This window comes from Vibrio galatheae, from assembly GCF_000967545.1.
Taxonomy (GTDB): Bacteria; Pseudomonadota; Gammaproteobacteria; order Enterobacterales; family Vibrionaceae; genus Vibrio; species Vibrio galatheae.
The window spans coordinates 1-57671 of the sequence record NZ_JXXV01000011.1; the positions used below are offsets into that span (position 1 = coordinate 1).

General features: G+C 46.9%; 50 protein-coding genes, 1 tRNA gene and 1 pseudogene (1 of these 52 running past the window's edge). 27 read left to right on the plus strand and 25 right to left on the minus strand.

Annotated features, from left to right (window positions below; genetic code table 11):
• The first annotated feature begins 84 nt into the window (after nt 1-84).
• Nucleotides 85-175: transfer RNA gene (locus tag TW81_RS04550), tRNA-Ser, on the plus strand.
• 217 nt (nt 176-392) lie between these two features.
• Here TW81_RS04550 and TW81_RS04555 read toward each other — a convergent pair.
• From TW81_RS04555 to glnA, 7 genes and pseudogenes are all read right to left on the minus strand, one after another.
• Nucleotides 393-641: a helix-turn-helix domain-containing protein gene (locus TW81_RS04555; RefSeq protein ID WP_045954547.1), complete on the minus strand. Its 249-nt coding sequence runs from the start codon at nt 639-641 to the stop codon at nt 393-395.
• Between the two features lie 34 nt (nt 642-675).
• A pseudogene (locus TW81_RS19510) lies at nt 676-911 on the minus strand (adenosine deaminase); the annotation flags it as partial.
• Between the two features lie 198 nt (nt 912-1109).
• The gene (gepA, locus tag TW81_RS04560) at nt 1110-3650 is read right to left on the minus strand and encodes a phosphodiesterase GepA (RefSeq protein ID WP_045954548.1); all 2541 of its coding nucleotides are present in this window, start codon (nt 3648-3650) and stop codon (nt 1110-1112) included.
• 166 nt (nt 3651-3816) lie between these two features.
• Nucleotides 3817-5220, minus strand: coding sequence for a nitrogen regulation protein NR(I) (gene glnG / locus TW81_RS04565; protein ID WP_045954549.1), 1404 nt, complete (start codon nt 5218-5220; stop codon nt 3817-3819).
• Nucleotides 5221-5255: 35 nt separating this feature from the next.
• Nucleotides 5256-6302 carry a nitrogen regulation protein NR(II) gene (glnL, locus tag TW81_RS04570; RefSeq protein ID WP_045954550.1) on the minus strand — a complete coding sequence of 349 codons (1047 nt, stop codon included), beginning with the start codon at nt 6300-6302 and terminating at the stop codon, nt 5256-5258.
• A 122-nt stretch (nt 6303-6424) separates the two neighbouring features.
• A complete protein-coding gene (locus TW81_RS04575) occupies nt 6425-6952 on the minus strand; it encodes a DUF4124 domain-containing protein (RefSeq protein ID WP_045954551.1) in 528 nt (175 codons plus the stop codon).
• Nucleotides 6953-7081: 129 nt separating this feature from the next.
• On the minus strand, nt 7082-8491 hold the full coding sequence (gene glnA / locus TW81_RS04580; protein ID WP_045954552.1) for a glutamate--ammonia ligase: 1410 nt from the start codon (nt 8489-8491) through the stop codon (nt 7082-7084).
• A 493-nt stretch (nt 8492-8984) separates the two neighbouring features.
• On the opposite strand from glnA, the gene typA reads away from it, so the two are divergent.
• Together typA and TW81_RS04590 are read left to right on the plus strand one after the other, a co-directional pair.
• On the plus strand, nt 8985-10814 hold the full coding sequence (gene typA, locus TW81_RS04585; protein WP_045954553.1) for a translational GTPase TypA: 1830 nt from the start codon (nt 8985-8987) through the stop codon (nt 10812-10814).
• A 78-nt stretch (nt 10815-10892) separates the two neighbouring features.
• Nucleotides 10893-11435, plus strand: a complete 543-nt coding sequence (locus tag TW81_RS04590; protein WP_045954554.1) for an AAA family ATPase — start codon at nt 10893-10895, stop codon at nt 11433-11435.
• A 31-nt stretch (nt 11436-11466) separates the two neighbouring features.
• Here the strand turns inward: TW81_RS04590 and TW81_RS04595 are convergent, their stop codons facing one another.
• Nucleotides 11467-12108, minus strand: coding sequence for a DUF2959 domain-containing protein (locus tag TW81_RS04595; protein WP_045954555.1), 642 nt, complete (start codon nt 12106-12108; stop codon nt 11467-11469).
• A gap of 62 nt (nt 12109-12170) precedes the next feature.
• Here TW81_RS04595 and TW81_RS04600 point away from each other — a divergent pair, with 62 nt between their 5' ends.
• From TW81_RS04600 to TW81_RS04610, 3 genes are all read left to right on the plus strand, one after another.
• Nucleotides 12171-13085 (plus strand): virulence factor BrkB family protein, encoded by a 915-nt coding sequence (locus TW81_RS04600; RefSeq protein ID WP_045954725.1) that lies wholly within the window; start codon nt 12171-12173, stop codon nt 13083-13085.
• Complete coding sequence (dtd, locus tag TW81_RS04605) at nt 13057-13491, plus strand: D-aminoacyl-tRNA deacylase (RefSeq protein WP_045954556.1); 435 nt, start codon at nt 13057-13059, stop codon at nt 13489-13491. Before TW81_RS04600 ends, dtd begins: the two co-directional genes overlap by 29 nt.
• Nucleotides 13492-13699: 208 nt before the next feature.
• The gene (locus tag TW81_RS04610) at nt 13700-14620 is read left to right on the plus strand and encodes a bifunctional GNAT family N-acetyltransferase/hotdog fold thioesterase (RefSeq protein ID WP_045954557.1); all 921 of its coding nucleotides are present in this window, start codon (nt 13700-13702) and stop codon (nt 14618-14620) included.
• On the opposite strand, the gene TW81_RS04615 is transcribed toward TW81_RS04610, so the two are convergent.
• The 4 genes from TW81_RS04615 to hslR all read right to left on the minus strand — a co-directional run bounded on the left by TW81_RS04615 (nt 14617) and on the right by hslR (nt 19919).
• Complete coding sequence (locus TW81_RS04615) at nt 14617-16548, minus strand: AsmA family protein (RefSeq protein ID WP_045954558.1); 1932 nt, start codon at nt 16546-16548, stop codon at nt 14617-14619. The genes TW81_RS04610 and TW81_RS04615 overlap by 4 nt on opposite strands.
• Before the next feature lie 114 nt (nt 16549-16662).
• Nucleotides 16663-18291 carry a phosphoenolpyruvate carboxykinase (ATP) gene (pckA, locus tag TW81_RS04620; RefSeq protein ID WP_045954559.1) on the minus strand — a complete coding sequence of 543 codons (1629 nt, stop codon included), beginning with the start codon at nt 18289-18291 and terminating at the stop codon, nt 16663-16665.
• 336 nt (nt 18292-18627) lie between these two features.
• Nucleotides 18628-19503 (minus strand): Hsp33 family molecular chaperone HslO, encoded by an 876-nt coding sequence (gene hslO / locus TW81_RS04625; protein ID WP_045954560.1) that lies wholly within the window; start codon nt 19501-19503, stop codon nt 18628-18630.
• 29 nt (nt 19504-19532) lie between these two features.
• Nucleotides 19533-19919: a ribosome-associated heat shock protein Hsp15 gene (hslR, locus tag TW81_RS04630; protein WP_045954561.1), complete on the minus strand. Its 387-nt coding sequence runs from the start codon at nt 19917-19919 to the stop codon at nt 19533-19535.
• A gap of 278 nt (nt 19920-20197) precedes the next feature.
• Between hslR and gspC the strand changes: the two genes are divergently transcribed.
• From gspC to TW81_RS04690, 12 genes are read left to right on the plus strand one after another with little or no spacing between them, the layout of a single operon-like run.
• Nucleotides 20198-21073: a type II secretion system protein GspC gene (gene gspC, locus TW81_RS04635; protein WP_045954726.1), complete on the plus strand. Its 876-nt coding sequence runs from the start codon at nt 20198-20200 to the stop codon at nt 21071-21073.
• A 39-nt stretch (nt 21074-21112) separates the two neighbouring features.
• On the plus strand, nt 21113-23140 hold the full coding sequence (gene gspD, locus TW81_RS04640) for a type II secretion system secretin GspD (protein ID WP_045954562.1): 2028 nt from the start codon (nt 21113-21115) through the stop codon (nt 23138-23140).
• A complete protein-coding gene (gene gspE / locus TW81_RS04645; RefSeq protein ID WP_045954563.1) occupies nt 23140-24630 on the plus strand; it encodes a type II secretion system ATPase GspE in 1491 nt (496 codons plus the stop codon). The genes gspD and gspE overlap by 1 nt, the downstream gene beginning before the upstream one ends.
• Nucleotides 24630-25853 carry a type II secretion system inner membrane protein GspF gene (gene gspF, locus TW81_RS04650; RefSeq protein ID WP_045954564.1) on the plus strand — a complete coding sequence of 408 codons (1224 nt, stop codon included), beginning with the start codon at nt 24630-24632 and terminating at the stop codon, nt 25851-25853. Before gspE ends, gspF begins: the two co-directional genes overlap by 1 nt.
• A 41-nt stretch (nt 25854-25894) precedes the next feature.
• Nucleotides 25895-26338 carry a type II secretion system major pseudopilin GspG gene (gspG, locus tag TW81_RS04655; protein WP_045954565.1) on the plus strand — a complete coding sequence of 148 codons (444 nt, stop codon included), beginning with the start codon at nt 25895-25897 and terminating at the stop codon, nt 26336-26338.
• A 22-nt stretch (nt 26339-26360) separates the two neighbouring features.
• Nucleotides 26361-26948 carry a prepilin-type N-terminal cleavage/methylation domain-containing protein gene (locus TW81_RS04660; RefSeq protein WP_045954566.1) on the plus strand — a complete coding sequence of 196 codons (588 nt, stop codon included), beginning with the start codon at nt 26361-26363 and terminating at the stop codon, nt 26946-26948.
• Nucleotides 26935-27291, plus strand: a complete 357-nt coding sequence (gene gspI / locus TW81_RS04665; protein WP_045954567.1) for a type II secretion system minor pseudopilin GspI — start codon at nt 26935-26937, stop codon at nt 27289-27291. The genes TW81_RS04660 and gspI overlap by 14 nt, the downstream gene beginning before the upstream one ends.
• Complete coding sequence (gene gspJ / locus TW81_RS04670) at nt 27278-27928, plus strand: type II secretion system minor pseudopilin GspJ (protein ID WP_045954568.1); 651 nt, start codon at nt 27278-27280, stop codon at nt 27926-27928. Before gspI ends, gspJ begins: the two co-directional genes overlap by 14 nt.
• Nucleotides 27921-28934, plus strand: a complete 1014-nt coding sequence (gene gspK / locus TW81_RS04675; RefSeq protein ID WP_045954569.1) for a type II secretion system minor pseudopilin GspK — start codon at nt 27921-27923, stop codon at nt 28932-28934. Before gspJ ends, gspK begins: the two co-directional genes overlap by 8 nt.
• Nucleotides 28900-30114, plus strand: coding sequence for a type II secretion system protein GspL (gene gspL, locus TW81_RS04680; RefSeq protein ID WP_045954570.1), 1215 nt, complete (start codon nt 28900-28902; stop codon nt 30112-30114). Before gspK ends, gspL begins: the two co-directional genes overlap by 35 nt.
• A gap of 10 nt (nt 30115-30124) precedes the next feature.
• On the plus strand, nt 30125-30616 hold the full coding sequence (locus TW81_RS04685; RefSeq protein ID WP_045954571.1) for a type II secretion system protein M: 492 nt from the start codon (nt 30125-30127) through the stop codon (nt 30614-30616).
• 4 nt (nt 30617-30620) lie between these two features.
• Nucleotides 30621-31385, plus strand: coding sequence for a type II secretion system protein N (locus TW81_RS04690; protein WP_045954572.1), 765 nt, complete (start codon nt 30621-30623; stop codon nt 31383-31385).
• A gap of 51 nt (nt 31386-31436) precedes the next feature.
• Here the strand turns inward: TW81_RS04690 and envZ are convergent, their stop codons facing one another.
• Nucleotides 31437-32744, minus strand: coding sequence for a two-component system sensor histidine kinase EnvZ (gene envZ, locus TW81_RS04695; protein ID WP_045954573.1), 1308 nt, complete (start codon nt 32742-32744; stop codon nt 31437-31439).
• Between the two features lie 80 nt (nt 32745-32824).
• The gene (gene ompR, locus TW81_RS04700) at nt 32825-33544 is read right to left on the minus strand and encodes an osmolarity response regulator transcription factor OmpR (protein ID WP_045954574.1); all 720 of its coding nucleotides are present in this window, start codon (nt 33542-33544) and stop codon (nt 32825-32827) included.
• 172 nt (nt 33545-33716) lie between these two features.
• Between ompR and greB the strand changes: the two genes are divergently transcribed.
• Nucleotides 33717-34196, plus strand: coding sequence for a transcription elongation factor GreB (greB, locus tag TW81_RS04705; RefSeq protein WP_045954575.1), 480 nt, complete (start codon nt 33717-33719; stop codon nt 34194-34196).
• A 46-nt stretch (nt 34197-34242) separates the two neighbouring features.
• On the opposite strand, the gene TW81_RS04710 is transcribed toward greB, so the two are convergent.
• Entirely contained in the window at nt 34243-36132 is a 1890-nt protein-coding gene (locus TW81_RS04710) for an ATP-dependent zinc protease family protein (RefSeq protein WP_045954576.1), read from the minus strand.
• A gap of 222 nt (nt 36133-36354) precedes the next feature.
• Here TW81_RS04710 and TW81_RS04715 point away from each other — a divergent pair, with 222 nt between their 5' ends.
• A complete protein-coding gene (locus tag TW81_RS04715; RefSeq protein WP_045954577.1) occupies nt 36355-38676 on the plus strand; it encodes a Tex family protein in 2322 nt (773 codons plus the stop codon).
• Nucleotides 38677-38770: 94 nt separating this feature from the next.
• Here TW81_RS04715 and TW81_RS04720 read toward each other — a convergent pair whose 3' ends face one another.
• Nucleotides 38771-39241, minus strand: coding sequence for a hypothetical protein (locus tag TW81_RS04720; RefSeq protein WP_045954578.1), 471 nt, complete (start codon nt 39239-39241; stop codon nt 38771-38773).
• A gap of 128 nt (nt 39242-39369) precedes the next feature.
• Nucleotides 39370-40173 (minus strand): pimeloyl-ACP methyl ester esterase BioH, encoded by an 804-nt coding sequence (bioH, locus tag TW81_RS04725; protein WP_045954579.1) that lies wholly within the window; start codon nt 40171-40173, stop codon nt 39370-39372.
• A gap of 60 nt (nt 40174-40233) precedes the next feature.
• Between bioH and TW81_RS04730 the strand changes: the two genes are divergently transcribed.
• The 4 genes from TW81_RS04730 to cysQ all read left to right on the plus strand — a co-directional run bounded on the left by TW81_RS04730 (nt 40234) and on the right by cysQ (nt 43216).
• Nucleotides 40234-40935 (plus strand): amidophosphoribosyltransferase, encoded by a 702-nt coding sequence (locus tag TW81_RS04730; protein ID WP_045954580.1) that lies wholly within the window; start codon nt 40234-40236, stop codon nt 40933-40935.
• An 86-nt stretch (nt 40936-41021) separates the two neighbouring features.
• Nucleotides 41022-41609: a Fe-S biogenesis protein NfuA gene (nfuA, locus tag TW81_RS04735; protein ID WP_045954581.1), complete on the plus strand. Its 588-nt coding sequence runs from the start codon at nt 41022-41024 to the stop codon at nt 41607-41609.
• A gap of 170 nt (nt 41610-41779) precedes the next feature.
• Entirely contained in the window at nt 41780-42328 is a 549-nt protein-coding gene (gene nudE, locus TW81_RS04740; RefSeq protein ID WP_045954582.1) for an ADP compounds hydrolase NudE, read from the plus strand.
• Between the two features lie 60 nt (nt 42329-42388).
• Nucleotides 42389-43216, plus strand: a complete 828-nt coding sequence (gene cysQ / locus TW81_RS04745) for a 3'(2'),5'-bisphosphate nucleotidase CysQ (protein WP_045954583.1) — start codon at nt 42389-42391, stop codon at nt 43214-43216.
• A gap of 42 nt (nt 43217-43258) precedes the next feature.
• Here the strand turns inward: cysQ and recG are convergent, their stop codons facing one another.
• From recG to gmk, 5 genes are all read right to left on the minus strand, one after another.
• A complete protein-coding gene (recG, locus tag TW81_RS04750) occupies nt 43259-45337 on the minus strand; it encodes an ATP-dependent DNA helicase RecG (protein WP_045954584.1) in 2079 nt (692 codons plus the stop codon).
• A gap of 159 nt (nt 45338-45496) precedes the next feature.
• The gene (gene trmH / locus TW81_RS04755; protein WP_045954585.1) at nt 45497-46180 is read right to left on the minus strand and encodes a tRNA (guanosine(18)-2'-O)-methyltransferase TrmH; all 684 of its coding nucleotides are present in this window, start codon (nt 46178-46180) and stop codon (nt 45497-45499) included.
• 94 nt (nt 46181-46274) lie between these two features.
• Nucleotides 46275-48392, minus strand: coding sequence for a bifunctional GTP diphosphokinase/guanosine-3',5'-bis pyrophosphate 3'-pyrophosphohydrolase (gene spoT, locus TW81_RS04760; RefSeq protein WP_045954586.1), 2118 nt, complete (start codon nt 48390-48392; stop codon nt 46275-46277).
• A gap of 42 nt (nt 48393-48434) precedes the next feature.
• Nucleotides 48435-48707 carry a DNA-directed RNA polymerase subunit omega gene (gene rpoZ, locus TW81_RS04765; protein ID WP_004410883.1) on the minus strand — a complete coding sequence of 91 codons (273 nt, stop codon included), beginning with the start codon at nt 48705-48707 and terminating at the stop codon, nt 48435-48437.
• 96 nt (nt 48708-48803) lie between these two features.
• Nucleotides 48804-49427 (minus strand): guanylate kinase, encoded by a 624-nt coding sequence (gene gmk, locus TW81_RS04770; protein WP_045954587.1) that lies wholly within the window; start codon nt 49425-49427, stop codon nt 48804-48806.
• 852 nt (nt 49428-50279) lie between these two features.
• Between gmk and TW81_RS18820 the strand changes: the two genes are divergently transcribed.
• Nucleotides 50280-52586 carry a sensor domain-containing protein gene (locus TW81_RS18820; protein WP_052706145.1) on the plus strand — a complete coding sequence of 769 codons (2307 nt, stop codon included), beginning with the start codon at nt 50280-50282 and terminating at the stop codon, nt 52584-52586.
• An 894-nt stretch (nt 52587-53480) separates the two neighbouring features.
• On the opposite strand, the gene TW81_RS04780 is transcribed toward TW81_RS18820, so the two are convergent.
• A complete protein-coding gene (locus TW81_RS04780; protein ID WP_045954588.1) occupies nt 53481-54347 on the minus strand; it encodes a YicC/YloC family endoribonuclease in 867 nt (288 codons plus the stop codon).
• Nucleotides 54348-54501: 154 nt separating this feature from the next.
• Here TW81_RS04780 and rph point away from each other — a divergent pair, with 154 nt between their 5' ends.
• A complete protein-coding gene (gene rph / locus TW81_RS04785; RefSeq protein WP_045954589.1) occupies nt 54502-55218 on the plus strand; it encodes a ribonuclease PH in 717 nt (238 codons plus the stop codon).
• Between the two features lie 188 nt (nt 55219-55406).
• A complete protein-coding gene (gene pyrE, locus TW81_RS04790) occupies nt 55407-56048 on the plus strand; it encodes an orotate phosphoribosyltransferase (protein WP_045954590.1) in 642 nt (213 codons plus the stop codon).
• A 75-nt stretch (nt 56049-56123) separates the two neighbouring features.
• Here pyrE and lpxM read toward each other — a convergent pair whose 3' ends face one another.
• Complete coding sequence (lpxM, locus tag TW81_RS04795; RefSeq protein ID WP_045954591.1) at nt 56124-57107, minus strand: lauroyl-Kdo(2)-lipid IV(A) myristoyltransferase; 984 nt, start codon at nt 57105-57107, stop codon at nt 56124-56126.
• A gap of 15 nt (nt 57108-57122) precedes the next feature.
• On the minus strand, nt 57123-57671 hold the 3' portion of the coding sequence (gene lpxL, locus TW81_RS04800) for an LpxL/LpxP family Kdo(2)-lipid IV(A) lauroyl/palmitoleoyl acyltransferase (RefSeq protein ID WP_045954592.1). It continues 402 nt past the right edge of the window; 549 of the gene's 951 nt are visible here — the last part of the coding sequence; its start codon lies beyond the right edge, outside the window; the stop codon is at nt 57123-57125.

Consider the following 57671-nt stretch of genomic DNA (forward strand, 5'->3'; position numbering starts at 1 on the left):
GGACATCGCCAGGCTTTAATTACCGTTACTTTTTTTACAGGTAACAAACATCATCAGTGTACTAATCTGATGATGACAATTTGTGGAGAGATGGCTGAGTGGTTGAAAGCACCGGTCTTGAAAACCGGCATACGTTAATAGCGTATCTAGGGTTCAAATCCCTATCTCTCCGCCACATTGAGAAGCCTCGCTAGAAATAGCGAGGCTTTTTTCGTATCTAGTCTATCTGACTGAATCTACAGTTGCCTGTATTGCATCTCTCATTACACATTGAATCCTAGATACAAAAAAGCCGACGCTCAGGCGTCGGCTCCAATGGTCTGCATTCCTTGATTGGGTGCGCTTTGCGGCTATATCGCGTAATACCAATCTGGAAAATTAACTGGTCAGGTCTATCCATCTTCTCGAACACATCTGTCTGACTCTGGCCGAGCATTCCAAGAAACTATTCCAAGCCCTTCTTCAAGGAATGTTTGTACCCATTTATTCACACTCGTTCTGCTTACCTTGAGGAACTTAGCAATTTGGTTCCGAGAGTAACCATCTTTAAAATGGGCCAATGCGAGCAATCGCATCTTCATTTGAATAGATTTTTGTTGGCTAGCAAGTTTTTTGAAATCAATGTTATTGAGACTGTCCATAGCGTCATTTATCACGAAGATGTAGCAGCCTCAATTAGATCATATTTTTACTCAGATTGGTATAATACCTGTTTTTTCTAAACGAAATATCTAAGCCATTGATTAGTGTCTGGCGATTCTGATCTTGAGAAAGTCCTGCCTGAGGTGCTGCTATCATATTCAAAAGATAGTGTAATGCCTTCAACCGCAGGGTCATCAGTATTGATGCATGCTACAACGCCATGATCTAGAAAATTGTGTCAATGGATGGTCTGTAAGTGACTTTACAGAACCGATCTGTATTTGGTAGCAAAAGTGCGCTTTATGATGCGACGAAAAGTCTTTCATAGCTTCTTGTAGAGCGTCGACGTCGACCACGGCTTCATCGACGGGAATTTATGTTTGATTGCCATGTAGCAAGCAGAAAAGAGCTGCTCGGCAATAATCAATCTGTGCTTTAAATAGAGAACTCTTGCTCGTCACGCAACTTTATTTCATGCTCACCAAATTTGTTGGCCACTCTTCAAATGGAACAGGTCTGCTGTATAGGAAACCTTGGCCTAGTGGACAGTTTAGTTTGGCTAGCATTTTTGCTTGTTCGTCAGTTTCAATCCCCTCAGCAATCAAGGAGACTTTCATGCCTTTAGTCATATTAACGATGGCCGCCACGATTGAGGTATCGAGATCCTCTGGGTTGAGATTATTGACGAAAGTACGATCAATCTTCAGACAGTTAAATGGCAGTTTATGCAAGTAGGCAAGGGAGCTATAACCGGTACCAAAGTCATCAATGGCAATATGAACGCCAAGATCACGGATAGCTTGCATGTTTTGGATCGTTACGCGGTCGTTGTCGACAATACGTGATTCAGTAATCTCCAGCGTAAGGTTGTTAGCATTTAACGTCGACTGTTGCAGAACTCTTTGTAAAGTGGAGATAAAGTCAGGCTGAGACAACTGATTCACTGACAGGTTAACATGCATATGGAAAGCGCTATTCCATTTACCTTCTTTCATACCTTTGACTGTGTCGTTACAGGCTTGCAGAAGAATTTGTTCGCCGATAGCGCCAATAAGGCCACTTTCTTCCGCGATAGGAATAAAATCCATCGGTGAAACTAATCCTGCTGATGGAGATAGCCAGCGAGCCAGTGCTTCTGCCCCGACAACTTCGCCAGTTTTAAGATCAACAAGAGGCTGGTAGAAAGGCACAAATTCGTTGTGCTCCAATGCATCTTTGATCTTCGCTTGCATTAAGGTTCGATTACGTGAAATGTCGGCCATTTCTGGTCGATAGTGGCTGATGTTAGTGACATCTTGTTTGGCGTTACTCAGCGCGATACTGCCATTTCTTAACCACAAGGTCATGTTTTCGTCTGGGCCGTTTTCTACGATGCCAACAGACGCACTGACTACCACACTCTCTTGTTCAATGACAAAAGGTGCAGCAAAGGCCTTTAGTACTCTGTTCGCCGTTTCTAGAGACGTCTCGTCACTCTGCTCTGCTGGCATGTAGATAGCGAACTCATCCCCGCCAATTCTAGCGAGATAGTAATCACCGCTAAATACAGATTTTAACCGTTGAGAAATGGCAACTAGCAGTTGGTCTCCTTGGTAGTGACCAATACTGTCATTGATGTCTCGGAATTTGTTGATGCCAACCAACATCAAAGAACCGTTGAGGATAGGTAGTTTATCACAGGTATCAATGAGCCCTTCACGGCTATAAAGCTTAGTCAGTGAGTCATAAAGCAGCTGTGAGCGTAACGCGCGGAAGGAAACCTTGAGGTTATTGGCCATTTCATTGAAAGCATAGACCAGCATCGTCGTTTCGTAGATGTTTCCAGGTTTGGGCATGTGGCTGTCCCAATCCCCTTTGGCTAAGCGCTTAGCCGCTGAAACGGTTGATGTGATCGGCGCTACAATATGGTTGAACGCGACTAAGCCTAACCCTATGCCTAAAAAGCTCGCGATGATACCAATGATCCAGCTATTACGCTGGCTTTCAGGCAACTTGCCAAGTAGATGAGTGTCTGAAATGGCCACGCCGATATACCATTGCAAGCCATACTCGTCGATGTAAGGTGTAAAGTGATTGAAGTAGCGCTCACCTTCTATATCGAGCTGGTATCTTTGCGGTTCATTTTGGAGATGAAAGTCGTGTGATGAGAAGTAGTCCGCGTTGGCCTTGATGACTGGATTTGCACTTTCTGTTGCTAATAGTCTGTCGCCTTTTTCACTTTGTGGCGTCCCCCAAGAGACAATTTTTCCACCTGTTGATTGCGCAACAATGCGGCTTTTATCGTCCACGATGTAGATCACTGCATTGGTTTGTTCCTGCTGATTTTTTAGAAAGGTATTAAAGGTATCGATCTTGATATCAGTAACAACCACACCTTGAAAAGCGTCGGCATAAAACACAGGCGTTAATGCGGAAAGCGTTATTTCTTGTCTTTCATCGGCATTAGCGTAAATCGATGACCACATCGGTGTTAAACTTTTCGCTACTGGCGCGTACCATGGTCGAACACGTGGGTCATATTGCTCAAACACAGAGCGTATATCTTGGCTGATTGTTTGACCGCGATAAATGACCAGTTTTCCCTGAGTGCGGTTATCTTGAACCATTAAGGTGTAATCGTTGTTGGGCTCTTTGCGAAAGCCGACGTACTCAGCACTTTCACCACCAAAGCCAATCACATCCAGTTGAGGTAAGTTGTGGTACAGGTTCTTAAAAGAAGTTCTGAGATACTGTTCGATGTTGCTGGTATCGTTGGGAGTATAGAGGTGATTAAAGCCGATAGAATGGCTTAAATTGAGGCTGGCTTGAAAAGGGTCGTTAAGAAAGCTGTGCAGTACTAGATTGACATTATCGGTTAATGCGGTGAGTTGTTTGTCACTAACATCCCTAACCATCTCCTCGTAGCTATTTTTTTGTACCGTGACGATAACACCAATAGTGATTATAAAAATCATCACGAAAGGCATTACTACTGCGGTTCTGAGTGTAATTTGGGTGGTCGCTGACATCCGTGCTCTTCTGTTAATCCATTACTTTGTAACTATTCCATTACTAAATGCTAGCGAGTCTATTGATAAAAAGCTAGGTGATTTATCGTTATTATTCAGTCGAATAAGTTAACTGTGTTGCCTAAATCACCTCGGTTTCAATTAAGTTGTGACATCCCTTCCAGTGTTAATAAAGCTCTTTGAGCTTACGTGTTAGAGTATTCCGTCCCCAACCTAGTACTTTTGCTGCATCTTGCTTATGCCCATTAGTGTACTCCAATGCTGCTTCCAAAAGTATACGTTCAAATTCAGGAAGTGCATAAGATAGCAGCTCGGTATCTCCTTGCGATAGCGAACTTCTTGCCCAAGTTGCCAGTTGTTGTTGCCAAGAGCTGGACGACGAGGTCGCGTTGCGCGTCTTATCTTCTAACAGTTCTGTGGGAAGATCGGCGGGAAGTACTTCTGTACCGCTTGCCATAACCGTTAGCCAGCGACAGATATTTTCTAATTGACGAACGTTGCCTGGCCACTCAAGACGATTGAGTGTGTCCACCGTACTTGGATGCAAGGTTTTAACATCGACACCAAGTTCTTCGGCAGCGAGTGCCAAGAAATGCAGCGTCAGCTTCTCAATGTCTTGCTTACGCTCTCGTAGGGCTGGAATCTGAATACGAATAACGTTGAGGCGGTGGAATAAGTCTTCACGAAAATCGCCTTTATGAACCAGTTTTTCTAGGTTTTGGTGTGTCGCTGCAACAATTCGAACATCGACTTTGATCGGTGAATGGCCACCCACTCGGTAAAACTGACCATCCGCGAGTACTCGCAGTAGACGAGTCTGAATATCCAGCGGCATATCACCGATCTCATCTAGAAATAGTGTGCCTCCGTTGGCCTGTTCGAATCGACCCTGACGGATGTTATTTGCGCCAGTAAATGCCCCTTTCTCATGACCAAAAAGCTCAGATTCAATTAAGTCTTTAGGAATCGCCGCCATATTAAGTGCAATGAAAGGGTTACTCGCGCGCGGGCTATGGCGATGAAGCGCGTGTGCGACTAACTCTTTACCCGTACCTGACTCACCATTGATCAGTACAGAGATCGAAGAGCGTGACAAACGTCCGATAGCACGAAACACTTCCTGCATAGCGGGTGCTTCGCCAATAATTTCTGGAGGAGTGTAGCTATCGTCCGATAATGATGCCTGTTCCTGCTTTTGTTCATGACGGTGGGTGATCGCCCGCTCGACGAGCGTTAATGTTTCGTCAACATCAAATGGTTTAGGCAAATACTCAAACGCCCCTTTTTGATAGGCGTTGACGGCCGCGTCGAGATCCGAGTGAGCCGTCATGATGATCACGGGTAACTCAGGTGAGCGTTCATGGACTTGCTTAAGAAGTTCAATCCCATCAATGCCAGGCATGCGGATATCTGAAACGAGTACGTCTGGTGTTTCTCGTTCAAGGGCCATCAACACGCTCTCAGCGTCGGCAAAGGTTTCGCATTTGATATTGGCTGAAGAGAGCGTTTTCTCCATCACCCATCGGATGGAGCTGTCGTCATCGACTACCCAGACATATCCTTTACTCATATTGTTTTCCTTACAGCAATGCGACTAAATGTGGTTTAAATTGGTAAATAAATGGTAAATGTTGTTCTTCCTGGCCAGCTCTCGACATCAATTTTACCTTGATGCTGATCGATCAGGTTTTGTGCGATTGACAACCCCAACCCCGTGCCGCCTTCTCGCCCACTGACCATGGGATAAAATAAAGTGTCTTGTAATTCGCCCGGAATGCCCGGACCGTTATCTATAATTTCAATCCGAGCCGCGAGTTTACAGCGCTGACCATGTATGTTGGCTTGATGCACTGTTCTGGTGCGAATGGTTATTTGTGGGTTCGCTTGATTTATGAGGATGTGCCCGGCATTGCTGACAATGTTTAGCAGGGCCTGCTCAATCTGATCGGAATCCATTAAGATGTCCGGCAAGCTGGGATCATAGTCTCTTTCAATACTGACGCTTTGGTTGACTTCGAGATCAACCAGTTGGCGTACCTTTTCAATAATTAAATGCAGATTCGCTGGACGTTTCTTTCCGGGCTTCTGTGGCCCTAACAGCCGGTCGACTAAAGCGCGTAATCTATCGGCTTGCTCGATGATGATTTGGGTATACTCAGCAAGATTGGGATCGGGGAGTGTACGTTCAAGCAATTGTGCTGCCCCTCTCAACCCTCCAAGAGGGTTTTTTATTTCATGAGCAAGGCCACGGACTAAAAGCTTAGCGGCCTGTTGCTGCGCATGTTGATTGAGCTCCTGGGAAAGCCTGCGTTGTTGACCTATCTTTCGCATTTCAACCAGTAACATCAACTCTCTGTTCCACGAAATTGGACTGACCGTCACCTCAAGCATTAACGGCTTATTATCAACGACAAAAGTGACGTCGCTATCGGTAATGCTTTGACCACTCTGAAGTGGTTGAGATAGCAAAGCGAGATCCATTGACGCATGTTGAATTAGGTGAGAGAGCGGATTGTCGACGATACGTTTAGCGCTTTGTGAAAACAGTTGCTCAGCCGCAGGATTGGCGTATTTGACCTGAAGCGACTCGTTCATGATTAAAATCGCGGTCACTTGGTGATTTAAAATAATATTGTTGAGTTCGCTATCCACTGCTTTGCCCCATCCTTGAACTTGATTTGTGCAATGCACCAAAGTGGTGCGTCGTGTATTCAAGTATGGCGCATTGAATGTGAGAACTGAAGTGAAAACGAGCGAAACTCCTAGGAATTTGGTTATTGTTTCACTGAATTGATCGTTGCTCGCAGTAAATGCACCGTTATAGGTTGAGATAATGCAATAAGCTTGCCGTCTCTAACTACTTGAATGGTAAATGAGTGGGTGCCTCGATCAAGGTTAAAAAGCGGCCAGCTTGGTTCGCGAGTTTCAGGGCCATACGCTGTGTTATCCACCATGAGTTGCAGCATCTCCTGCTTCGCTAAATCACGACTCAACTGAGCTGATATAGTCAGTTGTCCAGAGTTGCTTCTTATTGCCTGGCCGTGCTGCGGAGAGTGGATATGCACTGTGAGAGGGCTGAGTTGCTCTACTGACTGTGTTTGTGAGCTGTCTATCTGTTTGTTTGGGGTTAGAGAGGAAGTTGGCTCAATGCTCTGCAATTGTACTTCTGTCGCTGACGTATCTTGCTCACTGTCACTAAAGTGCCGTACACCTTCTGCATCTTGCCAAGTGTAGATAGCTTGAGCAGTAGAAAAAGGCACATAGAGAGTAATGAGCCACAATACAATGCAAAGGTTATTCATACAGTGCCGCTAAGTCAGTAAAAGGTTAATGCTAACAAAGCTTTGTGGTGCTTAGACAATAAAAAGGCCCACCTGCGAGGTGAGCCTTGGTTTTATGTAACTCGACGCGTTATCGCGTACTAGAGCTGATTATACAGAGTAGTACAATTCAAATTCTAGTGGGTGAGTTGCCATGTTAACGCGTTGTACATCTTGAGATTTCAGTGCGATGTAAGAATCGATGAAGTCATCTGAGAAAACGCCGCCAGATGTTAGGAACTCACGGTCTGCGTCTAGTTCAGCTAGTGCGCCTTGTAGAGATTCTGCAACTGTTGGGATTTCTGCTGCTTCTTCTGCTGGTAGGTCGTACAAGTCTTTATCCATTGCTTCGCCTGGGTGGATCTTGTTCTTAATACCGTCAAGACCCGCCATTAGCATTGCTGCGAATGCTAGGTATGGGTTCGCTGCTGGATCACCGAAACGAACTTCGATACGGCGTGCTTTCGGGCTTGGTACCACAGGGATACGGATAGAAGCAGAACGGTTACGTGCAGAGTAAGCAAGCATAACTGGCGCTTCGAAGCCTGGTACAAGACGCTTGTACGAGTTGGTTGATGGGTTAGCAAATGCGTTGATTGCGCGAGCGTGCTTGATGATACCGCCGATGTAGTAAAGTGCAGTTTCAGATAGACCGCCATACTTGTCACCAGCAAATAGGTTAACACCGTCTTTTGCTAGAGATTGGTGAACGTGCATACCGCTGCCGTTGTCGCCAACAAGTGGTTTAGGCATGAAAGTTGCTGTTTTACCGAATGCATGTGCAACGTTGTGAACAACGTACTTGTAGATTTGAATTTCGTCAGCTTTGGTTGTTAGCGTGTTGAAGCGAGTTGCGATTTCGTTCTGACCTGCAGTTGCAACTTCATGGTGGTGAGCTTCAACTACTAGACCCATTTCTTCCATGATAAGACACATAGCGCTGCGGATGTCTTGAGATGAGTCAACTGGTGCTACTGGGAAGTAACCGCCTTTAACACCTGGACGGTGACCTTTGTTACCTTCTTCGTAATCTGAACCTGTGTTCCATGCTGCTTCTACGTCGTCGATTTTGAAGAAAGAACCAGACATGTCAGTCGAGAACTTAACATCATCGAATAGGAAGAATTCTGGCTCAGGACCGATAAGTACAGTGTCTGCAATACCAGTAGAACGCATGTAATCTTCAGCGCGTTTTGCGATAGAACGTGGGTCGCGATCGTAGCCTTGCATAGTTGCAGGCTCTAGGATGTCACAACGAACGTTTAGCGTTGCGTCTTCCGTGAATGGGTCAAGCACAGCTGATGATGCATCTGGCATCATTACCATGTCTGATTCGTTGATACCTTTCCAGCCAGCAACTGATGAACCGTCAAACATTTTACCTTCTTCGAAGAAGTCTGCGTCGATTTGGTGAGCAGGGATAGAGATATGCTGCTCTTTACCTTTAGTGTCGGTGAAGCGTAGGTCAACAAACTTAACTTCGTTTTCTTGGATCAGAGATAGAACGTTTTCTACTGACATCTTGGATAACCTCCAGTGTTATTAAAGCGGTGTTAGCTTGATTCGGTTAGTGAAATCTAGCATTGATTAATTTCATTTCAATCGTATTAATCGATGCTCATTTCATTAAAGCCAAAACTGTGCCAAAAAAATTAATCCATTAATTTCAATAAATTAGCCAATTTAGTTTTAAATTGGTGCATCGCTTTGCACCAAAATGATCTTTTGTTGCACTGTTTTGGTGCTCTCGTGTTTGATTGCACCAAGATACAACAAAATCGCTATTCATTCAGCCGAGTTTTTCCACTGATGTCAATGGGGATTTACCTTTACTCGGAGTGAGTTTGCGTTTCATCAATAAAATATCTTGGCAAATGGAGCGAATCAGATCACATATTTCTGGGTTTTTCGCCAGAATCTGGTACATTATGGCCGTTTTTTTAATCAAGTAAGCGCGCTTCTTAATTGAGCTATATTAAGAGGCGTGTTTCTCATATTCGAGTGAATCAAATCCATGGCTACTCCACAGATTGATAAATTAAGAAATATCGCGATCATCGCGCACGTTGACCACGGTAAAACAACACTGGTTGATAAACTACTACAGCAATCAGGTACTTTAGAGTCTCGCGGTGAAGCTGAAGAGCGAGTCATGGACTCGAACGACATCGAGAAAGAGCGTGGCATTACCATTCTTGCGAAAAACACTGCAATTAACTGGAATGACTACCGTATCAACATCGTAGATACTCCGGGACACGCGGACTTCGGTGGTGAAGTAGAACGTATCATGTCGATGGTAGACTCAGTGCTACTTATCGTTGACGCGGTTGATGGCCCAATGCCACAAACACGCTTTGTAACGCAAAAAGCCTTTGCTCATGGCCTTAAGCCAATCGTTGTCATCAACAAAATTGACCGTCCGGGTGCTCGTCCTGACTGGGTTATGGATCAAGTATTCGACCTATTCGACAACCTAGGCGCAACGGACGAACAGCTAGACTTTAAAGTGGTTTACGCTTCTGCACTAAACGGTTGGGCAACGCTTGAAGAAGGCGAAACTGGCGAAGACATGGAACCACTATTCCAGACAATCGTTGATGTTGTTGATGCGCCAGATGTTGACCTTGACGGTCCACTTCAGATGCAGGTTTCTCAGCTAGACTACAGCTCTTACGTGGGTGTTATTGGTGTAGCTCGTGTTACTCGTGGTAGCGTGAAGCCAAACCAACAAGTAACGATCATTGGTGCTGACGGTAAAACCCGCAACGGTAAAGTCGGCACAGTCATGGGCTACTTAGGTCTAGAGCGTCACGATGTAGCGCAAGCAAACGCGGGTGATATCATTGCCATTACAGGTCTAGGCGAGCTGAAAATTTCTGACACCATCTGTGCACAAAACGCAGTAGAAGCGCTACCTGCACTGTCAGTTGATGAACCAACCGTTACTATGACGTTCCAAGTAAACACTTCTCCATTCGCGGGTAAAGAAGGTAAGTTCGTTACTTCACGTAACATCCTTGAGCGTTTAGAGAAGGAATTGGTACACAACGTTGCGCTACGCGTTGAGCAAACAGACGATCCAGACAAATTCCGCGTATCAGGCCGTGGTGAACTTCACCTATCTATCCTGATCGAAAACATGCGTCGTGAAGGCTTTGAGCTAGCGGTATCTCGTCCTGAAGTTATCATCAAAGAAGAAGATGGTCAGTTGATGGAACCGTTTGAAACCGTAACTATCGACGTTCAAGAAGAGCACCAAGGCGGCATCATGGAGAACATCGGTTTACGTAAAGGTGAACTGAAAGATATGTCTCCAGACGGCAAAGGCCGTGTACGTATGGACTTCATCATGCCATCTCGTGGCCTGATCGGCTTCCAAACTGAGTTTATGACGCTGACTTCAGGTTCTGGTCTTCTTTACCATACATTTGATCACTACGGTCCTCATAAAGGCGGTAACATCGGTCAACGTATCAATGGTGTATTGATTGCTAACGCTGCGGGTAAAGCACTAACCAACGCACTGTTTAATCTTCAAGAGCGTGGTCGTCTATTTATCGGTCACGGTGTTGAAGTGTACGAAGGTATGGTTATTGGTATTCACAGTCGCGACAACGACCTAACAGTAAACGCACTGAAAGGTAAGCAGCTAACCAACGTTCGTGCATCTGGTACTGATGACGCGCAGGTACTGACTCCGCCAATCAAGATGACACTTGAGCAAGCGTTAGAGTTCATTGATGATGACGAACTAGTAGAAGTAACGCCTGAAAGCATCCGTATTCGTAAGAAGTTCCTAACGGAAAGCGATCGTAAGCGTGAAGCACGTAACGCTAAGTAATATTACTTAGTTGTTAAATCAATTAAAGCCCTGAGTTGAAGCCAACTTGGGGCTTTTTGTTTAGGCGGAACCAAGAAAATGAAGCCAATCGTGATTACCGGTGGCCCTGGCGCAGGAAAAACGACGTTACTTAAGGCATTAGGCGAACAAGGCTATGCCACTTTTACTGAAGGTTCGCGTTCTTTGATAGAACAGCAAAGTCAATTGGACAATGGCATCTTGCCGTGGAACAACCTACCAGCGTTCGCTAAGTTATGTCTCAACTTAATGTGCGAACAGAAGCGTGACGCGCTGAACAACGATGTTGCTTTTGTTGATCGCGCAATTCCGGACATCGTGGCTTATCTGAAAGTTGGTGGTTGTAACGTTGAACCAGCATTCGTAACTGAAAGCGCTGGGTATCATAGTCAGGTGTTCACTTGCCGACCTGAAGCTGCGATTTATGTTGAGGATGAAGTGCGTCCCCACAGCTTTGAAGAAGCATTGCATATTCATCAGGTGCTTGTTGATACCTACGTTGAGCTGGGTTATGAGGTCGTTGAAGTACCTTGGGCAAGTGTCGATGAGAGAGTGGCGTTTGTTCGCCAAGTAATGGCCTTAGATCTTGAGGTGACGAACTAACACCTCCTCACAGGGAGGAGGTTAAAGGGCCCTACTTTTGATTAAGCTGCTCAAGGAACTTGTCAGACTCCGCAATCGCAGCGTTCATCTGCTGGATCGCATACTGGATGTCTTGCTCTAAGCTCATAAACTCTCCTTGCAAAGAGCCGATCGCACTCGCATTGAGGTTGTGTTTAAGATAAAGAGTGTTGTCACGCAGCGTATTCAGTACTGGCGTCATTTTATCTTCAGCACGCTTCATGGCCGCTAGCATAGTATTGTATGAGCGTTTGGTTTCTTTTAGTTTCACTTCGCTGGCGCGTTTCAGCTTACTGCTGGTGTAGAGTTCCAGTTCGTCTTGCCACTCTTTAAACAGTGCATCTGATACATCTTCGATAGCCGCAATTCGATCGCTAACTTCTTGCGCTGCTTGTTCGCTGTCTTGATACTTGTCGTTGATCTGGTTGTAGACCGATTCTAGCTCACCTCCGTCGAAGTTGGTTAGCACAGAAAGGGCTTCAAGCGCGCTGGTAAACTCTTGTTGCGCGTCTTGCTGCGATTGTTTGGCGTCTTCAACGCGATCCACCATGATGTCACGTTTATGGTAGCCTACCTGTTCCATTGCAGAGTAATAGGCAGATTGACACCCCGTTAGGGTAAAAATCGACATTACAATAGCCAGTAAGTACGGCATGATGGTTCCCTTTCCTTTAGAATTAGATTGTTAGGATGACCGAGTTGCTAGGGAGTTACAAGTTGAAAATCGAGCCTTTGATCAAGCAAATTGTGTTGTTTGCACGCTACCTGCTGACTAGGATGGGTCATGATAGAGTTAACGTCAACGCAGGCTATCTCGCCTACATTACCTTATTGTCGATAGTGCCAATGCTAACGGTGTTACTGTCGGTGTTATCCTCTTTCTCAATTTTCGAAAACGCGGGCACAGCGTTGCAGGATTTTGCCATCACCCACTTTGTTCCTGCTGCGGGAGATACCGTCAAAGGCGCTTTATTGGAGTTTGTCGCCAATACCGGAAAAATGAGTGCGGTTGGCGGTGGTTTTCTCTTTGTTGCTGCGTTACTGCTGATCTCTAACATCGACAAGAACCTCAACTATATTTGGCGAGTGACTCAAAAGCGTCGCGTTGTGTTTTCATTTTCAATGTATTGGATGGTGCTCACGCTTGGGCCAATACTCGTTGGGGCGAGTATCGCGGCAACGTCTTATGTCACGTCGTTAAAAATACTTGAGAGCGAGGCCATTTCGGGCGCTTTTAACCTCCTGCTACGTTGGTTGCCTTTCTTGCTCTCTTTCTTTGCTTTTGTTGGATTGTATCTGCTGGTGCCAAACAAGAAAGTTCGCTTTAGCCACGCTGTCATTGGTGCAACAGTCGCGGCGTTATTGTTTGAGGCGAGTAAGAAAGGTTTTGCCCTTTATATCACCGAATTTCCATCCTATCAGTTGATATATGGCGCTTTGGCGGCAATTCCAATTTTATTCGTTTGGGTCTACTTATGTTGGCTGATTGTGCTGATCGGTGCCGAGGTTACCGCAGCACTCGGCGAGAGAGACCAGTGGAGTGAGTTGTCAGACATGCTAAACTCACCCAACAGTGAGATTAAGCAATTGAAAGGAAAAGACAGTGATAGCACTGATCCAGAGAGTGAGTGAGGCTGCCGTCCGCGTAGAAGGTGAAATCGTCGGAGAGATCGGCCAAGGTTTGTTGGTGCTATTAGGCGTAGAAAAAGACGATGATGAAGCAAAAGCAAAACGTCTTGTTGAACGCGTTACAACTTATCGTGTGTTTGGTGATGCTGACGATAAGATGAACCTCAATGTGCAGCAGGTCGACGGCAAAGTGCTGGTGGTTTCCCAGTTCACCTTGCCAGCGGACACCAAGAAAGGAACACGTGCAGGGTTTTCTCGTGGTGCGCATCCCGCCGATGCTGAGCGCTTATATGAGTATTTTTCTGACCGTTGTGCAGAAGTGTTACCTACTGAGCGTGGGCGTTTTGCAGCGGATATGAAAGTATCGTTAGTGAATGACGGCCCCGTGACCTTCTGGTTGCAAGTATAATAGTACCAAGCAGAATAAATATCTGGTCATTCTTGCTGGTTAAAATCGCTGATAGCATCGTTATAGATTTTGTGGGTAGGACAACTAGCTCGCTGCAATCTATGCCTTGCTCTAAGCGATTTTTCCTGCGCAATTATCTAATCACCTATTTATCCCGATTGGTATAAGTTGAGTAGCGAGGCGATTTCGTCTCGATAAAAGGATTTTTATGTTTAAGCTGATCACGCCCAAAACCGACAACCAACTTAATAAGTACTACCACTTTCGTTGGCAGATGCTGCGTGAGCCATGGCGCATGCCGATTGGTTCCGAGCGCGACGAATATGACTCTATGAGCCACCATCGAATGATTGTCGATGGTCGTGGTAGGCCGATGGCGATCGGCCGTTTGTATATTACCCCAGATAGCGAAGGCCAGATCCGCTACATGGCAGTAAAAGGTTCCCGACGCAGTAAAGGGATGGGCTCGTTGGTGCTGGTCGCTCTAGAGTCTTTGGCTCGCCAAGAAGGAGCAAAGCGTTTGGTGTGTAACGCGCGCGAAGATGCGATTTCCTTCTATGAGAAAAATGGTTTCGAGCGCCGTGGTGAATTGACCGATGAACGTGGCCCGGTGAGACACCAGCAGATGGTGAAACACCTTGACCCAATGGCAAATGTATTGCGCAACCCCGAATGGTGTACTGAGCTGCAAGAGCGCTGGGAACATCAGATCCCTATCAGCGACAAAATGGGCATTAAGATCAATCAATACACTGGCTACCAGTTTGAATGTGGTGCGCAGCTCAACCCTAACTTAAACCCACACAACACCATGTTTGCCGGTTCAGCTTTTACGCTGGCGACCTTAACGGGCTGGGGGATGACGTGGTTGTTGATGAAAGAGCGCGGTTTGAGTGGCGATATTGTGTTAGCCGACAGTCGCATTCGTTACCGCCATCCGGTGACGCAAAATCCCGTTGCGTCGACCTCTCTTGATGGTATTAGCGGTGACTTAGATCGTTTGGCTTCAGGGCGCAAGGCGCGCATTGTTATTCATGTCACCATTTATAGTGGTGATCAGGCCGCGGTTGAGTTTATTGGCACCTATATGCTCATTCCTGACTATCAGTCAGTCATTGAAGAGTCTTAATCGTTAGAGATAGATTCTGGCTCCGTTTGTGAGGTTGCCTGCGAACCTGATTTGTTTGAGCAGGTCTGTTTGATCACATTGGCACCATTAATCATATCTGACCATAGCTCAACGCACTCTTGCTGAGATTTAAGCAGCAAGGTAGCAAATTGAGGTTTGGTTAAATCCACGCCACCTGCAAGCTGAGACTGACCATCGGGACTGGTCAAGGTGATTCGCCCACGGTCAGCGGTAATCTCTATCGGGCCTATGGCTAAGGCTTGGCTAAAACTGGTCTCGCCATCGACGCTACTTGCTTCAAGTGTCGCATGATGGATGTTGCCCGTCACGGCTCCGCTGAGGCTGTGTGACAGCATAGAGTAATCACCCGATAGGCCATTTAAACGGACGTCTATTTCCGCCAGGCCTGAGAGTGAAAACGGTAGGTTTTGCTCAATAAAGTAGTGCTCAAGCGGCAGGCCATCGGCGTGCAGTGTTAACACCCAAGGTGAGCTTAGCGTCGCTCGATCCCAATAACCTGACGCCTCGATATAACCTTGCTCTAGCGGAATAAAGGCGCGCTCTAAGACCAACTTTTGCTTTGTAGCATGTGCGGTCAGATGGGCCTGGGTAGTGATGAGCTTATCTATGTTGGCGATATTGGCACTGACATCCAATTTACCGGCCAATAGCCCAGATTTACTTTGCTCGATCAAGGTTAGATCTGTGCCTTCGACGGTTAGACCAGAAACCTGCCAGTATGGCTTCTTCTCGACTTGAATTAGCTGGGTATTGTCGATTTCTAGCTGCTCAATAGTCAGCGCGTCGAGAGTGCTGAGCATAGCGGTTAAATCCGGAATGATCTGCGCGGTTTGCTCGAGCCATTTAACCCCACGAATTTTCAACATAGACAGAGCGATAGCCTGCGGCGACACCTCGCCTTGAAGTTGGATGCGGCCCTGTTTGAAATCGGTATCAAACTCTTCAATCGTGAGGGTGTGGTTGTCGAGCGCGAATTGCGCAGTGGGAGACAAAAGTTGCAGTTCACCATAACGGATACTTTCTGCATCGAATGAAGCATAGCCTGCTTGCTGCTGCCAAGTAGATTGGTTGAGATTGAGGTTCTCTAACGAGGCGTCTAAATGCTCAAAGCGCCATCGACCATAATTGAACGAGCTGCTGAGGATATCTAAACTGTTAATATGAAAAATAGGCAGATCAAGATTGTGCAAGGTCGCGCTGAGCTGCTCTATTTGCGAAGATTGTGGCAAGGTAAGTTGATCTATAGTGACATTAACCAGTGACCACCCCTGAGGGTATTGCTCTGCCTGACCGGAAATAGTGGCACCACGCCAATGAAACGAACTGCCAAAAATAGTGCTGTTATTCTCTTGATAGCGAGCATCCACTAACACTTTGTTCAGCGCCTCACCTTGCATATATAACTGTTCGATCGAGAGTTGGATATCGCCAAAAGGCAGAGTCTGATCAGCCTTGCTCCACAGCGGGGATTCTATTTGGGCATTCACCCCGCGAGCCGACCATTTTCCCGCATTGATATCGACATGTTTGAGCGCTAGCTGGTGGAGGGTCATCGCGTCGAACAGTGTTGAATTGAGCTCATCTAGATTTATGCTTGCACCTTGAATCAAGATCGAGTCAAAGGACAATTTACCGTTTTGCCAAGGAAGTTGGCTGAGCCATAGATTCAACTTAGGCAGTTGTACGCTGCTCGAACCGTGTTGCAGTTCGACATTACTAAGCTCTAACTGCAAAGGTGGGATGTATTTGCTGTCAGTCGCAGTGATTTTGTAGGGGGTTAGGTTGTCAACGAGCGTAGTGATTACGTTAGGTGCATAGCGGGTTTGCATTAAGGCATACAAAGCCACTATCGATAGAGTGATGGTGCTGACCACTAGCACAGCAAGCAGCAAGAGCGCTTTTTTCACGTTGAATCACTTTCCCTCGTTGATTAGTGCTACTAGCTTGGAACACTTTTACGTTTCAGGCAACAAAAAGCCCCTCAAAAGAGGGGCTTAGGCTAACAATTTCCAAGCAGGTCACTAATCTAACTGAGGCCCAGCGGCAACCAGTGATTTACCTTCATCATTGTCAGTGTACTTGGCAAAGTTATTAATGAAGCGCTCAGCTAAATCTTTTGCTTTGCTTTCCCATTGAAGTGGATCCGTGTAGGTATCACGTGGATCTAGGATGCTTGGATCAACATCGTGCAGAGCGGTCGGTACTTCCAAATTAAAGATTGGAATGTGCTTAGTTTCTGCATCTTCAATTGAACCATCTAGAATTGCATCGATAATGCCACGTGTATCCTGAATTGAGATACGTTTGCCACTGCCGTTCCATCCCGTGTTGACTAGGTAAGCTTCCGCACCTGCGGCTTCCATGCGTTTAACCAGTACTTCAGCGTACTTGGTTGGATGAAGCGTTAGGAAGGCGGCGCCAAAACAGGCTGAGAAGGTTGGCGTTGGCTCAGTAATGCCACGCTCTGTACCAGCTAGTTTTGCGGTAAAGCCTGATAGGAAGTGATATTTCGTTTGCTCTGGAGTCAGTTTCGATACTGGAGGGAGTACACCAAATGCGTCAGCAGAAAGGAAGATAACCTTATTGGCATGACCGCCCTTCGACACTGGCTTAACGATGTTTTCAATGTGCTCAATTGGGTAAGAAACACGAGTGTTTTCTGTCTTTGAACCATCATCGAAATCGATAGAGCCATCATTGCGCACGGTGACGTTTTCTAATAATGCATCACGACGAATCGCGTTATAGATATCGGGTTCTGCTTCTTTAGATAGCTTAATGGTTTTCGCGTAACAACCACCTTCGAAGTTAAACACACCATCGTCATCCCAACCATGTTCATCGTCACCGATGAGAGCTCGTTTAGGATCGGTCGATAGGGTTGTTTTCCCCGTACCAGAAAGACCAAAGAAGATAGCCACATCGCCCTCTTTGCCCATATTGGCACTGCAGTGCATTGATGCGATATCTTTAAGAGGAAGGAAGTAGTTCATCATCGCGAACATACCTTTCTTCATCTCGCCGCCGTACCAAGTGCCGCCGATAAGCTGCATGCGTTCTGTTAGGTTGAATACTGTGAAGTTTTCAGAGTTCAGACCTTGCTCTTGCCACTGCTGGTTAGTACATTTTGCGCCGTTCATTACCACAAAATCTGGCTCAAACGTCTCGAGTTCTTTTTCTGTTGGACGAATGAACATGTTCTTTACAAAGTGTGCTTGCCAAGCCACTTCGGTAATGACGCGAATGCTGAGGCGGGTGTCAGGGTTGGCACCACAATAGCCATCAATAACGAAAACACGTTTTCCAGAAAGCTGGTTGGTTACAAGCTGCTTGAGATCGTTCCATACCGCTTGGTCGATAGGTTTGTTGTCGTTTTTAACTGCATCAGATGTCCACCACATATGCTCTTCAGTGGTTGCGTCTTTAACAATGTATTTATCTTTTGGTGAGCGTCCGGTAAAAATACCAGTATCAACAGCAATTGCGCCTAGTTCGGTGACCACGCCTTTTTCATAGCCTTCCAGATCTGCGCGCGTTTCTTCTTCGAACAACATTTCGTAGCTTGGGTTACGAATAACCTCTTTTACGTTGTGAAGCCCGTGTTTGGTAAGATCAATTGTTGCAGCCTTTGTATGTTCCATAACGGTCATAGGTGCTCCTTGTAGGAATATTTGTAGGGATTTTGTAATAATTTTTTAATTGTTATCTGCTCACCATGCTAGCAATGGGCCTAAGAGAAAACAGGGATATAGCTCAAAAAATATCCGTATTTTCACTGGGGTTTTAAGCGACGCATCACATACTGGCGTAGTTAGTTTATCGTGTGCGCAAAGCATTGCGCTAGAGCAAAAGGATTATTAATTGACTAAAATTAACAAGTTAATTTATTACGGCTCAGGTAAGGTGTAGCGGGGGGGGGATCACAAAAAAAGCCAGCTTGAGCTGGCCTTTGAAGGGTAAATTACAGGCTTGCTATGCCGTAAAAATTAATGCAGTGTTTTATTGCTGGTATCTGTCTGATCGAACAGCTCAGAAACCTGAGCTTCGTCAAATGAATAGTTCGTACCGCAGTAATCACAATGTAAAGAAATTGAACCAATCTCGGCCAAAATGTCATTGATTTCCGCACGATCAATGGTCACGATTGCGGCACCACTGCGCTCACGCGAACATCCACAGAAGAACTCGACCATTTGTGGTTCAAACAAACGAACTTTCTCTTGGTTATAAAGACGATACAACAACTCATTGGCTTCAAGACTAAACAGCTCATCATTCTTCACTGTGTCTGTTAATTGCTCAAGATGCTCAAAGTCTTCTGGTGTGCCAGTACCATCAGGCATTACCTGAATCAGCATACCTGCAGCGCGTTGTTTACCTTGGTGTTCACCAGTACGTAACCAAATGCGAGTTTTAAGCTGCTCTGAGTTGGCAAAGTAACTTTCTAAAATTTCCGACAAGTTGTCGCCATCAAGGCCAACAATACCTTGGTAACGTTCGCCTTTCTTAGGATCGATAGTAATGACTAGGTGACCTTTACCCATCATGTCATGGATAGAGGCATCATCAGCAATATCGCCTTCCCAACGAGCTACACCACGAATTTTTTGGTCGTGATCACCGTTGATCACCGCGAGCGATACAGGGCCGTCACCTTGCAGTTGCATTGTGATAGAGCCTTCGAATTTTAACGTCGCAGTCAAAAGTGTGGTTGAAACCAATAGCTCACCAAGCAGCTTCTGTAGCGGGACTGGGTATTCCTTGCTAGAAATAATACGTTGGTAAGCGTCATCCAATTGTACCAACTCGCCACGAACAGAAAGGTCTTCAAATAAGTAGCGGTTTAAAACATTGCTTGCCATGTGGCGATTCCTCGTAAATCTGGTAGAGCTTATTGGTGTTTAAATTTAATGATATCGCGGCGCTGCTTTTTGTCTGGGCGGCGTTCAGGGCTTGGGTTGTGTGCATGAAGCTTGCGACGTTGCGCATTTTCTTCACGTTTAGTTACGCTTTCTTCGGTTTCAGAATAGAGCATTTGCGCTTCAGGAGCGCCACGGCGTTGGTCAGAGATTTTCTCAATAACCACGGTTTTTTCTTCATTCCCCTGCCTTAGAGTAATCACCGCACCGAGTTCGACTGCCTTACTTGGCTTACTGCGCTGACCATTATAATGAACTTTACCGCCATCGACCATGTTACGAGCGATAGAGCGAGTTTTATAAAATCGTGCTGCCCATAGCCATTTGTCGAGTCTTACTGCTTCGGTTTGGGAACCCATTGTCAATATTGCCCTCTAAGGTGGTGGATGTGTATTCCATCGAGATGCTGTAACAATGGTGACGAATGTGACATTTTTCAAGCGAGATCATAAAAATTATGCACCGATAAAGCCACGGGGAGTAGTTTAGTGTTTAGCTTGGTTGATACAATGAAGCGTTATACCTTTGATAATCAAACAGTAACTTAGGTTGTTAGAGGTTCAGAACATGATGATGGTGGATGTAACAAGCCATCAAGCGAGCGAGATAGGGACAGCGAGTGAAGCAAAACAGGGCAGTGACACTATATAAATTTGGCGAAGCACTCAAAGACGCGAGTGTCCAGCAGCGTGTCAGCTATGCAGTGATGATAGTTCTACTCGCCTGGAGTGCGTGGATTACTGGCTCTATGATTTGGCAGCCTTGGACTAGCCCTGCTGTCGTGCAGTGGCAACCAAGTGGTGTGAAGAAACCTGGCGCGTCTAACGGCTCGCAAGTTGATATTTCTCAACTACAAAATAGTCACTTATTCGGCCAGTATCAGGCTAATGCCCCTGTGGTTGAGCGACCGAAAGTTCAAGACGCGCCTAAAAGTCGTTTAAGTGTTGTTTTGGTCGGTGTGGTCACCAGTTCTGATGCTAATAAAAGCCTAGCTGTGATCGCCAACCGAGGTAAACAAGCAACCTACGGGATCAATGAGGTGATAGAAGGCACTCGTGCCAAATTGATACAGGTGCAGTCCGATCGTGTCATCATTGAAAACTCAGGCCGTAACGAAACGGTGATGTTGGAAGGGTTGAAGTACAGTCAGCCTTCTTCTGTAGCCGTGGCAGCAGTTAAAGAAGAAGTCGGGAGCCAAGCCTCACTCGAGTCATTGGATCAAATTCGCGAAGAAATTCGCCAAGACGCTAAGCAGATCTTCCAATATGTGCGCATGTCGCAGGTTAAACAAGACGAAGAGGTGGTAGGTTATCGTCTCTCTCCGGGCAAAGACCGGGCGTTGTTTGATTCTGTTGGCCTCGAATCCGGTGATATCGCCATCTCAATCAATGGATTGGATCTTAAAGATACCGAAGCGATGGGGGAAATATTGCGAAATTTACCCCAGTTGACCGAGCTAAATCTAACCGTAGAGCGCAACGGTCAACCACATGAAATATACATAGAATTATAAGGTTGTCGCGCGGGCGTCAGTCTATCCGAGGAGTACAAAGTGAACCATTGGCTTAAAAAAAGCGCATGGCTTTTAGCAGGAAGCTTATTAATGTCACCCTTTACGGTGGCGGCAAATGACTATAGTGCCAGCTTTAAAGGCACCGACATTCAAGAGTTCATTAATATTGTTGGTCGCAATCTAGAAAAGACCATTATTGTTGATCCTTCGGTTCGAGGCAAAGTTGACGTGCGTAGTTACGACATGTTGACCGAAGAGCAGTACTACAGCTTTTTCCTTAACGTATTGGAAGTTTACGGTTTTGCTGTGGTTGAAATGGACAACGGTATATTAAAGGTTATTAAGGATAAAGATGCCAAAACCTCAGCCGTACCAGTGGTGGGTGATGGCACGATTAACGGTGACGAAGTTGTTACTCGCGTTGTCGCGGTGCGCAATGTCTCGGTAAGAGAGTTGTCTCCTTTGCTACGCCAGCTTAACGACAACGCTGGCTCCGGTAACGTCGTTCATTATGACCCCGCTAACATTATTTTGATCACAGGCCGTGCTGCCGTGGTTAATCGTCTTGCCGATATCATCAAGCGGGTAGACCAAGCGGGCGACAAAGAAATCGAAGTGGTTGAGTTAGAAAATGCCTCGGCTGCTGAAATGGTGCGTATTGTTGAAGCGCTCAATAAAACCACAGATGCGAAAAACACCCCTGAGTTTCTTCAGCCTAAGCTAGTCGCTGACGATCGCACTAACTCAATTCTTATCTCTGGTGACCCGCAAGTGCGTCACAGGCTGCGCAAATTGATTAAGCAGTTGGATGTGGAAATGGCCTCTAAAGGCAATAATCGCGTCGTTTATCTCAAGTATGCTAAGGCCGAAAACTTAGTTGATGTTCTTAAAGGCGTGTCCGATAACCTTCAAGCAGAAAAGTCTTCTGGCGCTAATCAATCGAGCAGTGCACAACGCGGCGAAGTGATGATTGCGGCTCACCCTGATACCAACGCGCTAGTACTGACGGCGCCGGCCGACATTATGGCCGCGCTGCAAGATGTTATTGCTCAACTCGATATACGCCGTGCTCAGGTATTGATCGAGGCATTAATTGTCGAGATGGCGGAAGGCGATGGTATCAATCTCGGTGTGCAGTGGGGCTCGTTAGAGAGTGGTGCTGTGATTCAATACGGCAATACAGGTGCGCCAATTGGGCAGGTGATGGTTGGTTTGGAAGAAGCGAAAGACACCACGTCAACGACCGCGGTTTATGACAGTGATGGAAACTTTCTGCGCAACGAAACCACCACTGAAAAAGGCGATTACTCGACGCTTGCCTCTGCACTTGGTGGTGTAAACGGCGCCGCATTGAGCTTCGTGATGGGCGATTGGACAGCGCTGATTAGTGCAGTTTCAACCGATTCCAACTCTAATATTCTCTCGTCACCGAGCATTACTGTGATGGACAACGGCGAGGCGTCATTCATTGTTGGTGAAGAGGTACCTGTCATTACTGGCTCGGCGGCGGGTTCAAATAACGACAATCCTTTCCAAACCGTTGATCGCAAAGAAGTGGGTATCAAACTTAAAGTTGTGCCGCAAATTAATGAAGGCAACTCAGTCCAGCTTAACATTGAGCAAGAGGTGTCTAACGTGCTGGGGGCCAATGGTGCGGTGGACGTACGTTTTGCCAAGCGTCAACTCAATACGTCAGTCATGGTTGAAGATGGTCAGATGATTGTCTTGGGCGGCTTGATTGATGAGCGTGCGTTAGAGAGTGAATCGAAAGTACCGTTATTGGGTGATATTCCCTACCTGGGCCACCTGTTCAAGTCGACCAGTACTCAGGTCGAGAAAAAGAACCTGATGGTATTTATCAAACCAACCATCATTCGCGATGGGGTGACCGCCGATGGCATTACCCAGCGTAAGTACAACTTCATCCGTGCCGAGCAGCTCTATAAAGCCGATCAAGGCCTTAAGTTGATGGATGACGGTAATATTCCAGTGCTGCCACTATACGGTGAAGAGATAGGTCACCCGGCGGAGATTCAGGCATTTCTTGACCAGATGAGTGCGCAGTAATGGATGTCGAGTTTTCACCAAGTTTTAAGCGCTTGCCGTTTAGCTTTGCGAATCGTTTTAAGCTCGTACTTGAAACGACGGACACTGGTCTGACTCTTTACTATGTTGAGCCGATCTCAGTTCAAGCGCTGGTCGAAGTAAAGCGAGTTTGCGGGCAAGCGTTTACTTTGCAAGCGCTGAGCAAAGAAGCGTTTGATGGCAAGCTAACCGAGGCTTATCAGAGAGATTCTTCCGAAGCGCGTCAGCTGATGGAAGATATTGGCGCAGACAATGATGATTTTTTCTCGCTAGCTGAAGATCTGCCGCAGGATGAAGATTTACTCGAATCGGAAGACGACGCACCGATCATCAAGCTTATTAACGCGATGTTAGGTGAAGCGATCAAGGAAGGGGCGTCGGATATCCATATCGAAACCTTTGAGAAAAGCTTATCGATCCGTTTTCGTGTTGATGGGGTGTTGCGTGATGTCCTCTCGCCAAGTCGTAAGTTAGCGCCGCTATTGGTTTCTCGGGTCAAGGTAATGGCTAAACTGGATATCGCTGAAAAACGAGTACCGCAAGATGGTCGTATTTCATTGCGAATTGGTGGCCGCGCGGTCGATGTGCGTGTTTCCACTATGCCGTCTTCTCATGGAGAACGTGTGGTGATGCGTTTGCTCGACAAGAACGCCACGCGACTCGATTTACACAGTCTGGGTATGACGCCGACCAATCACGATGGTTTCCAGCAAATGATCTCGCGCCCACACGGCATTATCTTGGTCACCGGCCCTACAGGTTCTGGTAAGTCGACCACGCTTTACGCCGGACTGACAGAGATTAATAGTAACGAGCGCAATATTCTTACCGTCGAAGATCCGATTGAATTTGATATTGATGGTATAGGTCAAACCCAGGTCAATCCTAAAGTGGACATGACGTTTGCCCGAGGCTTGCGCGCCATTCTCCGCCAAGACCCAGATGTGGTGATGGTCGGGGAGATCCGCGACTTGGAAACCGCGCAAATTGCGGTTCAAGCCTCGTTGACTGGCCACTTGGTGATGTCGACATTACACACCAATACCGCCGTTGGCGCGATCACGCGTTTGCGCGATATGGGAATTGAACCCTTTCTGATTTCTTCGTCACTGCTAGGCGTGTTAGCACAGCGACTTGTCCGAACCTTATGCTCTGATTGCAAAGTACCTTATCAGGCGGACAACGAAACCAAAAAATTGTTTGAACTTGAGAGCAATGATGAGTTGACACTCTATCGAGCAGAAGGGTGCGAAGCCTGTAACTCGAAGGGGTATTGTGGGCGTACAGGTATTCATGAACTGCTCGTGATCGATGATGAGGTGCAAACCTTAATTCATAGTGAAGCGGGTGAGCAGGCGATAGAGAAACATATTCGTCAATACACCCCAAGCATTCGTCAGGATGGACTTAACAAAGTGCGTCAGGGTGTGACCTCGCTTGAAGAAGTACTGCGTGTTACCAAGGAAAGCTAATGGCTGCATTTGAATACAAAGCGCTGGATGCTAAAGGCAAAACCAAGAAGGGCGTGATCGAAGGAGATACCGCACGGCAGGTGCGCGCACGGCTTAAAGAGCAGGGTTTAATTCCCGTCGAGTTGAGTGAGGCGCGCCAAAAGGCGAAGAAGAATGCCAATCAAGCAACGTTTCAGTTTAAACGCGGTATTAGCACGCCGGATCTGGCGCTGATTACGCGTCAGCTCGCAACCTTAGTCCAATCGGGCATGCCGCTTGAAGAGTGTTTAAAGGCGGTGTCAGAGCAGTCAGAAAAACCTCGAATTCGCACCATGCTGCTTGCGGTGCGCGCCAAAGTGACCGAAGGGTACACCTTAGCCGACAGTTTGGCCGACTTTCCTCACATCTTCGATGAGCTGTTTCGTTCTATGGTTTCAGCGGGCGAAAAATCTGGTCATTTGGATTCTGTGTTAGAGCGTCTTGCCGACTATGCCGAAAACCGCCAGAAGCTGCGCTCCAAATTACAGCAAGCCTTGATTTATCCCGTTGTGCTGGTGGTGTTTGCCATCGGTATTGTGGCGTTCTTACTCGCTGCTGTCGTACCGAAAATCGTCGGCCAATTTGTTCAAATGGGTCAAGAGCTGCCTCAATCTACCCAGTTTTTATTGGCGTCGAGTGACTTCATTCAGCATTGGGGCATCTACCTATTGATCGCAGTATGCCTGTTAGGTTACCTGTTTAAATTTGCCTTAAGTAAGCCAGCGATACGTTTGAAGTGGGATCGCAAAGTGATTGCCTTGCCACTGATTGGCAAGATCGCCCGCGGACTTAACACCTCCCGTTTTGCTCGCACACTCTCTATTTGTACTTCGAGTGCGATTCCAATTTTGGAGGGCATGCGCGTCGCTGTGGATGTCATGTCGAACCATTTTGTCAAACAACAGGTCTTAATTGCGACAGACAATGTTCGCGAAGGGGCAAGTCTGCGTCGGGCTCTAGAACAAACCAAACTTTTTCCTCCTATGATGCTGCATATGATCGCCAGTGGTGAGCAGAGTGGTGAGTTAGAAAGCATGCTGACGCGCGCAGCCGACAACCAAGATGCGAATTTTGAATCGACAGTGAATATTGCATTAGGGATCTTCACCCCTGCCTTGATCGCCTTAATGGCTGGGTTGGTGCTGTTTATTGTGATGGCCACTCTAATGCCAATTTTAGAAATGAATAACTTAATGAGTTCATAACAGCGTTAAGCATCGCTAAGCTGTTTTTTGTGGAGATAAACATGAACAAAAAAATGACAAAACAATCTGGCTTCACCTTACTCGAAGTTATGGTGGTAGTGGTGATCTTAGGGATTTTGGCCAGCTTTGTGGTGCCTAACCTACTCGGTAACAAAGAGAAGGCGGATCAGCAAAAAGCGATTACTGATATTGTTGCGCTTGAGAACGCACTCGATATGTACAAGTTGGATAACAGTGTTTACCCAACGACGGATCAAGGCCTTGAAGCGTTAGTGACCAAGCCTAGCAGTCCAGAACCGCGAAATTACCCTCAAGACGGATATATTCGTCGTCTTCCTACGGACCCTTGGGGTAATGAATATCAATACCTAAGCCCGGGTGATAATGGCAATGTTGATATCTTTACCTTAGGTGCTGATGGGCAAGAAGGCGGTGAAGGGGCCAATGCCGATATTGGTAACTGGAACCTACAAGACTTCCAATAATTAGCCGTGACTTCGAAACCGTATGCGCCGTCTTGCTGGATTTACGTTGCTCGAAATATTACTGGTACTGGTGCTTATGTCATTGGCATCGGTAGCGGTGATTTCGCCTTTACCCGTTAGTGCAGAAGATGGCGCAAAAAAACAAGCTCAAGCGCTATTTCATCGTATTCAACTCCTCAACGAAGAAGCGATGCTTAGTGGCAAGGATTTTGGTCTGCAAATTAATGAGAAAAAATCCAATTATGAGTTTCGCCAGTTGATGTCCGAAGGCTGGTATAAGCTAGATAAACATAGCATTCCGTACTCGACCAAACTTGACGATAACTTAGCCATTGCGTTGCAACTCGGCGGCGATGTTTGGGGGGATAAAGAGCGCTTATTTGAGCCAGGAAGTTTGTTTGACGAGGAGATGTTTGCCGAATTTGAGGAGCAAGAAAATACGCTGCCAGCGCCACAAATATTTATTATGTCGAGTGGCGAAGTGACGCCATTTTCTATTGCCATTTACCCGCAAAATCGCAGCGCACAAAATGATGCGTGGCGCATAGTGGCAAAAGAAAATGGCCAGCTAATCGTGTTAGCGCCTGGGGAAAGTGATGAGCAAGAATAAGCAAGGTTTTACACTGCTTGAAGTGTTGGTTGCTTTGGCTATCTTTGCTACTGCGGCCATTGCCACTATGCGTTCGGTTAGCCAGCATATTAATACGCTTAACTTCCTCGAAGAGAAAACCTTTGCTGCTATGGTCGCTGATAATCAACTCGCCCAAGTCATTTTGTCTGGTAATAAACCAAGTAAGAAAAAGGGTACCGAGACACTGGCAGATCGAGAATGGTATTGGAGTGTTGAACCAGTATCCACCACAGGCGATTTGTTGCAGGCGTTTGATGTCAAAGTTGCAGCCAGCGAGAAAGGTTCGCCAGTGGTGACGGTAAGAAGTTATGTCGCCAAGTAAACGCGTTCGGGCGCAAGGTTTTACCTTAATCGAAGTCTTAGTGGCGATTGCCATCTTTGCTAGCTTGAGTGTTGGCGCTTATCAGGTGCTCAATCAAGTCCAGCGTAGCAATGAAATATCCATCGAGCGTAGCGAGCGGCTAAAGTCATTGCAGAGAGCCTTGGTGTTTTTGGATAACGATTTTCGCCAGATGGCTTTGCGTCAGTCGCGTACCAATGGCGAAGATCCATCCCCGTTGTTGCTTCAATGGCAGGATTACTTGTTGGACTCAGATGCCAAAGGTGTCTTGTTTACGCGGGCTGGCTGGCGTAACCCTTCGCAGCAGTTTCCACGCGGTGAAGTGAGCAAAGTTGGCTATCGAATTAAAGATAAACAGCTGCAAAGAATATGGTGGCGCTACGTTGACACGCCTGCGGGGCAAGAAGGTATTAGCATGCCGCTGCTCGATGATGTGGAGTCATTCGATATGCGCTTCTATGATGGCTCAGAGTGGCAGCAAAATTGGGAAACGAATCTCGCATTGCCACAAGCGGTTGCACTGAGTTTGGAGCTGAGCGACTACGGCAAAATAGAGCGTATCTACCTAACATCGGGCGGTACGTTAGAAGTGTCTGGGGAGCAGAATACCGATGGTTAGCAAGCAGCGCGGCGTTGCCCTGATCATTATCTTACTGCTGCTCGCTGTAATGGTGAGTATTGCGGCGAGCATGGCTGATCGCTTGTTCAGTCAATTTCAGCGTGCTACCAACCAGATAAACTATCAGCAGGCTTACTGGTATAGCGTTGGCGCTGAAGCCTTGGCTAAGGTCGGTATAGAGCAGAGCTTTAAAGACTCAGATACCATCAACCTTTCACAGCCTTGGGCACTGGAAGAGCAAACCTATCCACTTGATTATGGCACGATGCGAGGGCGACTGACGGACCAGCAAGCGTGTTTCAATCTGAATGCGTTGGCGGGTGAAGCTGTAGCTGCTGGCTCGGATCAATCCCCCTTTTTGGTCGAGTCTTTTCAGCGCTTGCTTGAGCTGATAGAGGTTGATAGCTATCAGGCTGAAATCATCGCCCAGTCACTGTGGGAATATCTCGACAGTGATACATCAGTTAACTCAACGGTCGGTGTTGAAGACAGCTTTTATGAATCTATGTCGCCCGCGTATATGGCCGCGAACAGCTTACTGGCAGATAGTTCTGAACTACGTACAGTTAATCAGGTTTCTGGTGAAGTGATGGAGAAAGTGCTCCCTTACGTCTGCGCGATACCTAATTCAGATTACAGGTTAAACATTAACACCCTAGACCCACAGCATGCCGCGTTGTTGGCGGCACTGTTCCAACCGACCTTGAGCGAAGATCAAGCGCGGCAGATTCTCGAAGGACGTCCGTTCGATGGTTGGGCGAGTGTTGATGACTTTTTGAATGAAAGTGAGTTTGCCAACGTTGTCGGTGAAGTGCGTGAAAAAGGCAAAGGCTATTTGGCTGTCACGAGCGTCTATTTTGAGTTGGATGTCGAACTTCTCGTCGCCGAGTCGCGAGTCAGAGTCCGCAGCTTGCTATTTAGTAATGATAAACAAACCGCGATGGTGATTAGCCGTCGCTTCGGAGGTATCGGTGAACGAGTTTCTGATCGTTCGACTGAGCAATAATTCCAGCCAAGCTATCCAGTGGTTAGTTTGGTCGGAACTGCAACAGGAAGTGATTGCAAGTGGCGAGCTGGAAAGCCTGCAAGCCTTGCCTGAGGTTGCCACTTATGCTGAAGGGCGTCGTACTATCGTCCTGTTGTCAGCGGAAAGCTTAGTGCTGGCGGATGTCGAGATTCCCGCTGGAGCGAGCCGACAACTTGAATCTATGTTGCCATATGTACTTGAAGACGATTTGGCGCAGGATGTCGATCAATTGCACTTTACCATCTTGAATAAGGCGCAAGGGCGTGCTCAGGTGTGTGCGGTTGATTCGCAATGGTTGGAACAACTTCTGATGGCGCTCAAGGACATTGGCTGCCAAATACAAAAAGTCATGCCTGACGTATTAGCCTTGCCTGATCACGAGGGGCTGTCGGCGGTAGAGCTGGGTCAGCAGTGGCTGATCAAGAAATCAACCTATAGCGGAATGTCGGTCACCAATGACTGGCTAGCGCTGGTGGCGCAATCTGACTGGGTTAAGCAAGATGATACCTTATTACCTTTAACGGCGTACTCTCCATTACCCCCTTCATTACCTCTCGATGAGCAACAAGAATGGACCCATGCTGAGCCGAAACTGGTGATGCAGCTACTGGCTGAGCAAGCGGTAACCAGCAAGATTAACTTGTTGACTGGGCAATTTAAGCCTAAATCTTCACTGAGTCGCTATTGGAAGATTTGGCAGAAAGTCGCGATTGCCGCCGTGTTTCTGCTCGCCGTGGTGGTTGCGGACAATATCCTTAAAATTCAGAACTATGAAGCTCAGGCTGCAGCCTACCGCGCTGAGAGTGAGCGCATCTTCCGTCAATCGCTACCTGGAAAAAGCAAAATTCCTACGGTCAGTTATTTGAAACGTGAAATGGAACGTGAGCAGATGCGTTTATCTGGCGGTGGTGAGCAAAGTGAAATGCTCAGGGTGATGGTCAAGTTGCCGCCATTACTTAACCAAGTACCGGGCTTGAGTTTAACCAGCTTTAAGTATGACAGTGGACGCAACGAAGTGCGCCTACAGGCCCAGAGCCAAGACTTTCAAACCTTTGAAAAAGCGGCTCAGTTGTTGGGGGCAAGTTTCGCCGTTGAACAGGGCCAGTTGAATCGCTCTGGCAGCTTAGTCAATGGCTCATTCGTTCTAAAACCTTTGTGAGGCGCTCGCGGTGAATAAATTAATCAATACCTTACAAACTTGGTGGTTGAGTATCTCCCAGCGAGAACGCTGGTTGGTGCTGGCATGCACCTTGTTGGTTGTGCTTGGCGGCATCTATTGGGGGATTGTCGCGCCAATCTCTGAGCGAGCGGACAACGCCAAAATGCGCATTCAAAGTGAAAAGCAATTGCTATCTTGGGTGCAGAGCAAAGCGGATGAAATCAGTCAGTATCAGGGGCAAGGCGGACGTAGTGTGTCGAATATGCCACTCAACCAAGCGATTTCTTCCAGTGTAGGGCGCTTTAAAATTGAGTTGATACGCGTTCAGCCGCGTGGAGAAGAGTTCCAGGTATGGGTCTCGCCATTGCCTTTCAACCAACTGATGAATTGGATTGCCTTCTTACAAGAGTCGCATGGCATTCATGTGGTGTTTCTTGATATCGACAAGGACGATCAAGCAGGTGTGGTTAAAGTGAATCGACTTCAATTGAGCAGAGGGTAATTAGGTGAAGAAAACACTGTTATCGGGGCTGTTTCTTTGCGGTGTATTTGTGACCAGTGCCATGGTGACGTTACCGGCCCAGTTTGTTGTTCAACTGCTCCCACTGCCTCAGCTGCTTACCGTGACGGGTATTGAAGGCACTCTGTGGCAGGGCTCTGCGCAGCAAATTAGCTGGCAAAGGCAAAATTACGGCGCATTGAGCTGGAAGATGAATATCGGCAAGCTTTTCACTGGTTCCGTTGAAGCACACGTGCGCTTTGGCCGTGGCAGTGATTTGTCACTGCAGGGGCGTGGCCTTGTTGGTTATTCGTTATCTGGCTTGTACGCAGAAAACCTGATTGCGTCTTTGCCTGCTGAAAAAGTGGTTGCGTTAGCGCCGCCATTGCCAATACCTCTCGATTTGACGGGGCAGGTTGAATTGAACCTGCGCTCCTATACATACGCAGCGCCATATTGTCAAAGCGCGCTAGGCAGTGTGGTGTGGAACACCCAAACCGTCACCACGCCGCTCGCTGATTTAGAAGTTGGCCCTGTTATTGCGAATCTTAGCTGCCAGCAAAGCGTGCTCGATGTAGAAGGTGAGCAAAACAGCGCTCAAGTCTCTAGCGGTTTTGTTGCCAAACTCAACCCAGATAACAGTTATAGCGCGAGTGCATGGTTTAAGCCGCAAGCTGAATTCCCGACGGCTTTTGAACAACAGTTAAAATGGTTACCAACACCGGCTGACAGCGAAGGTAAGTTTCAGTTTCGCTATCAAGGGCGGCTGTGAGCGCCTGTTAACAGAGGTAAAAAGGGCAGCGTTTGAGCTGCCCTTTGCGTTTTACTTGATAACGGGAAAACTGATCTGAACTTTCAAGCCACCACCACTACGGTTATTGACGATCACCGAACCGCTATGCTGGCTGGCAATGCGTTTAACGATGGCAAGCCCGAGTCCGGTTCCTTCACTGCCACGTGCGGTGTCTCCGCGAGTGAAGGGTTCAAACAGTTTTGAAATCTGGCTTTGTTCAATCCCAGGGCCATTGTCTTCAACACTGACCCAGATCAGTTTGTTGTCTGCGGTAATGCCTGTACTGACCTTAATCCAGCCATTGCCGTAGCGAATGGCATTGACCACTAAGTTGCTGACTGCGCGCTTAATGGCTATCGGGCTACCCAGTGTTTCTCGCAGTGGTTGCTGGAGCTTAGTTTCAATCTGCACTTCATAGCCTCCCTCAGAAGAGGCGACATCGTTGGCGATTTCATTGAGATCTACACTGACAAATGACTGTTTATTAACCGGCTTTAAGTAGTCCATAAACTGGCTGATGATTTCATTGCACTCTTCGGTATCGCTGATAATCCCCTCTGCCAGATAACTATCTTCTGGAGACATCATCTCAGTGGCAAGGCGGATTCGTGTTAGTGGTGTGCGCAGATCATGACTGATGCCTGCCATCAATAGGGCTCTATCTTCTTCGAGCGCCTGAATCCCTTTTGACATCTGGTTAAACGCGCGTGTTACCGAACGAATTTCTGAAGCGCCTTTTTCAGGCAGAGGCGGTGGAATTTCACCGCGACCAACACCTTTAGCGGCTTTCTCTAGCGCAATCAGCGGGCGGTTTTGCAAGCGGATGAACAGCCAGCCACCAGCGATAATCAACAGGGCCATAATTAGGCTGTTGCGAAACAGTGGGGTAAAATCATCTTCTTGCAGCTCAGAAAGCGGGATACGTAGCAGCGATCCGGGCAGAGAGTCTATCTTCATCCACAAGACGTAGCTTTCGCTGCCGAGCATCATACGTACATCGGTTGGTGACCCGAGCTCGTGCGTCATCTCTTCACTCATCAGATCAATCACGACGGCGTGATGATACTCCTCGGCGATCGGGCTATCTTCAGCGTGAATCGTCACCCCGAGCTGTTCTAATACGCGGCGGCGCAACGGTCGATCCATAGAGAGCGTATCTTCGGACAGCTCAGTGTCATCAAGCATGAGATTGATTTCATGACCAAGAATTTTGTTGAACTGCTGCAGGCTCGGCATCAAAGCATAGTTAAATACCGCGTAGTAGGAATAGACCTGACTTGCGATCAGTAGTGTAAGGAAGATAAAAATCGATTGGGTAAATGAACTGCGACTGCGCATAACACCGACCTTGGACATTGAGTGAGGCTGAAACAGAAAGTGCGAGACATGGTCTCGCACTCTATCAAGCTAGCTGTGATTTAGGCTTCTTTGCCATCAGGGACGAAGACGTAGCCGAGACCCCATACAGTTTGAATGTAACGCGGTTTACTCGGATCTGCTTCAAGCATACGGCGTAGACGAGAGATTTGCACATCGATAGAACGTTCCATTGCTGAGTACTCGCGACCACGCGCCATGTTCATCAGTTTATCGCGTGACATTGGCTCTCTGGCGTTGGTGACTAGGGCTTTAAGCACCGCAAATTCACCGGAAGTCAGTGGCATTGCCTCGTCTCCGCGGAACATTTCGCGCGTTCCTAGGTTGAGACGAAATTCACCGAATTCAACCACAGACTCTTCACTGCTTGGTGCGCCTGGCAATTCCGTTGTTTGACGACGCAGCACTGCTTTAATACGTGCCAACAATTCTCTCGGATTGAAAGGTTTCGGCAAATAATCATCGGCGCCGACTTCCAAGCCAACGATACGGTCAATTTCATCGCCTTTTGCCGTTAGCATCAGAATCGGGATGGTATTGTTGGCGTTACGTAAACGACGGCAGATGGACAGGCCATCTTCACCAGGCAACATCAGGTCTAATACCATCAAATGAAAAGTTTCACGCGTTAACAGGCGGTCCATCTGCTCACTGTTGGCAACACTACGAACTTGAAATCCTTGTTCTGAGAGGTAACGCTCTAGTAGAGCACGAAGTCGTGCATCATCATCAACAACTAAGATCTTGTGATTTTCTTGCATGTAATGGTTCCACCTATTCATTCAGCGCGCAACGTCTGGGTGTAGAAACAGTCACCTATTGCGCAGCTTGAAATGTAACATTGTTCTTTGGCTCTTGGTGCAAAGAATTGTTAACGTTTATTTCCTTTTTAGCTAATGTATATCGCAACTTCAATTTAATATCGTCAGAAATATGAAAACGAACCTAATAACGCGCGAAGGCTTTGATCGACTAAAGAAAGAGCTCGATTTTTTATGGAAAGAAGATCGCCCAGAAGTGACCAAAAAAGTGACTTGGGCGGCCAGTCTCGGTGACCGGAGTGAAAACGCTGATTATCAATACAACAAGAAGCGCTTACGCGAAATTGACCGCCGAGTGCGCTACTTACGTAAGCGTTTGGAACAAGTCAATGTGGTTGATTACTCGCCGCAGCAAGAAGGGAAAGTCTTCTTTGGCGCTTGGGTAGAAATTGAAAATGAAGCGGGGGAAGTGAAAGCGTTTCGGATTGTTGGCCCTGATGAGATTTACGGTGATGCCAAAGGTTATATCTCGATCGATTCCCCAATGGCGCGTGCCTTGTTGAAGAAACAGGTGGATGACGAATTTAGCGTTAAAACGCCTGAAGGTTACAAGGAGTGGTTCGTTAACAGCATTCGTTACAGTGCTGAGTAATCATGCGCCGTAATAAAAAGTCCCGCTAGGCGGGACTTAGAGAAGATTACTTTTCACCAGCGGGTTTGTCGGTGAGGATGTAATTATGTTCACTGTCAACCACAGCGCCATATTGGAGGAAGTTCTTACCTAAGATCATGCTGTAGTGGAAGCGGCTACGATCTTGCAGATTGACGCGAATCTTTTTCTCCAGATCACCGAGTTTAATGTACATTTCAACCACTGGACGTAGGGTCGGCTGCTCACCTTCTTTGGCCCGAATCGTCATACTGTCGACCATAGGTAGCGTGAAGTCTTTCTCCATACCTAAGTCATTTTGATAGGTAAAACTGACCATCTCTTTACCATCTTGTTTAAAGCGTTTGATGTTTTGTGCATTGATGGAGCTAACATCAGCACCGGTATCTAACTTAACCGGAAATTTGAGTTCGCCAACCTGTGCCGCCTCAATATGGCCTGCTTTAAACAGTGGGTACGACTCGAGTAAATGGTTAGTGCGAGTGTTGATAAGCACGCCATCTTGCGACATCTTTTGACCGATGATGAAGTAGTCTTGGCTTTCATCCTCGTCTAGGACATCAAGTGCGTACGGCAGCTCAACTTTCTCGCCACCTAAGGTAAACGTACCAAACACCACAGGGCGCAGGTCGTCGCCTACTTTGAGCGTTTTGTTGATCGGCTTGGAAAACTGTGTCGCCTCGCCATTCGAGTTGGTGAGGTAGTAGGTCACCAACTCTTTGCCTTTCTTATCAAAAATCTCAAAGCTCGCCACTTTGAGTAGCGGCGTTTTAACGGTTAGAGATGGTGTCGCAACCAACTTAATATCGTCGAGCACAAGCATCTCTTCGGCTGATACTTGGAGAGCATTTGGCTTACTGCTGAGAGTTTTTTTCTTACTGGCTAACAAGGATTTAGCGCTGGTGTCGATCACAAAACGGCGATTTAACGTCTCTTTGCCTAAACGCAGTTGGGTACTGAACTTACTGCGATCAGTTAAGTAAACTAGCCACTTTTGAGTGTGGTTGCCTGTATCGACAGACACAAAGACCATCGGGCGCATCTCTCCTGCCACATTTAACATGCGCACGATTGGTAGCGTTAGTGTTTTGCTTGCCCCTTGGCTGTCAGCAATATCAAAAGAGACTTGTTGCTTGTTGGTATCGACCTCGACCTTAGTCGCATGCAAGGCTGAGTAGTTGTTTTTCAGCGAGTAGCTGATTTTTTGCGTCACGCCCTCAATATTGACGCTTTCTTTCTTACCTATTAGTTGGGCGTCTTTTTGCTCTTGCAGGTAATCGTACCCGGCGTAAACCCAAGCATGGCTATCAAGGAAAGTTTTACCAATTAATATTGGCGCTGAAAATTGTGAGCGATCAGTGAGGTTAACCTGAGTCATCACCGTTGTGCCTGCAATGGTCATCGGTAAAGATACGGTTGGTCTGAGGATCGCGTCTTCATCAGTACGATTGCGAATCATGCCAACCCGATCAAGTGGGCGAGTGACTTCGATGCTCTTGCCTGTATGCGGGTGCAAAAGGGTAAAGGTGACTTCGACTTGATAGGGTGCAAATAGCTCGGCATCCCAGTCGTCGTAATCGACGCTATCAATGGCATCTAATTCGACCAAGGCCTGCATCAGTTTTTCATCTTTGAGGGTGCTTAACTCTGAATGAGAACTGGCAATATGAATGTTGGTCGCATGCATCGAGGTGGTATCTGCACCAGTATCAATTTTTCCCGCAAAGGCAATACCTTTGAGTGCTTCTACCTCGTTGAGATAGACGCTTTCGACGCGGCCTAAAACCAATTTATCATCTAGGCGATAAACCGGTGACTGAGTGGTGGCATTGATTGTTGCATCGCCTTTTTCAGCCAAGGCCAACGGAGAGGCTAGAGAGACAGAGAGTACCGAAAGGGCCAGTAAGATTTTTTTCATCGCAGTTCCAACTACTCGTTATTCGCACAGGTCTTGAACGAAGTTAGTTTCATTTTTCACAGTTAAGTTCTAGCTTGTTTCTAGTTCTGACACAACTTTCACAAAATTGCCAAACTATTGGCAAAACAATTGCGTAACCTTCTAACTGTAACAAAAACTATTGCTTTTTACCTGTCAAACCCCCATGTATTTAACGTTTAAACATAATAAGAGATTCAACGGATGAGCCAAGCTATCTGTAATTTGATTGCTCAGGAACTGAGTGTTCGCCCCGAGCAGGTTACTGCCGCTGTTAACTTGATTGACGATGGCAATACAGTGCCATTTATTGCCCGTTACCGCAAAGAGGTGACAGGTGGACTGGATGATACTCAACTGCGTAACCTTGATAGCCGCTTATCTTATCTACGAGAGCTTGATGAGCGCCGCCAAACCATTCTCAAATCGATTCAAGAACAAGGCAAACTGAGCACTGAACTAGAAGCTGACATTCTTCAGGCCGACAGCAAAACCCGTCTTGAAGACCTTTACTTGCCTTACAAGCCGAAACGCCGCACTAAAGGCCAGATTGCGATTGAAGCAGGCCTTGAACCCTTGGCTGATACACTGTGGAACCTGCCACAAACAGAACCGGAGAGCGAAGCGGCTCGCTACGTTGATGCCGACAAGGGGATTGCGGATACTAAAGCGGCGCTTGATGGAGCGCGCGCGATTGTGATGGAACGTATCGCCGAAGACGCTAATTTGCTTGAGAAAATTCGTCTCTATCTCAATCGCAATGCCGAGTTAGTCTCTCGAGTGGTCGAAGGCAAAGAGCGTGAAGGAGAGAAGTTTAAAGATTACTTTGCGCACAATGAAGCACTGAGTAAAGTGCCATCACACCGCGCTCTTGCTATGTTACGCGGCCGTAATGAAGGTTTCTTAACCCTGGCGATGAACGCCGACCCCGCGCAAGAAGAAGGTGCGCGCCAATCATACTGTGAGAGCATCATTAGTGACCATTACGGCATCTCTCTCAGTAATGCGCCTGCTGACTCGTGGCGCAAGCAAGTGATCAGTTGGGCGTGGCGAATCAAAGTCTCGATGCATATGGAAACCGAACTGATGGGCGCAATGAAAGAGCGTGCCGAGATCGAAGCGATTGAAGTTTTCGCGACTAACCTGAAAGATCTATTGATGGCCGCGCCTGCTGGGCCGCGTGCAACGCTAGGTCTCGACCCCGGTCTACGTACGGGTTCTAAGATTGCTGTGGTCGATACGACTGGTAAGGTGCTCGCGACCGAGACCATCTACCCACACCCACCACAAAAGCAGTATGAGAAATCGGCGCAGATTGTCGATGCTTTGGTGCGCAAGCATAACGTGGACTTGATTGCGATAGGCAATGGTACGGCTTCTCGTGAAACCGACAGTTTTGTTGCTGATTTGATTAAGCGCGGCAGTCTCAAAGTACAGAAAATTATGGTTAGTGAAGCGGGCGCTTCGGTTTATTCTGCGTCAGAGCTAGCGGCGAATGAATTTCCTAATCTTGACGTATCCCTGCGCGGCGCTGTTTCGATTGCCCGTCGTCTGCAAGACCCTCTCGCTGAGCTAGTGAAAATCGATCCGAAATCTATCGGTGTCGGTCAGTACCAGCACGATGTCAGCCAGTCGATGTTAGCTAAGCGTCTTGATGCTGTAGTTGAAGATTGTGTTAACGCAGTTGGCGTTGATGTCAACACCGCTTCTCCGGCGTTATTAACTCGGGTCGCGGGTTTATCGAGTACTTTGGCGCAGAATATTGTCGATTATCGCGACGAAAACGGCCGTTTTGAAACGCGTACCACGCTGAAAAAGGTGGCTCGTCTCGGGCCAAAAGCCTTTGAGCAGTGTGTCGGCTTTTTGCGTATTATGGATGGTAAGAATCCACTCGATGCTTCATCCGTTCACCCAGAAGCCTACCCTGTGGTGAAAGCGATTGCGGAGAAAAACCGCAAAGATGTCAAAGCCTTGATTGGTGATAGTCAGTTCCTGCGTGGTCTGCATGCGGTGGATTACACCAACGATAGCTTTGGTGTTCCAACCGTGACGGACATTATTAAAGAGCTTGATAAGCCCGGGCGCGATCCACGTCCAGAGTTTAAGACCGCGACCTTCGCTGATGGGGTCAACCAAGTGTCTGACCTCGAACCGGGTATGGTGCTAGAAGGTGTGGTGTCGAACGTTGCGAACTTTGGTGCCTTTGTCGATATTGGCGTACATCAGGATGGTTTAGTGCATATCTCTTCCTTGACCGATCGCTATATCTCAGACCCACGTGAAGTGGTGAAGGCGGGCGATATTGTCAAAGTCAAAGTGATGGAAGTCGATGTGCAGCGTAAACGTATTGGCCTTTCAATGCGTTTGACCGATGAACCGGGACAAGATAATCGTCCGCAACGTTCAAGTGCTCCGCGTGGTCAGCAGCGTCAAGCGCAAGGTGGGCAGCGTCGCCGCGATGACTCGTCGAACAGTAGTGCGATGGGCGGCGCGTTTGCCGCGGCCTTTGCCAAAGCGAAACGCTAACCGTTAAGGCGCCCAAAATATAAATCCCCGCAGTCGTGATACGAGCGGGGATTTTTTTCGGCATAACCTTATCGAACCAGAGAACGACAAGGTACTACAACACCGCAATGACATCAGACGGAGTATTGGGGGCAACAGCGTCACCGTAATGAAATTTAATCACGGTTCTGCGTTTCGCCATCATCCCGTCCGTTATCGCCGCATCGATTAAGCGTTTCGGCAAGCGAAAACGCATGGCGTAGCCTTTACCTTGATGCTCGCTATAACTATCCAGTGCCAGCAGTTGGAAGAGTCTATCAAGAGTATCTTGAGGTTCTTCCTGAGAAACTGCAATGGTATGACCACTTTCTTCCATCTCATAGCTTGGATGCTCTGAGGGATCCCATGATGATTGCCTTCGCCGTTTATCGTCAGCCTTTACTTTTCGTTCTGCGTTGCTCTTGGTCAATGCCATTGTCGGGGCAACCGGCTCACGAACTTTATTGTCGCGCGCTGCTTGCTCCGTTTGCACATTAACCGATGGGGCGATCAGTGGAACACTTACGTTCGTAGGTGATACGAGCATTCATTGACCTCCTCACGCCCAACCGGAGAGCAAGGTCAAAAGACCTTAGCCACTCTTTCGGTTAGTTTATTTATCGACCAGTTGAGATAAATATTTAGCCAAGATTTAATTTATTTGCACATTGTTCATTAACGGGCTGTAGACGTGATGAAGCGCTGGACTTGGTGGCAAAACGCTTCTAACTCGGTCATGAAAGGGGCATGGGACGAGTCAGGGAAAATAAAACTTTTACTATTAGGCGAGAGTGCATCGACATCACTGGCGACTTTGGCGGGCACTAAACCATCTAAGCGACCGTAGAGGCGCAACATAGGCACAGTTAAGCTTTCTAGTTGGCTGCGGTAGTCAAGATCAGCAAGTAACTGCAACCCTGCCAGTAGCGAGGTTGGGTTGGGCGTCGGGCGTGATAACACCGCTTGCTTGAGCTGTTTAACATCTCGCCTGGCTGAAGGGCTGCCCATCGCCTGCAGGGCCATAAATCGCTCAATCGTAAGCTGGAAGTCTTCCACCAGTTGTTCGGTAAAGGCGCTTAAGACATTGGGTTGGATACCGCGCCAAGGCCGTTCGGCAGCAAACTTGGGTGAGCTTGCCACGGTAATCAGCTTTTTTACCCGCAAAGGGTGATTGAGCGCGATATGGGTAGCCAGCAAACCACCGAGAGACCAACCGAGCCAGATCGCTTGATCGGGCGCATCACGTAGCACTTGCTCGGTAAGGTTGTCCATCGTATCAAAACTGGTGTGGTGACTGTGACCAAATCCCGGCAGGTCAACCACATGGACGCAAAAGTGTTGGCTAAGTTCATTGACAGTTTGTTGCCAAACCGCGCCATTCATTCCCCAGCCATGCAGTAACACCAGGTCATCCCCCTGACCTGTGGATTGCCAATACAAAGATTTAACGTTGCTCTCGGTTTGCTGCACTTTTTCCATCCTTTCGTTTGCCAGCCAGTCGACACAATCATCCCAATAGGGAGTCAATGGAGAGTCGTCATGTTAACTCAAAGGGTGGTGAAATACATCGCCGACCTGTTGCCTATGCATTGTGAGGTGTGCCGACTGCCGTTAACCGAGCCGAGATCGAGTAGTGGTATTTGCGGTTACTGCAGCGCGTATTTCGACCCAGTACCACGCTGCCAGCGCTGTGGTTTACCGACTCTCTATCAGGTCGCTGAGTGTGGTCAATGCTTAAAAACACCGCCGAGTTGGCAAAGCCTCTATTGTCTTGGTGACTACCAACAGCCACTGTCGACTTATGTCCATCTGCTTAAATACGAACGTCAGTTTTGGCATGCGAACAAGCTAGGTTTGTTGCTGGCTGGGCGTGTTGAGCGTCCAGCGCAACTCATTACTTACGTGCCTCTGCATTGGCGGCGATATCTAAAACGGGGCTTCAATCAAAGTGAGTTAATTGCCTTGCCGCTGGCTCGTCAGCTTAATCTGCCGTGCCAACCGTTGTTCAAACGACTAAGGGCAACGCCGCAACAACAAGGGCTAAGCAAAGTTGAGCGCAGGCGTAATCTTAGCCACGCTTTTACTCTTAATCGTTATGTGAATGTTGACCATGTGGCGATTGTTGATGATGTGGTGACCACAGGCAGTACGGTGCAGCATTTATGCGATTTACTGCTTGAAGCGGGCGTGAAAAGTGTTGATATTTACTGCCTATGCCGTACTCCTGAACCTGCCGATTAGTATAATTTGACTAAAACGCTAGATCTCTCAGTTTTGAGGAGTAAAATGGTCAACTAATAGCCTACAAAATTACTCAGGTATTCGTCGTGTCAAATACAATTACTATTACAGAAACCGCCCAAAAACATTTTGCCAATCTACTGGGTCAGCAACCAGAAGGCACTAATATTCGTGTGTTCGTGGTTAACCCTGGTACTCAAAACGCCGAGTGTGGTGTTTCTTACTGCCCAACAGAGGCAGTTGAGTCTAGCGACACTGAATTATCGTTCGAAAGCTTTTCTGCCTTTATCGATGAGCTTAGCCTTCCGTTTCTAGAAGATGCAGAAATTGATTTTGTGACGGATAAAATGGGCTCTCAGCTCACTCTCAAAGCGCCGAACGCCAAAATGCGCAAAGTTTCTGATGACGCGCCGCTGGTTGAGCGTGTGGAATATGCGATTCAAACTCAGGTCAACCCTCAACTTGCTGGTCACGGTGGTCATGTCAATTTAGTCGAAATCACCGAAGAAGGTGTGGCGATTGTAGCGTTTGGTGGTGGTTGTAATGGTTGTTCTATGGTTGATGTCACTCTGAAAGAAGGCATCGAAAAAGAGCTGCTGCAACAGTTTGAAGGTGAGTTGTCTGCAGTGCGCGATGCGACTGAGCACGATCGTGGTGAACACTCTTACTACTAATCACGTATTTAAGCGAATGAAATCCATAGGGTTGACAGAAATGTCAGCCCTTTTTTTGTTTTCAAACCTGATAGATTTCTCATATATTAAGAAGGTTGAACTTTTGCACCAAGTTAAAAATCAATAGCAATTGTGTCTAGTACCTTCCTCGCACGCAAAGGAGTGAGCTCGTGGCGAAACGGAACCCACCAGAAATTCTGGCTAAACAGACGGTCGCTCAATCTCGATTGTTCGCAATTGAAGCGATGGATTTACGCTTTAGCAATGGTGAGCAGCGCACTTACGAGCGGATGAAGCCAAGTGGACGCAATGCGGTGATGATGGTTCCGATTACTCAGCAGGGCGATATTTTGTTGGTACGGGAGTACGCGGCGGGTACCGAACGCTACGAACTTGGTTTCCCCAAAGGGTTGATTGACCCAGGAGAGACACCACAGCAAGCGGCAGAACGTGAATTGAAAGAAGAAATAGGTTACGGCGCTAAGCAGTTAACGCCGTTAAAAGAAGTGGTGCTCGCTCCGTCTTATTTCTCAAGCAAAATGACTCTGTTCATTGCCCAACAACTATACTCAGAGCAATTGGAAGGTGATGAACCTGAACCGTTGGAAGTGGTGCGTTGGCCTTTAACCCAAGCTGAAGAGCTACTCACGCACCTCGATTTTAGTGAAGCGCGCAGTATTACCGCGTTATTACTCGCTCTACGCATCTTAAAACCATAATGAACATGTTTCTCAGCCACTTGGTCTGAGAAAATAGCCGTAGAACGCTAAGGATTTTTTATGCCAATGAAAGAAGACCTTTCTCATCATTTGCCTGCAGTGATCGAAATTGCCCGTAGTGCTGGGCAATTAATTCTCGATATCTATGAGAAGAAAGAGTATCAAGCGTTTACCAAAAGTGATGAAACACCGGTAACCAGTGCGGATATCGCCGCACATAGATTGATTGTTGAGAAGCTGGCCGATTTGACGCCGGACATTCCGGTGCTGTCTGAAGAAGCGGCGGATATCAGTTTAGACAAGCGTTCACAATGGGATCGCTATTGGTTGGTTGACCCACTAGATGGCACGCAAGAATTTATCGCCCGCAGCGGTGATTTTGCCACCATTATTGCTCTAGTCGAAAACAACCAACCTGTAATGGGCGTGGTATATGGTCCTGTTTCAGGGGTGACGTACTACGCTTATCAAGGCAAAGGGGCATGGAAGATACCTGATATGAGCGAAAGTGTGCGGATTAAAACGCACCAGCATGATGGCAAGCAGAGCCCAATCGCTATCGCCATCAGTCGCCGTCAGGATATCAATCGCATCACCAACCGTATGAGCAGTGGCTGGAACTACGATCTTGTACCACTGGGTTCTGCGGCGTTAAAAGCGTGTTTAGTTGCTGAAGGGGCGGTGGATTGTTATTTGCGCCTTGGCCCCACAGGTGAGTGGGATACCGCTGCGACCCAATGCATTGTTGAAGAGGCTGGCGGGCGTATTTTGAGTACTCAGCTTGAACCGCTGTCTTACAACGAGCGCGATACTTTAGAGAACCCGAACTTCATCGTGCTGGGTGATGAAAGCCTGCCGTGGGATGAGATTCTTAAGGTTAAAGACTAGTCAATGGGATGGGATATTAGAGGGTTTTAGTTCCTTGAAACTCTACGCCTTCGAATAAACATCCCGTTCACCGAGCCAACGATCGATAATTGCGCTGGCGTTTTGTGGGTAGTTATCATGAATATGGCGGGCAATACGTTGCACTTCTGGGATTAAGCGTTGATCGCGCACCAAGTCAGCAATCTTAAAATCGGCCATGCCGGTTTGTTTGGTGCCCAGTAGTTCCCCTGGGCCGCGAATTTCCAAGTCGCGCTGAGCGATAACAAAACCATCATTGCTTTCACGCAAAACACTTAAACGCTTTTGCGCGGTTTTTGACAGCGGTGAGTGGTAAAGCAGTACACAATGACTGGCAACGCTACCGCGGCCGACACGACCACGTAACTGGTGGAGCTGAGCTAGGCCAAGGCGCTCTGGGTTTTCAATGATCATTAAGCTCGAGTTTGGCACGTCAACACCGACTTCAATCACAGTAGTGGCGACTAGCAAGTGCAGTTTACTGTCTTTAAAATCCTGCATTACTGCCTGTTTCTCAGCAGGTTTCATCCGCCCATGTACCAAGCCAATTTTTACATCAGGCAGTTTGCGCTGTAGCTCTTCTGCCGTATCGGCTGCGGCTTGAGCTTCAAGCACTTCCGACTCATCAATCAGCGTACATACCCAGTAAGCTTGTTTGCCTTCGTTTAGGCAGGCATTACGTACTCGCTCGACAATATCATCACGCTTAGTATCAGGGATCGCCACGGTTTGAATCGGCGTTCGACCGGGAGGTAGCTCATCAATCACTGAGGTTTCTAGATCCGCATAGGCTGTCATGGCGAGTGTGCGAGGAATCGGTGTCGCCGTCATAATTAGCTGGTGAGGGTAGGCACCTTGTTTAGCGCCTTTTTCTCGCAGCTCTAAGCGCTGGTGGACGCCAAAACGGTGCTGCTCATCAATAATGACTAAAGCCAAATGGTTAAACTCGACATGCTCTTGGAATAGGGCATGAGTGCCGACCACCATTTGTGCTTCGCCGCTGGCAATATTCGCCAACTCAGCCTGTTTGGCTTTGCCTTTTAGTTTGCCTGCTAGCCAGCCAACTTTGATCCCCATTGGTTCTAGCCAGTTGGCAAAGTTAAGTGCATGTTGCTCGGCGAGCAGTTCGGTAGGTGCCATCAAGGCGACTTGATAGCCATGCTCCAGCGCGCGCAAAGCCGCTAGGGCCGCGACTAAGGTTTTACCTGAGCCGACATCTCCTTGCACTAAGCGCATCATAGGGTGTGGCTTTGCTAAATCTTGTTCAATTTCTTTCACCACCCGAGCTTGAGCGTTAGTCGGCGAAAAAGGCAGTTGAGCCAGCAGCTGTTGTTTGAGTGTGTTACTCGGGGCAAGCGGCAGAGCTTCGTCTTGCTGACCTTTACTTCGCACTGAGAGCATGGATAGATTTTGTGCCAACAGCTCTTCCATAATCAGACGAACTTGCGCTGGGTGCTTGCCTTCATCAAATTGCTCTAAGTTTATCCCGGGTGGTGGCCGATGAATGGTATGCAATGCTTGGGCTAAAGTGATCTGGTGATCATATAAGCCACTTGGCAGCAGTTCTTGTACTGCGGTTTTATCAAGTAACTCAAGCGCTTGGTCGGTTAGATTACGCAATGTAATTTGGCGTAGGCCGTCGGTAGTGGGATAAACGGGGGTTAAGGTCTGCTCGACCTGCGTTGTTTGGTTGGGGGCGTAAAATTTGTAGTCTGGGTGAACAATCTCGAGCCCATAGCTACCACGCTTTATTTCACCATAGGCATGTACCGTTTTGCCTTCAGTGAAGTTGTTCTTCATCCCCGCAGTAAAGTTGAAAAAACGTAAGCTGATGGTGCCGTTGCCGTCGCTGATTTTAACCGACAACATTTTGCGTTTACCAAACAAGGTGTCGACACTCATCACTTTACCCTGTACTGCTGCCCATAAACCTGCGTGCAGTTTCACTATCGGGTAGATACGAGTGCGGTCTTCGTAGCGCAGTGGTAAGTGGAAGAGCAGATCTTGAACTGAGTTGAGTCCTACTTTGGTCAGCTTCTCTGCCACCTTGGCACCAACACCAGTGAGAGAAGTAAGCGGAATTGCAGATAGCAGTTGGGACATAACACAGCTCGCTCGTTATTCAGAGTAAGTGATTCAGTGAGTTAGATACAGCAAACTCTACTAGTTAACCATCGATCTGTGTTTTTGTACAGTGGATAGGGCAGTTTCTCGTGCATAGAAATTCCCCAGTAGTAACAAGGGTCTAGAAACTAGGAACTATTATCTTTTCTGCATCTCGGCCCACCATGCCTCATCGGCGATGATCTGACCTTGGTCATCCAACTCAGGGTAGGGCAGCTTTTTCCGTTTTGCGACTTTAGCCAGTACCGGGTGACCGCGTTCAAACAGTAAGCGATGGATAGTCTCTTGAGGGATGGAGCTGATGTCGTTGTCGTACATACCTGCGGCGGCACGCTGACGTTGGGCCTCGTACAAAATCACCGCGCTGGCGACGGAAACATTGAGCGATTGAACCATACCGACCATAGGCACGATGATATCTTGATCCGCGAGCTGTTTAGCTTGTTCAGAAGCGCCGACTTTTTCGCTGCCAAGAATGATGGCGGTTGGCTTGGTGTAGTCGATATCGCGAAAATCTACCGCAGTATCAGACAGGTTGGTGACCAGAACTTGCATCCCCTGACTTTTTAGTTCAGTGATAGCAGTCTCAATGCTGCCGTGGGTTTCAACCTCAACCCAGTTGCGTGCCCCTGCCGATGTATGGCTTAAAGTGCGCATTTGATGCGGCCAAACGGCATGAATCTTATGAATTCCTGTCGCATCTGCGGTGCGGATCACGGCTGAAACATTGTTTGGTTTATGGACTTCTTCAAGGCAGAGGGTCAAATCCGCTTGGCGTGCTTTGAGCACCTCTTGAATACGGTGGTAGCGTTCTAAATTCATTTAAGTTCCTAGAAGTCAGTACCTATAAAAAGAAGTGCCTAGTTCCTAGAAGTTTCCCTCTAGGAACCAGTCAATAGGAACTAGGATTTTGTATCTAATTTCTGCGGCGACGAACTCTTAACGTTTGTGGCATCGACTTAATCTTACGCATGATACCCGCTAGATGAACCCGATCTTTGGTCGTTAGCAACACAGTCACTGTGTAGAGGCGACCATCTCGCTCTTCGGTTGATAGGCCATGAATGTTAGAGCCAGTCTTGGAAATTACGTTAGTCAGTTCAGCTAGTGCGCCTTGACGGTTTTGCACGTCGACAGTGACTTCGGTAATGAACTCTTTGTCGTAATCGTTCGACCATTCGACTGCCATGTACTTATCGGGCTCTTTCTGATAGCCACGGACGTTCGGACACATTTCACGGTGTACCACTAAGCCACGGCCCGGTGATACGTGGGCGATAATATGATCGTCTGGAATCGGGTGACAACAATTGGCGAACGTAAGCAGAATGCCTTCTGCGCCACGGATTGGTAATTTCTTCTTACCATCGCTGCTACCTGCCACTTCAGTCAGCTCATCGGCATCACCTAACAGGCGACGCGCGATCACAATACTCATCAACTCGCCTAGACCGATATCTGCCAGTAAGTCGTCAATTGTCTTAATTTTTAGATCAGACAGAACGTGACTGATATTTTCTTCGTCGATATCTGACAGCGACAGTTCACCCAACGCATGGTTGAGTAGGCGACGCCCTAAGGTAATCGATTCTTCACGGCGCATGGTTTTGAGTACCTGACGAATCTTAGTTCGTGCGCGTGATGTCACGACATAGTTTAGCCATGCCGCATTCGGTCTAGCGCCAGGGGCACTGATGATCTCAATCGTTTGACCGTTCTTAAGTGACTTACTAAGAGGGTAAGGGTTACGATCGACACGCGCACCAACACAGGTGTTACCCACATCGGTATGTACAGCATAGGCAAAGTCTACTGCCGTTGCACCAACTGGCATCTCAACGATACGACCTTTTGGTGTAAAGACGTAGATCTCGTCTGGGAATAGGTCTGACTTAACGTTCTCGATAAACTCAAATGAGTTACCTGCACTTTGTTGTAGCTCAAGCAGGCTTTGCATCCAACGCTGGGCTTTGACTTGCGCGGTTGTTCCCGTACGTTCGCCGTTACCTTTATAAGACCAGTGAGCTGCAACACCTTTGTCGGCCATTTGATCCATATCTTCTGTACGGATCTGCACTTCAACGGGCACACCATGAGGACCAACCATTGAAGTGTGAATCGATTGATAGCCATTCGCTTTTGGTACCGCGATATAGTCTTTCATTCGACCCGGACGCGGTTTATACAGGCTATGCACCTGACCAAGAACGCGATAACAGGTATCGGCATCTTCCACCACCACACGGAACGCGTAGATGTCCATGATGGTATGAAAGCGCTGCTCTTTGGTCTTCATCTTGTTGTAGATCGAGAACAGGTTTTTCTCGCGGCCAAATACACGTGCTTTGAGACCGACTTCGTCTAAACGACCTTCAATCTCATCGTGAATACGCTGAATCATCTCTTTGCGATTACCGCGCGCGGTTCTCACAACCTCTTTCAGAACGCGATAACGGTTCGGATACAGGGCTTCAAAGCCAAGCTCTTCAAGTTCGGTTTTGATGTTGTGAATACCAAGGCGGTGCGCTAGTGGTGAGTAGATTTCTAGCGTTTCTCGGGCAATGCGGCGTTTTTTGTCGGGGCGAAGCGCGCCAAGGGTGCGCATGTTATGCGTACGGTCAGCAAGCTTAATTAGAATAACGCGGATGTCTTGCACCATGGCAAGCACCATCTTACGGAAGTTTTCTGCCTGAGCTTCCTTGCGATCGCGAAACTTAAGCTTATCAAGCTTAGAAACGCCATCCACCAATTCTGCCACAGTATTGCCAAATTGAGTTTCTAGCTCTTCTTTGGTGACTTCAGTGTCTTCAATAACGTCGTGAAGCAGTGCTGCTTGGAGCGTTTCAATATCAAGGCGCATTTCGGCCAAGATACGAGCAACAGCAACAGGGTGGATGATATAGGGTTCACCGCTAGAGCGGGTTTGCCCTTCATGGGCATCTTTCGCTACCACATAAGATTGACGCAGAGCCTCAATTTGAGGCTCTGGTAAGTATTCTTGGGCAACGTCTTTGAGGCTATCGAATAGATACAAACTTTAGGCCCGGAAGATAGTTGTAGTGACGATAAGGTCTAATTAACGGCTGTGAGCAATGCTGCTAACAGCAGCCAATTCAGCGGCTTCTTGCTCTTGCTGCTCTTGACGCTCACGAGCATCAAGGATCTCTTTAGTGATAAGACCTTCTTCGATCTCGCGTAGAGCGATAACCGTTTGCTTATCATTCTCTTCTGGCACTAGTGAATCTTTACCACCAGTTTGCATTTGACGAGCGCGGCGTGCCGCAATGAGAACTAGGTCGAAACGGTTGCCAACTTTTTCAACAGCGTCTTGAACAGTTACGCGTGCCATGAGAACTCCAAATTAGTTAACTAAAATTTTGAATGACGAGAAATTATACAGGCTGACCCTTCCTAGTGTCTAGGATCTGTTTGCCTTTCGGGTAATTTACTCAGCTAAAAGCGCGGTAAGCATGCCTTTATATTTATCAGCTTGCTTGTCTTGCTTCAATCTTTCTGCGCGAATGATGGCTTTAAAGTCCATCAAGGCCGTGTCGAAATCATCATTGATGATCACGTAGTCATATTCACTGTAGTGCGATATTTCAGATTTTGCTTCTGCCATGCGCTTCGCAATGACGGCATCGCTGTCTTGTCCACGAGCGTTAAGGCGACGCTCTAACTCACCGTTGGAAGGCGGCAAGATAAACAAGCTTTTTGCCAATGGCATCTGCTCACGGATTTGACGTGCACCTTGCCAGTCAATATCTAAAAAGACATCAATACCTTTATTGAGATTATCTTCAATCCAAACTCGAGACGTGCCGTAGTAGTTACCAAACACTTCTGCATATTCGAGGAATTCGCCTTTCTCGATCAGTTCTTCAAACAGCTCTTTTGGCACAAAATGATAGTGGATACCATCTTGTTCTCCAGGGCGCATGCCACGGGTGGTATGCGAGACTGACACTTTCATCGCGTAAGTTGGGTTGGTTTCTAGCATGGCTGAAATCAGACTAGATTTTCCAGCACCGCTTGGCGCGGAGACGATATATAGAGTGCCTTTACCCATAGGTACGATCCCACATTTGGTTTGATAATGGTCAGCAGAGAGCACTGACACAATTAAAGATAGCACTGACCGGATAAACACACCTAAGTGGTGAAATTTAGGCCAGAAAAATGGAGGCGAAGAGTAGCATAATTCAGCGATACAGGACAACTGACAATATTTACTCGCAGGGTGGTGATACTAGCATTACAGATTTGGTGTTGTATTCTGTAAACTGGCCCCTTGAGAGATCGTTTGCTTTTTGTGTTGCTGAAAAAGCGTTGAGTTTTGATTCGAGATGCTTGGTGGTGTTCAACTAATTGAATTATTTGTATTTTTACAGAGTTGGTCTAAACGTTTCTACTTGGGTAGAACGGTCATAATTTGCGGTTATGTTATGTGCAGATGCTTTAGCTCCTTTCCTTAGGCTTAAATACAACATAAACAACCAGCGTTTTGAAAGGCTAGAAAGATCTATGGCTATGGTCAATGATTCGGGTATTACATATTCTCATATGTGATACAGGTGAGGATGCTGATATGAAATCAATGTAATATCACCGCTTTTATGATATGGGTATTGATACAAATGTCGATTAAAAATGTCTGCATAAGTAATGTAATTCCTTCACTTTTCCATCCCCTTCAGTGGTTTAGTAAATCGTCTGGTAGTTGAACCTACTACAACGGTTTAGCAAACATCTTACATTTCAGGCAAATTCACTTGGTTGATTGTTTATGGCTAATGAGCTAGTTCTTTCTTAAATCCGTCGAGTTTCTATATTGATATCTTTTGAATATGGAAAAGAATGTCGGTGACCGATGACAATAATTTGTTCCCTGTTATTCCCTTGCTGTTGAGAAAATAAATTTATGTATAACGTTATTGGCTGTTCATTGAAGATGCTGTGCAAAATTGCAGTTGCTCTTATCTTCTTCACCTCATTGAGTGTGGTTACACTGCAGCATTTAGTGGTGGACGAGTTGATAGGAGCCTCTAACGTCTTTCTCATCATAGGTGGGAATGCTGTCTGCGTTAGTGTTTTGTTGTGGGTTGTAAAACGTCGTCAGTATGCCCAAGCTCAGTTGGTTCAATACATATTGCATTCTATTCCTGATGTATTTGTGGTGAAAGATCCAGAAGGTAAATTCACTTTCTGTAACGCTGCTGTTGCGAGACTATACAATACGACCCCCCAAGAGATGGTGGGGAAAGATGATTACTACTTCACTAAAAACAAAGAACAGGCGGATTTTTTTCTACAAAACGTTCAAGCAATTCTTAGTCGTTTTGAAAAAGAGGAGGTTTATGAATCTTCTACAGACACGAATACTGGTGAGGTTCGGCATTTTCACTCGATCAAAGTGCCATTTAGAGATTTGCAAGGCGAGGAGAAAGTTTTAATCCTAGCCAAAGACATTACCGATATAACACGTTTAAAAGAAGAAGCAGATCGCAATAAATCTCGCTTAGAGCAAGTGCTTGAGGTTTCTGAAGAAGGGATGTGGGAATGGAATACGCAAACAAATGTCGTACTGCATAATGAACGTTGGGAGCAAATTACGGGAGTCAAACGTAGCGACAATACGTTCAAAGAGTTTGAAAACTGTATTGTCCCTGAGGACCGGCCCAAAGTTTTTGAGTCTTTAGAAAAGATGTTGCAAAACGAAGGAGAATATAACATCTATTTCCGTATGATTCGGCCAGATGGAAGCGTCATTTGGATATGGGATAGAGGGCAAGTTGCTGAGCTTGATTCAAATGGCAAGCCGCTATGGCTGGTTGGTATTGTTCAGGATGTCACCGATGAAAAAAATAACCAGCAAAAAATAGAGTTTCTAGCGTATCACGACCAGTTGACGGGCTTAATTAATCGTACTCAATTGGAGATCGAATTGAATGAAACAATTCATGAGAGCGCTTTGCAGAATGTGTACAGCGCTGTTTTATTTTTAGATTTGGACCGATTTAAGTTGCTTAATGACAGCTACGGGCACCATATGGGGGACAAACTCTTGATCTCCGTTGCGAATCGGTTACGAGCATCGATTAAAAATAACGAGGTGATTTCTCGTTTTGGCGGAGACGAATTTGTCGTTGTTTTACCGCTTCTCGGGGAACCTAAATCTTTGGCGCTACAGATCGCACAAAAATATGCCAATGGTCTTGTTCATGATCTTTCAAAAGTTTTCCACCTAGATTGCGAGGAGCAAGGTCTTGCCATTGAATACGCTGTGACAGCCAGCATAGGTGGGATTATTTTTAACTCGGATGAGATGTCGATCGGGGAGGCCCTGCAGCTTGCAGATACCGCGTTATACCGGACGAAAGCAAACGGCGGGAATGCGGCAATGATATACGATATGGATATGTATGATGAATTACGTCATACCAGTGAACTACAAAAAGCCATGCAGACGTCAATTAAAAACAAAGACTTCCGGATTCATCTTCAACCTCAATACGATAAAAACGAGAAAATTACTGGTGCAGAAGCTTTAATGCGTTGGTATCACCCTGAACTTGGCGTTCTATCTCCAGGGGCATTTATTGATTTAATTGAAGAAAGTAATCTAATTGTACCTATTGGTAATATGGTGCTGGAACAAGCATGTGAACAACTACAACGGTGGCAGGCATCTAGCGATACGGAACATTTGCAAATTTCGATCAACCTCAGTGCAAAACAAATTTGGCAGAATAAGTTTGTCGAAGATTTTATCTCTATTGTCGACGCTTATAACATCGCTCAATCCAAACTTATCGTGGAGGTTACAGAGTCGCTATTGATTCAAGACGTAAAAGATGCGACTGAGAAATTGACTCGATTGAAACAGTATGGAGTTTCTATTTCTTTGGATGACTTTGGAACAGGTTACTCGTCGCTAAACTATCTAAGAGCTCTTCCTATCGATGAAATTAAGATAGATAGATCATTTATTCAAGATGTTGCCGTCGACAAGCAAGCCCTCCTGATGGTCAAGTCACTTATTGAGCTAGCAAAAAATTTTGAAATTAAACTTATTGCAGAAGGTGTTGAGACCAAAGAGCAGTGGCAATTACTGCGAGACCTTGGCATTAGTGCTTATCAGGGGTTTTATTTTAGTAAACCGTTATCACAGCAGGGGATGCAGGAGTTATTAAGGGAGAAGAAAGGTTTAGTTGTCATGCCATCATAAGTGACCGCCAACTAAATTAAGCCGTTAAGTGTGGTGCCATTGGTGATATCTCCCGACGACTTATTAACAGGAGCCACTGCGTCGACTTTCCTTGAGGTCGTTCTTGGAGAGCCTGAGAATATTGAAGTCTGAATATGGTTAGGCGATTTAAATAATGGCGTTTATCGTTGCTGGTGGCCTACTTCGTTTTAATCTTTTCACCGCCTTTAGGAACTGTCATGGTCGCTACGTTCCTACCTTCCTGTTGCGCCGCTTTGACATCCATTGTGTACTGGGTACATATGCTGACATTGACGGCTCCATAATCTGCGGAGCGATTTCTTTTTGCTAGATGCGCTTAGTTATATTGGGGTCTTTAAGGCGTTTAACTAATTTGTTATGCCAGTCTTCAAACAAGTCATCCATAATCTCGGCTTGTTTATCTCGTTTCTTTCGGCAATCGGATTTATGTCTGTGCTAATTTATTTTAGAAAATCAAAGGCTTGTAGCCTCTCTTCAGCAAGCGTCAATTCTTTGTGCTTATTAAACAGCGTGTAGCGAAGAATCCAAATGGGCCTCCTTTCTTTGGAATCATGAGATAAAAGCCTTCACCGTCACTGTGACGAGCAAAATTTTCATTTTTTATTGAAGATTTTACTAGGTTCACAGTCAGGTTTTCCATAGATATTCCTTTGAGTTAGTAGGGATAAAGTATTATTTAATCAATCGGTTACTTTAATTGTGGGGAGTGCCTTTGCTCTTTTACGCAGTGACGGGGAGTCAATAGCGAAATACTACCCACTTTCCCCCGTTTATCTGGATCTGTGTAGGGCGTTTTATGGACTTGTGTGTATTTAAAAATAGAAAGCCCTGTATTTACAGGGCTTGTGAGATGGTTGTGTATCCTGTCAGACCTTATTCTATATTCTGGATCTGCTCACGCATCTGCTCGATGAGAACTTTTAGTTCGACACCTGACGCCGTGATATCTGTACTGATAGACTTAGAAGCAAGGGTATTTGACTCGCGGTTGAACTCTTGCATCATGAAATCTAAGCGGCGGCCACATGCGCCACCTTTTTTGAGGATGTTGGTCGCTTCTTTAACATGAGAATCTAGGCGGTCTAGCTCTTCGGCAACATCGGATTTCTGCGCCAGTAAGATCAGTTCTTGTTCGACACGTGATGAGTCCAGCTCAACTTTGGCTTCTTCGAACTTAGAGAACAAACGTTCACGTTGCCATTCAAGAATCTCAGGCATACGCGCACGTACCTTAACTACTTCAGCAGTAATGGCATCTAAACGTTGCTCGATTAGCGCTTTCATGTTTTCGCCTTCACGACCACGCGCTTCGATAAACTCGCTCACCGCGTCATCAAACGCCGCAAGTAGGTCTTTGTTGACCGCATCCATATCTTGCTCTGGGGTTTCCATTACGCCCGGCCAGTTCATCACTTGGAATGGGTTGATGCGACTCAGTTCACCGGTGATGTGCATCACTTGCTCTGCTGCTTTGACCACTTGCTTAGCGAGCGTTTCGTTAATGGTTAGCTCGCCTTTCGCCGCTGGGTTGGCTTCAAAGCGCAACGCACACTCAACCTTGCCGCGCGCAAGACGTTTACGAAAACGCTCGCGTAGTACTGGCTCTAAACCGCGGAACTGCTCTGGTAGGCGGAAATAGGTTTCTAGGTAGCGTTGGTTAACACTACGAATTTCCCAAATGGCCGTACCCCAATCGCCTTTCACTTCTTTACGTGCATAGGCTGTCATACTGTAGATCATCGAATTTTCCTGTTTATCAATCTTTGAAAATAACGCGAAGCAATAGTAGCACAAATCCGAGACAGATAGCTTTGATGGGCAAACTTCGCTATAATCTTGCCCCAATCAAATTCGTCTCCCCCTATCAGCAGATAGACAACTAAGGTAGATGCCCATGCGTCCAAACGATCGCAAGGCGGACCAAGTTCGCCCAATCAAAATTACTCGTAACTACACTGCCTATGCAGAAGGCTCTGTGCTGGTTGAATTCGGCAATACCAAAGTACTGTGTAATGCGACCGTTGAAGAAAACGTACCGCGTTGGCTAAAAGGCCAAGGTAAAGGCTGGGTAACGGCTGAATATGGCATGCTACCGCGCTCAACACATTCACGTATGCGTCGTGAGGCAGCAAGTGGTAAGCAAGGCGGTCGTACGATGGAAATCCAGCGTCTGATTGCTCGCAGCCTACGTGCCGTAGTAGATCTGGAAGCCATGGGTGAGATCATGGTCACCGTTGACTGTGACGTGATTCAGGCTGACGGCGGTACACGTACTGCGTCTATCTCCGGTGCGAGCGTAGCGATGGCGGATGCATTCCAACACTTAGTTGAGAAGGGCAAGCTAAAAGCGAATCCAATGAAAGGCCACGTAGCAGCCGTATCAGTGGGCATTCTAGGTGAAGATATTCTTTGTGATCTTGAGTACACAGAAGATTCTGCAGCAGACACTGATATGAATGTGGTGATGACTGAAGACGGTCGCATGATTGAAGTTCAAGGCACCGCTGAGGGTGAACCTTTCACTCATGCAGAGCTGATGACGTTACTTGAGTCGGCGACCAAAGGTATTACCGAGATCGTAGCGGCGCAGAAGGCGGCGTTAGAAAATTGATTTTTTAAATAGCTTCCATTTGGAAGCTATTTTTTTAAGTTTCTAAAGTGAAGTTCCTAGAGATAAGTTCTTAGGAAAGTTCTCAAGAAACCTATTTGCAAGTCACTCCTGTCATCAGGATTTAGTTTAATAAACAAGATTCTAGGAACTAGCCACTAGGGACTAGAAACTGTATGAGAGAGAAAGAAATGAAAGCATACCAGCGTGAATTTATTGAGTTTGCACTAGAGAAAGAAGTCCTAAAATTTGGCGAGTTTACTTTAAAGTCTGGCCGTAAGAGCCCGTACTTCTTTAACGCTGGTCTTTTCAATACTGGTCGTGACTTAGCGCGTCTCGGTCGTTTCTACGCGGCAGCGTTGGCAGACTCTGGCATTGAGTTCGACGTACTATTTGGCCCTGCGTACAAAGGTATTCCAATTGCGACGACAACAGCAGTCGCTCTAGCGGATCACCACGATATCGACACGCCTTACTGCTTTAACCGTAAAGAAGCGAAAGATCACGGTGAAGGTGGCAATCTAGTAGGTAGTGCACTGGAAGGTCGAATCATGTTGGTTGATGATGTGATTACCGCAGGAACGGCGATTCGTGAGTCGATGGAGATCATCAAAGCCAATGGGGCTGATCTTGCTGGTGTTCTAGTTGCGATTGACCGCCAAGAGAAGGGTAAAGGTGAACTATCGGCGATTCAAGAGGTGGAGCGTGATTTTGGCTGCGCGATTATCTCTATCGTTAGCCTAACTGACCTAGTGACCTTCCTAGAAGAGAAAGGTACCGATGCCCAGCATCTAGAAGCTGTTAAAGCTTACCGCGCTGAGTACGGGATCTAACGGTTTAGGTTACACGACAATAAGCAAAGGGTTGATGTTTTCTCGTCAACCCTTAATTGTTTCTACTAAATACGACTATTTGCTTCCATCACCCTTATGCGAGTTATCGTAGATCTCGCTGCCATCGCGCTGGGTTTTAAGTAGCGATAGGTTCCACATATACTGTTCTGGGCGTGGACGCACTAAGTCTTCAATCGCTTTGTTCATTGCGCGCGCATCCGTTTCTTCATCACCAGTTGGGAAGTTTTCCAGTGCAGGCAAAATGTGTACTTCGTATTTACCTGTAGTGTCGTTATAAGCTGGCAGAATAGGCACGACTTTGGCTTTCGATAAGCGCGCCATTTTACCAAACCCTTTAAGTGTGGCTTTCTCCGTGCCAAAGAACGGCACAAACACTGAATTTGCTGCGCCGAAGTCTTCGTCTGGTAGCCAGTACCCTAGGTAGCCATCTTTAATCGAGCGAACAAAAGGTTTAACGCCAGCTTCACGAGCAAAGATACGGCCGCCATACTGCATGCGCTGCACTTGCATAAGCCAATCGCCAATTGGATTACGCTGCGGCTTCATAATCGTTGTAACTTTATAGCCTTTCGCCGCCAACATTACCGCCGGATAGTCGACTGCCCATGCGTGTGGCGCGAGGATAATGACGTTCTCCCCTGCATCAAGCAATGGCAAGATGTTATCTTCGCCGATCATAATCCCGCGATTCTGATTGTGTTTGGTTGAGCGTACTAAGAACTCTGAATAACCGAGTAAGTATTGCGCCGCTTTAACGAAGGTTTCTTCGAGGATCGCCTGACGTTCTTGCTCTGACTTTTCTGGGAAGCAGTACTCAAGGTTCACACGTGCACGACGCACGACGCGGCCGTTTTTCTTTACGGCAAATACTGATAATTTACGCGCTAGATTGTCACGCCAGCGGTAGGGAATAAAAGCAAATAGTGCCGCAAATAATATTCCTATCCATGTCCCCCAATGCTTCGGGTGGAGAAAGGACCACTCAAAAGTTGGGTTATGGAGATGTTTATCTGTGCTGTTTTTGTCGTTGGAGCTCATTCAGCAATGCCTATTCTATTGGTAACGTGAGTTGGTCAGATTGTGATCTGGAAGGGATTTAAAGCGTTTATGTAACCACATCCATTGATCTGGGGCTCGCATGATAATCTCTTCAACAAATTTATTCATGTAGGCCGCCGCTGCCGTTTCATCTTTTTTCGGGTAATCTGGCTCGATATCTTTATCGGCAATGATTTCATACTGGCCTGCACTGTTTCTAAAGCCAGAACCCGGAATAATAGCGCACTTACTGGTGTAGGCTAAAATACTGGTACCTGTTGTTGTACATGCCTCTTCCACGGCGAAGAAAGGGACAAAAACGGATTTGTTGTGTCCGTAATCTTGATCCGGCAGATAAAACAGACGGTGCCCTTGGCGCAGTACGCGAATCATCTGTTTGAGGTCGGTACGGTAGATAAGCTTGTTGCCGTTACGTGTACGCCCACGATACTGAATAAATTCGTAGGCTGGGTTGCTGTGTGGCCGGTAAGCGCCGTAACCTTGCAACCCTAATACTCCAAACGCGCGCGCCGTAATCTCTAGATTGAGTGCATGCACACAACA

Excerpts from the sequence above, each read along its gene's own strand:
- hslO (WP_045954560.1), bottom strand. The coding sequence starts at position 19,503 with ATGGCAAGCAATGTTTTAAACCGCTACTTATTTGAAGACCTTTCTGTT.
- recG (WP_045954584.1), bottom strand. The coding sequence starts at position 45,337 with ATGTCCCAACTGCTATCTGCAATTCCGCTTACTTCTCTCACTGGTGTT.
- gepA (WP_045954548.1), bottom strand. The coding sequence starts at position 3,650 with ATGTCAGCGACCACCCAAATTACACTCAGAACCGCAGTAGTAATGCCT.
- TW81_RS04660 (WP_045954566.1), top strand. The coding sequence starts at position 26,361 with ATGCGCCGTCTTGCTGGATTTACGTTGCTCGAAATATTACTGGTACTG.
- TW81_RS04780 (WP_045954588.1), bottom strand. The coding sequence starts at position 54,347 with ATGATCTACAGTATGACAGCCTATGCACGTAAAGAAGTGAAAGGCGAT.
- trmH (WP_045954585.1), bottom strand. The coding sequence starts at position 46,180 with ATGAATTTAGAACGCTACCACCGTATTCAAGAGGTGCTCAAAGCACGC.
- greB (WP_045954575.1), top strand. The coding sequence starts at position 33,717 with ATGAAAACGAACCTAATAACGCGCGAAGGCTTTGATCGACTAAAGAAA.
- gmk (WP_045954587.1), bottom strand. The coding sequence starts at position 49,427 with ATGGGTAAAGGCACTCTATATATCGTCTCCGCGCCAAGCGGTGCTGGA.
- TW81_RS04710 (WP_045954576.1), bottom strand. The coding sequence starts at position 36,132 with ATGAAAAAAATCTTACTGGCCCTTTCGGTACTCTCTGTCTCTCTAGCC.
- cysQ (WP_045954583.1), top strand. The coding sequence starts at position 42,389 with ATGCCAATGAAAGAAGACCTTTCTCATCATTTGCCTGCAGTGATCGAA.
- glnG (WP_045954549.1), bottom strand. The coding sequence starts at position 5,220 with ATGAGTAAAGGATATGTCTGGGTAGTCGATGACGACAGCTCCATCCGA.
- TW81_RS04575 (WP_045954551.1), bottom strand. The coding sequence starts at position 6,952 with ATGAATAACCTTTGCATTGTATTGTGGCTCATTACTCTCTATGTGCCT.
- TW81_RS04730 (WP_045954580.1), top strand. The coding sequence starts at position 40,234 with ATGTTAACTCAAAGGGTGGTGAAATACATCGCCGACCTGTTGCCTATG.
- bioH (WP_045954579.1), bottom strand. The coding sequence starts at position 40,173 with ATGGAAAAAGTGCAGCAAACCGAGAGCAACGTTAAATCTTTGTATTGG.
- typA (WP_045954553.1), top strand. The coding sequence starts at position 8,985 with ATGGCTACTCCACAGATTGATAAATTAAGAAATATCGCGATCATCGCG.
- ompR (WP_045954574.1), bottom strand. The coding sequence starts at position 33,544 with ATGCAAGAAAATCACAAGATCTTAGTTGTTGATGATGATGCACGACTT.
- TW81_RS04720 (WP_045954578.1), bottom strand. The coding sequence starts at position 39,241 with ATGCTCGTATCACCTACGAACGTAAGTGTTCCACTGATCGCCCCATCG.
- glnA (WP_045954552.1), bottom strand. The coding sequence starts at position 8,491 with ATGTCAGTAGAAAACGTTCTATCTCTGATCCAAGAAAACGAAGTTAAG.
- TW81_RS04590 (WP_045954554.1), top strand. The coding sequence starts at position 10,893 with ATGAAGCCAATCGTGATTACCGGTGGCCCTGGCGCAGGAAAAACGACG.
- gspI (WP_045954567.1), top strand. The coding sequence starts at position 26,935 with ATGAGCAAGAATAAGCAAGGTTTTACACTGCTTGAAGTGTTGGTTGCT.
- pckA (WP_045954559.1), bottom strand. The coding sequence starts at position 18,291 with ATGACCGTTATGGAACATACAAAGGCTGCAACAATTGATCTTACCAAA.
- TW81_RS04610 (WP_045954557.1), top strand. The coding sequence starts at position 13,700 with ATGTTTAAGCTGATCACGCCCAAAACCGACAACCAACTTAATAAGTAC.
- rpoZ (WP_004410883.1), bottom strand. The coding sequence starts at position 48,707 with ATGGCACGCGTAACTGTTCAAGACGCTGTTGAAAAAGTTGGCAACCGT.
- hslR (WP_045954561.1), bottom strand. The coding sequence starts at position 19,919 with ATGGGTTCCCAAACCGAAGCAGTAAGACTCGACAAATGGCTATGGGCA.
- gspG (WP_045954565.1), top strand. The coding sequence starts at position 25,895 with ATGAACAAAAAAATGACAAAACAATCTGGCTTCACCTTACTCGAAGTT.
- gspE (WP_045954563.1), top strand. The coding sequence starts at position 23,140 with ATGGATGTCGAGTTTTCACCAAGTTTTAAGCGCTTGCCGTTTAGCTTT.
- gspK (WP_045954569.1), top strand. The coding sequence starts at position 27,921 with ATGGTTAGCAAGCAGCGCGGCGTTGCCCTGATCATTATCTTACTGCTG.
- TW81_RS04595 (WP_045954555.1), bottom strand. The coding sequence starts at position 12,108 with ATGCCGTACTTACTGGCTATTGTAATGTCGATTTTTACCCTAACGGGG.
- gspJ (WP_045954568.1), top strand. The coding sequence starts at position 27,278 with ATGTCGCCAAGTAAACGCGTTCGGGCGCAAGGTTTTACCTTAATCGAA.
- TW81_RS18820 (WP_052706145.1), top strand. The coding sequence starts at position 50,280 with ATGTATAACGTTATTGGCTGTTCATTGAAGATGCTGTGCAAAATTGCA.
- lpxM (WP_045954591.1), bottom strand. The coding sequence starts at position 57,107 with ATGAGCTCCAACGACAAAAACAGCACAGATAAACATCTCCATAACCCA.
- rph (WP_045954589.1), top strand. The coding sequence starts at position 54,502 with ATGCGTCCAAACGATCGCAAGGCGGACCAAGTTCGCCCAATCAAAATT.
- envZ (WP_045954573.1), bottom strand. The coding sequence starts at position 32,744 with ATGCGCAGTCGCAGTTCATTTACCCAATCGATTTTTATCTTCCTTACA.
- TW81_RS04715 (WP_045954577.1), top strand. The coding sequence starts at position 36,355 with ATGAGCCAAGCTATCTGTAATTTGATTGCTCAGGAACTGAGTGTTCGC.
- pyrE (WP_045954590.1), top strand. The coding sequence starts at position 55,407 with ATGAAAGCATACCAGCGTGAATTTATTGAGTTTGCACTAGAGAAAGAA.
- TW81_RS04555 (WP_045954547.1), bottom strand. The coding sequence starts at position 641 with ATGGACAGTCTCAATAACATTGATTTCAAAAAACTTGCTAGCCAACAA.
- gspF (WP_045954564.1), top strand. The coding sequence starts at position 24,630 with ATGGCTGCATTTGAATACAAAGCGCTGGATGCTAAAGGCAAAACCAAG.